This window comes from Paenibacillus lentus (assembly GCF_042714055.1).
Lineage (GTDB): Bacteria > Bacillota > Bacilli > Paenibacillales > Paenibacillaceae > Fontibacillus > Fontibacillus lentus_A.
The window spans coordinates 519,044-576,714 of sequence record NZ_JBHGVC010000005.1; the positions used below are offsets into that span (position 1 = coordinate 519,044).

At 49.3% G+C, this 57,671-nt stretch carries 41 protein-coding genes, 1 tRNA gene and 1 riboswitch (2 of these 43 running past the window's edge); of the genes, 27 read left to right on the forward strand and 15 right to left on the reverse strand.

Annotation, left to right across the window (positions count from 1 at the left end; all coding sequences use genetic code 11):
- The 6 genes from ACE3MQ_RS14915 to ACE3MQ_RS14940 form a co-directional block, all read left to right on the forward strand.
- On the forward strand, positions 1 to 376 hold the end of the coding sequence (locus ACE3MQ_RS14915) for a transcription initiation factor TFIID (protein ID WP_379393919.1). The gene continues 2,174 nt to the left of window position 1, outside the view; the window shows 376 of its 2,550 coding nt (coding positions 2,175-2,550); the start codon falls outside the window, past its left edge; it ends in the stop codon at positions 374 to 376.
- A 97-nt stretch (positions 377 to 473) separates the two neighbouring features.
- Positions 474 to 1,760: a vWA domain-containing protein gene (locus ACE3MQ_RS14920; protein WP_379393921.1), complete on the forward strand. Its 1,287-nt coding sequence runs from the start codon at positions 474 to 476 to the stop codon at positions 1,758 to 1,760.
- Between the two features lie 19 nt (positions 1,761 to 1,779).
- On the forward strand, positions 1,780 to 2,427 hold the full coding sequence (locus tag ACE3MQ_RS14925; RefSeq protein ID WP_379393923.1) for a beta-mannanase: 648 nt from the start codon (positions 1,780 to 1,782) through the stop codon (positions 2,425 to 2,427).
- Positions 2,428 to 2,455: 28 nt separating this feature from the next.
- Positions 2,456 to 3,718 carry a hypothetical protein gene (locus tag ACE3MQ_RS14930; protein WP_379393925.1) on the forward strand — a complete coding sequence of 421 codons (1,263 nt, stop codon included), beginning with the start codon at positions 2,456 to 2,458 and terminating at the stop codon, positions 3,716 to 3,718.
- A gap of 2 nt (positions 3,719 to 3,720) precedes the next feature.
- A complete protein-coding gene (locus tag ACE3MQ_RS14935; RefSeq protein ID WP_379394092.1) occupies positions 3,721 to 7,080 on the forward strand; it encodes a GAP1-N2 domain-containing protein in 3,360 nt (1,119 codons plus the stop codon).
- Between the two features lie 175 nt (positions 7,081 to 7,255).
- Positions 7,256 to 7,852, forward strand: a complete 597-nt coding sequence (locus ACE3MQ_RS14940; RefSeq protein ID WP_379393927.1) for a P-loop nucleotide/nucleoside kinase family protein — start codon at positions 7,256 to 7,258, stop codon at positions 7,850 to 7,852.
- 784 nt (positions 7,853 to 8,636) lie between these two features.
- On the opposite strand, the gene ACE3MQ_RS14945 is transcribed toward ACE3MQ_RS14940, so the two are convergent.
- Together ACE3MQ_RS14945 and ACE3MQ_RS14950 are read right to left on the reverse strand one after the other, a co-directional pair.
- Positions 8,637 to 10,001 (reverse strand): ammonium transporter, encoded by a 1,365-nt coding sequence (locus tag ACE3MQ_RS14945; RefSeq protein ID WP_379393929.1) that lies wholly within the window; start codon positions 9,999 to 10,001, stop codon positions 8,637 to 8,639.
- Positions 10,002 to 10,350: 349 nt separating this feature from the next.
- Complete coding sequence (locus tag ACE3MQ_RS14950) at positions 10,351 to 11,619, reverse strand: chitinase (protein WP_379393931.1); 1,269 nt, start codon at positions 11,617 to 11,619, stop codon at positions 10,351 to 10,353.
- Positions 11,620 to 12,627: 1,008 nt separating this feature from the next.
- Here ACE3MQ_RS14950 and ACE3MQ_RS14955 point away from each other — a divergent pair.
- From ACE3MQ_RS14955 to ACE3MQ_RS14990, 8 genes are all read left to right on the forward strand, one after another.
- Entirely contained in the window at positions 12,628 to 13,527 is a 900-nt protein-coding gene (locus ACE3MQ_RS14955; protein ID WP_379393933.1) for a copper amine oxidase N-terminal domain-containing protein, read from the forward strand.
- Positions 13,528 to 13,863: 336 nt separating this feature from the next.
- Positions 13,864 to 14,754 (forward strand): copper amine oxidase N-terminal domain-containing protein, encoded by an 891-nt coding sequence (locus ACE3MQ_RS14960; RefSeq protein WP_379393935.1) that lies wholly within the window; start codon positions 13,864 to 13,866, stop codon positions 14,752 to 14,754.
- An 11-nt stretch (positions 14,755 to 14,765) separates the two neighbouring features.
- Positions 14,766 to 17,534 (forward strand): hypothetical protein, encoded by a 2,769-nt coding sequence (locus tag ACE3MQ_RS14965; protein ID WP_379393937.1) that lies wholly within the window; start codon positions 14,766 to 14,768, stop codon positions 17,532 to 17,534.
- 476 nt (positions 17,535 to 18,010) lie between these two features.
- The gene (locus tag ACE3MQ_RS14970; protein WP_379393939.1) at positions 18,011 to 18,712 is read left to right on the forward strand and encodes an ABC transporter ATP-binding protein; all 702 of its coding nucleotides are present in this window, start codon (positions 18,011 to 18,013) and stop codon (positions 18,710 to 18,712) included.
- Positions 18,713 to 18,719: 7 nt separating this feature from the next.
- A complete protein-coding gene (locus ACE3MQ_RS14975) occupies positions 18,720 to 22,043 on the forward strand; it encodes an FtsX-like permease family protein (RefSeq protein ID WP_379393941.1) in 3,324 nt (1,107 codons plus the stop codon).
- Between the two features lie 543 nt (positions 22,044 to 22,586).
- The gene (locus tag ACE3MQ_RS14980; protein WP_379393943.1) at positions 22,587 to 24,680 is read left to right on the forward strand and encodes an ABC transporter ATP-binding protein; all 2,094 of its coding nucleotides are present in this window, start codon (positions 22,587 to 22,589) and stop codon (positions 24,678 to 24,680) included.
- On the forward strand, positions 24,661 to 26,496 hold the full coding sequence (locus ACE3MQ_RS14985) for an ABC transporter ATP-binding protein (RefSeq protein ID WP_379393945.1): 1,836 nt from the start codon (positions 24,661 to 24,663) through the stop codon (positions 26,494 to 26,496). Before ACE3MQ_RS14980 ends, ACE3MQ_RS14985 begins: the two co-directional genes overlap by 20 nt.
- Before the next feature lie 3 nt (positions 26,497 to 26,499).
- The gene (locus ACE3MQ_RS14990) at positions 26,500 to 27,255 is read left to right on the forward strand and encodes an AAA family ATPase (RefSeq protein ID WP_379393947.1); all 756 of its coding nucleotides are present in this window, start codon (positions 26,500 to 26,502) and stop codon (positions 27,253 to 27,255) included.
- An 83-nt stretch (positions 27,256 to 27,338) separates the two neighbouring features.
- Here the strand turns inward: ACE3MQ_RS14990 and ACE3MQ_RS14995 are convergent, their stop codons facing one another.
- Positions 27,339 to 27,842, reverse strand: coding sequence for a hypothetical protein (locus ACE3MQ_RS14995; RefSeq protein ID WP_379393949.1), 504 nt, complete (start codon positions 27,840 to 27,842; stop codon positions 27,339 to 27,341).
- 289 nt (positions 27,843 to 28,131) lie between these two features.
- On the opposite strand from ACE3MQ_RS14995, the gene ACE3MQ_RS15000 reads away from it, so the two are divergent.
- From ACE3MQ_RS15000 to ACE3MQ_RS15010, 3 genes are all read left to right on the forward strand, one after another.
- Positions 28,132 to 28,893, forward strand: a complete 762-nt coding sequence (locus ACE3MQ_RS15000) for a class I SAM-dependent methyltransferase (RefSeq protein ID WP_379393951.1) — start codon at positions 28,132 to 28,134, stop codon at positions 28,891 to 28,893.
- Between the two features lie 76 nt (positions 28,894 to 28,969).
- A complete protein-coding gene (locus ACE3MQ_RS15005) occupies positions 28,970 to 30,145 on the forward strand; it encodes a DUF4272 domain-containing protein (RefSeq protein WP_379393953.1) in 1,176 nt (391 codons plus the stop codon).
- 284 nt (positions 30,146 to 30,429) lie between these two features.
- A complete protein-coding gene (locus tag ACE3MQ_RS15010; RefSeq protein WP_379393955.1) occupies positions 30,430 to 30,816 on the forward strand; it encodes a YmaF family protein in 387 nt (128 codons plus the stop codon).
- Between the two features lie 231 nt (positions 30,817 to 31,047).
- Here ACE3MQ_RS15010 and ACE3MQ_RS15015 read toward each other — a convergent pair whose 3' ends face one another.
- The 4 genes from ACE3MQ_RS15015 to ACE3MQ_RS15030 form a co-directional block, all read right to left on the reverse strand.
- Entirely contained in the window at positions 31,048 to 32,079 is a 1,032-nt protein-coding gene (locus ACE3MQ_RS15015) for a ribonucleotide-diphosphate reductase subunit beta (RefSeq protein ID WP_379393957.1), read from the reverse strand.
- Between the two features lie 1,047 nt (positions 32,080 to 33,126).
- Positions 33,127 to 35,460, reverse strand: a complete 2,334-nt coding sequence (locus tag ACE3MQ_RS15020) for a ribonucleoside-diphosphate reductase subunit alpha (protein ID WP_379393959.1) — start codon at positions 35,458 to 35,460, stop codon at positions 33,127 to 33,129.
- 262 nt (positions 35,461 to 35,722) lie between these two features.
- A complete protein-coding gene (nrdG, locus tag ACE3MQ_RS15025; RefSeq protein WP_379393961.1) occupies positions 35,723 to 36,241 on the reverse strand; it encodes an anaerobic ribonucleoside-triphosphate reductase activating protein in 519 nt (172 codons plus the stop codon).
- On the reverse strand, positions 36,238 to 38,214 hold the full coding sequence (locus ACE3MQ_RS15030) for an anaerobic ribonucleoside triphosphate reductase (RefSeq protein WP_379393963.1): 1,977 nt from the start codon (positions 38,212 to 38,214) through the stop codon (positions 36,238 to 36,240). Before ACE3MQ_RS15030 ends, nrdG begins: the two co-directional genes overlap by 4 nt.
- A gap of 179 nt (positions 38,215 to 38,393) precedes the next feature.
- Positions 38,394 to 38,628, reverse strand: a riboswitch (cobalamin riboswitch).
- Positions 38,629 to 39,205: 577 nt separating this feature from the next.
- Here ACE3MQ_RS15030 and ACE3MQ_RS15035 point away from each other — a divergent pair.
- Both ACE3MQ_RS15035 and ACE3MQ_RS15040 read left to right on the forward strand, forming a co-directional pair.
- Entirely contained in the window at positions 39,206 to 39,505 is a 300-nt protein-coding gene (locus ACE3MQ_RS15035; RefSeq protein ID WP_379393965.1) for an MTH1187 family thiamine-binding protein, read from the forward strand.
- Between the two features lie 78 nt (positions 39,506 to 39,583).
- Positions 39,584 to 39,656 (forward strand) — tRNA-Thr (locus ACE3MQ_RS15040).
- Between the two features lie 121 nt (positions 39,657 to 39,777).
- Here the strand turns inward: ACE3MQ_RS15040 and ACE3MQ_RS15045 are convergent.
- The gene (locus tag ACE3MQ_RS15045; protein WP_379393967.1) at positions 39,778 to 40,335 is read right to left on the reverse strand and encodes a delta-aminolevulinic acid dehydratase; all 558 of its coding nucleotides are present in this window, start codon (positions 40,333 to 40,335) and stop codon (positions 39,778 to 39,780) included.
- Between the two features lie 150 nt (positions 40,336 to 40,485).
- Here ACE3MQ_RS15045 and ACE3MQ_RS15050 point away from each other — a divergent pair, with 150 nt between their 5' ends.
- Entirely contained in the window at positions 40,486 to 40,581 is a 96-nt protein-coding gene (locus tag ACE3MQ_RS15050; protein WP_379394094.1) for a putative holin-like toxin, read from the forward strand.
- A gap of 228 nt (positions 40,582 to 40,809) precedes the next feature.
- Here ACE3MQ_RS15050 and ACE3MQ_RS15055 read toward each other — a convergent pair whose 3' ends face one another.
- Positions 40,810 to 41,490, reverse strand: a complete 681-nt coding sequence (locus tag ACE3MQ_RS15055) for a hypothetical protein (protein ID WP_379393969.1) — start codon at positions 41,488 to 41,490, stop codon at positions 40,810 to 40,812.
- Positions 41,491 to 41,538: 48 nt separating this feature from the next.
- A complete protein-coding gene (locus ACE3MQ_RS15060) occupies positions 41,539 to 42,447 on the reverse strand; it encodes a LysR family transcriptional regulator (protein ID WP_379394096.1) in 909 nt (302 codons plus the stop codon).
- A 137-nt stretch (positions 42,448 to 42,584) separates the two neighbouring features.
- Here ACE3MQ_RS15060 and ACE3MQ_RS15065 point away from each other — a divergent pair, with 137 nt between their 5' ends.
- Entirely contained in the window at positions 42,585 to 43,604 is a 1,020-nt protein-coding gene (locus ACE3MQ_RS15065) for an alpha/beta fold hydrolase (RefSeq protein WP_379393971.1), read from the forward strand.
- Between the two features lie 113 nt (positions 43,605 to 43,717).
- On the opposite strand, the gene ACE3MQ_RS15070 is transcribed toward ACE3MQ_RS15065, so the two are convergent.
- From ACE3MQ_RS15070 to ACE3MQ_RS15085, 4 genes are all read right to left on the reverse strand, one after another.
- Positions 43,718 to 45,325: an extracellular solute-binding protein gene (locus ACE3MQ_RS15070; protein ID WP_379393973.1), complete on the reverse strand. Its 1,608-nt coding sequence runs from the start codon at positions 45,323 to 45,325 to the stop codon at positions 43,718 to 43,720.
- Between the two features lie 70 nt (positions 45,326 to 45,395).
- Positions 45,396 to 46,694, reverse strand: coding sequence for an alpha-glucosidase/alpha-galactosidase (gene melA / locus ACE3MQ_RS15075; protein WP_379393975.1), 1,299 nt, complete (start codon positions 46,692 to 46,694; stop codon positions 45,396 to 45,398).
- Positions 46,695 to 46,717: 23 nt separating this feature from the next.
- Positions 46,718 to 47,611, reverse strand: coding sequence for a carbohydrate ABC transporter permease (locus ACE3MQ_RS15080; protein ID WP_379393977.1), 894 nt, complete (start codon positions 47,609 to 47,611; stop codon positions 46,718 to 46,720).
- A gap of 16 nt (positions 47,612 to 47,627) precedes the next feature.
- Entirely contained in the window at positions 47,628 to 48,551 is a 924-nt protein-coding gene (locus ACE3MQ_RS15085) for an ABC transporter permease (protein WP_379394098.1), read from the reverse strand.
- A 245-nt stretch (positions 48,552 to 48,796) separates the two neighbouring features.
- Between ACE3MQ_RS15085 and ACE3MQ_RS15090 the strand changes: the two genes are divergently transcribed.
- From ACE3MQ_RS15090 to ACE3MQ_RS15105, 4 genes are all read left to right on the forward strand, one after another.
- Positions 48,797 to 50,380: a response regulator gene (locus ACE3MQ_RS15090; protein WP_379393979.1), complete on the forward strand. Its 1,584-nt coding sequence runs from the start codon at positions 48,797 to 48,799 to the stop codon at positions 50,378 to 50,380.
- A 3-nt stretch (positions 50,381 to 50,383) separates the two neighbouring features.
- The gene (locus ACE3MQ_RS15095; RefSeq protein WP_379393981.1) at positions 50,384 to 52,117 is read left to right on the forward strand and encodes a sensor histidine kinase; all 1,734 of its coding nucleotides are present in this window, start codon (positions 50,384 to 50,386) and stop codon (positions 52,115 to 52,117) included.
- Between the two features lie 72 nt (positions 52,118 to 52,189).
- A complete protein-coding gene (locus tag ACE3MQ_RS15100) occupies positions 52,190 to 52,945 on the forward strand; it encodes a metal-dependent hydrolase (protein WP_379393983.1) in 756 nt (251 codons plus the stop codon).
- A gap of 269 nt (positions 52,946 to 53,214) precedes the next feature.
- Complete coding sequence (locus tag ACE3MQ_RS15105) at positions 53,215 to 54,912, forward strand: cellulase family glycosylhydrolase (RefSeq protein ID WP_379393985.1); 1,698 nt, start codon at positions 53,215 to 53,217, stop codon at positions 54,910 to 54,912.
- Positions 54,913 to 55,060: 148 nt separating this feature from the next.
- Here ACE3MQ_RS15105 and ACE3MQ_RS15110 read toward each other — a convergent pair whose 3' ends face one another.
- Complete coding sequence (locus ACE3MQ_RS15110) at positions 55,061 to 55,564, reverse strand: hypothetical protein (RefSeq protein ID WP_379393987.1); 504 nt, start codon at positions 55,562 to 55,564, stop codon at positions 55,061 to 55,063.
- A 298-nt stretch (positions 55,565 to 55,862) separates the two neighbouring features.
- Here ACE3MQ_RS15110 and ACE3MQ_RS15115 point away from each other — a divergent pair, with 298 nt between their 5' ends.
- Together ACE3MQ_RS15115 and ACE3MQ_RS15120 are read left to right on the forward strand one after the other, a co-directional pair.
- Complete coding sequence (locus ACE3MQ_RS15115) at positions 55,863 to 56,405, forward strand: RNA polymerase sigma factor (RefSeq protein WP_379393989.1); 543 nt, start codon at positions 55,863 to 55,865, stop codon at positions 56,403 to 56,405.
- A protein-coding gene (locus ACE3MQ_RS15120) for a DUF4179 domain-containing protein (protein ID WP_379393991.1) crosses the window boundary here: on the forward strand, positions 56,378 to 57,671 show its 5' portion. The gene runs 359 nt beyond the window's last position; 1,294 of the gene's 1,653 nt are visible here — the first part of the coding sequence; its start codon is at positions 56,378 to 56,380; its stop codon lies off the right edge, out of view. The genes ACE3MQ_RS15115 and ACE3MQ_RS15120 overlap by 28 nt, the downstream gene beginning before the upstream one ends.

Consider the following 57,671-nt stretch of genomic DNA (forward strand, 5'->3'; position numbering starts at 1 on the left):
TGGCAATAAGACGGTTCTGACCAAGGGGGAGCTGTTTAAGAAGCTGTACCGCATTCTAGAGGACAACGCTGCGATCCAGGTACGCTTATACGATTACACCCAGGAGCACCGTTACGAGGAAAAATATGTATTCGGTGATTATACGAGCGAGCTCGTGCAGCATATTTTTCGGGCAGATGAGACGTCCCGGATTTACAAGTTGGGCTGTGTTCATGAGAAAAGAAGCAGCGGCCTGGAGAAGCTGAATTTGATGGGCGGCTTCCATCTGGAGGATTTGATGTATTACCTGAACGGAAAGGTCTACTATGAAACTTATTCGCAGAACGGTTATGAATTTCACGGAATAGATCGGGCTTTATTGCCTAAGCTGCGTTAATCGCCTGCGTAGACTTGCTATGCTCCCTTGTGGGTGGGGTCTGTTTTGCCGGAGGGTCTGGCATGCAAGATAAAAATTGTGGGAAGGAAGTACGTGTATGCAGCGTAAAATAAACTGGCTGTTGGTGCTGTTCAGCCTCATTGGCGGGGCTGTCGGGTTCGTAATCGGAGAGGTGCTGTTAGGCCGGCTGTCTGACCGGATGCCCGGGATATTGCTCATCGGGCTTTATTTCGGCATACTTGCCCTTTCAATCGGGTTGTTCTGCTTGATCGCAGAAATGATTTCTCCGCGTTTGAACGGAGCATCCTGGCGGCAGAGATACATGGGCACCTCCTGGAAGCTGCTCGTTCCAGCAACACTCGCGATGCTGCTTCTGGCGGGAGTCGCGTTCGAATTCATCTATGAGATGAATGTCGGCCGAGCCAAAACGGTGAAGGACATCGTGCTCATCATCGACAACTCCGGGAGCATGATGGAGACGGATCCGGACGATCTGCGCTATGAAGCCGCCAAAACGTTCGTGGATCAAATGGACAGCAGCAAGCAGGTGGCGGTCATTGTGTTCAATGATACGCCTGAGCTGATACAGCCATTTATTCGCGTTCGGGATCAAGGGGTGAAGGATGAAGTTCATGCCGTGATTGATGCGCTGGAGCCGACAAATTTCGGTACGGATATCGCGCTGGCGCTGGAATCCGGGATAGAGCAAATTAAAGGGCTGGCCAGCTCCAGAGGAGCTATGGCGATTCTGCTGTCCGACGGCTTCAGCGACGTCAACACGGCGGAAGCGCTGTCCGACTATCGGAGCCTGGGCGTAGTCGTGAATACGGTAGGTCTGGGACTTAGCCGATATGGCAATTCCGAAGGAGCTTCCCTGCTCAAGGATATCGCTAGTCAAACGGGCGGGCGGTATTACGACGAGGCGGATGCGGCTAATTTGTCCTTCGTCTTCCGGGAAATTTACGACAATTTGGATGACCGCACGCTCGTCACGGAACGTACTGGACTCATGGAGCACAGCGTTTATTACATGATCCTGAGAATCGTGCTTGTCCTGGGGCTCGGGGCGCTGTTGGGCTTGTCGCTGGGCCTCATGTTCGATAACCGCTATTTAGCCAAAAGCTTCACCATCGGGGGAGCCGTATCCGGCCTGCTTGCCGGTCTGCTGCTGGAGTTCGGCTTGGATGGCGCGCCGGTCGGCGACGCGATGATCCGGCTGCTCGCCTGTCTCGTTCTGGCCGCAGTGATGACGATGTTCACGGTCGTCGTGCCGATGCGCGAGAACGGAGTCCGAACCGGCATACGCCGCAGAGGAGCTGCGGTTCAGAATGCCGGAGCAGGGTATTCAGAGCCTCCTCGGGATCGGCGCAGCAGAGGATTCTAAAGCGTAAGGGGGCATAGCAATGCGTTTTGTCGAAGCGGAAGAAGGCTTGCCGCTCATCACACAGCTGAGCTACAAGCTCGATGAGGATCATTGCCTGCTCCGATGGCAGTGGCCTGAAGGCATGCAGGCGGTTTATATCGACGAAAGATCTGCGGATCGCGGATCGTATGGGAGGGAGGAATCTCCTTCCTCGATCGAGGGACTGAAGCTGTATACCCGCGAGGAATATAAGGCAGCAGGCGGATATCGCGACCGGATCGACAAGGTCGGTCTGGTGCTCTATACCGTATATGCCTGCGTCATGGACAATGGAGAGAAGCTGCTCATTCGTCAGCCGGGAGCGGAGAATACGGTGGAGATCAGCACCGGACGGGCTAAAATCCGTTATTCCATCCGGCAGAAGAGCAGTCTGCTGCGTAAATATAAGACGGTACAAATATCGGTGCTGGCCGAAGTAGAGGTTCCTAAGGAAGCATTATGTTATGTGAAAAAACAGGACAGCTATCCGGCAAGTATTGAAGACGGGACGGTGTATCCTTTTCTCCGCGATTTTCCGGCGGGCAGAAGCACGCTGCCAGTCATCGAGGTCGGCAAGAACGATTATGTGCGGCTGTTCTTTACGGATGGCCGCAAATACGGCCGATTTTATGAGCTGATCCCGGAATAGGTACACCGTAAGCGAGGAGGAATGAACGATGGGCTTGTTTGATTTGTTCAAAAGAAAGCCGCAGGCCGAGCCGCGGCCGTTATTTTATGATATTGTCTGCCCCTATTGCTTCAGTAAGTTTACGCCGGGGGAGGTCGTCTTTCGGGCGACCCATTATCGTGAGGACGATGAGGATTACGCACTGGGCGAGGATGAGGCGCTGAATAGATACCGGGAGCGGTTTGGGCTTGATACCGTCTATGATATGGAGGCGGTGCTGCGTCCTCATGATGTTCCGCCGGAGCATTTGATTTATTCCGATCATGTTTTGATCGGGCTGAATGACCGCTATGGCGAGGTGACCCGGCGCAGACTGTGCCCGCACTGCCATAATGAGCTGCCCGTGACGGCGGGTAAGGTGCCGAGCAACATCATTTCGATCGTCGGTGCCTCCCAAGTAGGGAAATCCGTGTATATGACCGCATTGATCCATACGCTGCAAAACACGACGGCGGATCATTTCGATGCGGCCTGCATGCCGCTGAATGCGGAGATCAGCCGCAAATTCCGCACGATGTACGAGGAGCCGCTGTTCGAGCGCGGCGATTTGCTAGCCTCTACGCAGAAGGAGAAAATGCAGGAGCCGTTTATTTTCCAATTTGTGTTCAAGGATGAGTCGAAGCCGCCGCTGACGCTGGTCTTTTTCGATGTCGCCGGGGAGGGCATGGTCGATCAGGACTATCTGGGCCTGCAGGGACAGCATATTAAAAATTCCTCAGGGCTGCTGTTCATGGTCGATCCGCTGCAAATCCGTTCGATTCGGGAGAAGATTCGAATCAATGTCGGCGACAAGCCGGGCGATTTGGTGTCGCAATATGATGAACCGCGGGATGTCGTGCTGACGATGTTCGGGGATTTTATCGCCTATGAGGATCAGGGCAAGACGGATATTCCGACGGCCGTCGTGCTGACGAAAAGCGATATGCTGCACGCCTTGAAGGATGAAGAGGGAGAGTATATCAAGTCGAACAGCAATATTTTTAACAATGCGATCCACCGCAAATATTTCAATTTGACCGAGTTCGAAAATATCGACGGGGAAATTCGCCGCTTCATCGAGAAGGTCGATCGGCCGTTCAAAGGCACCATGGACGTTTATTTCAAGGACACGGGCTATTTCGCGGTATCCGCACTGGGCAGCAATCCAGTGGAGCAGAAGCTGCAGGACGTGGTACAGCCGATTCGCGTGGACGAACCGTTCATTTGGCTGCTGTATAAGCTGAACTATATTGAGGGGAGAGAAACGTTTTGAGCATGAAGCGATCATCCCCTGACCTGATTCAGCAGCAGATTTATACCCGGGAGCGCAGCGGTATTTTTCGGGGGACGGAGGGCTTTGATACGGTGGCGGTATCGGATGGACTGGATGCGGTTTTTATCAAAAAGCAGCTTCATCCATTCTGTGGATATGATGCCCCTGCGGAGCTTGTTTCCCGGGGGGAGAAGGACGACGCCGGCTACCCCCCCGCAATTCATCTGTTCCATACGGAGGGCGGCGATACGGTGCTGGGGCGGAGCATCTATCAGTCGGCCGATTTTACCGGCCTGCGCAGCGCCTTCCTGACGCATAATTACGTCATTCCAGCCGCGCGGCGGGATGAGATCGTCACCCATTATCGCGACTATCTTGAAGCGGCTTTCGCGGAGAAATACGTCCCGGAAATCGGCCGGCAGCTGCCGGAGCTTGAGCACATTCCGCAGAACCCGCGTTACGCGCAGGAGGGTCTTCCGCGCCTGATGGCCGAGAAACTGCTGCATGAGCTGAAGCTTGACGAGAAGACCTTCAAGCGGCTGCTGTTCGCGGTTATGACCGCCGCTGGCGAAGGGCGGAAAAAAGTTTATGTTGCGCTGGATGTCCCGGCAGAGCAAATCTCGGCAGCGGCCTCCGCACTGCTTCAGGTGCTGTTTGCCTGCCTGCCGTTCGAACTGCGCCGCCGTCTTGGCTTCATCACGTATGCGAAGGAGCCGCAGAGCCGAAAGTTTATTCACCTGCAATTTGTGGAGCGCGGCAGTCTTCGTCCCAATGATCGGGAGATCGAGAAGGATTATGTGTTCGATCTCGCCAGCGGACGCGTCCCGCAGGATGAGCTGGATGAAGGAAGACAGCCGTACCTCGACATGGTCTGGAAGGCTATAGGCGAGCTGGAGCGGCTGGAGGAGTTCCACCGCTTCGCAGACGAGATGCTGGCGGATATGGAACCGCAGCGCCGAACACTGCTGTCCAGCTACCATGAGCTATCCGTGTTCTATCAGATCGAAGCTGGAAACTGGGACTTATACGAGGCTCATAAAATAACCGTTCTGCGCGGCTTGCTGGGCTATTTGGAGCCGGCGGGCGCTTTGGAATCGAGAATACGGTTAAATGATATATTTCTCGCTGCTTTTGACCGGGAATTCGATGCGGTGAAGCAGCGGAATGTGGCTGAGCTGGCCATCGTAGAATGCTTCAGGGATTATTATCGCCTGGAGAGCAGAAGCTACGGAACCAAGCTGATTAATTATTTGATTCATGCCATTAATAATGCCCTGACAGGGAATAAGCTTGAGCTGTCCCGTTCGTTATATAGCCTGGTGGAGAGCCAGCCTGAGCTGAGCAAGGTGTTTTTTGACCTCATCTTGAAGCACAGCGAGCTGGAAAGTGCGTTATTCGAGCCGTACATGCAGAGTAAATTTGAAGAAGCGCGCGAGGCAAGGGAAGTGCTGAACGTCGTGCATACCTGGGCCGTTGCCCATCCAGGCGTGCTGCGCAATGCAGCCTTCAAAGAATACGCGGTTAAGGCGCTGACGGACAGGCTGCGGAAGGAGCAGCAATTGCTGCCAGCGGCACATATGGTACTGGACACTATCCGCAAATGGGGTAGAACTCCGGTGACGGATCGCGGCATGACCCTGGCGGATTCCGAGCTGGCGGAGAAGCTTTCGCTCGCCGCTAAGCAGGTGCTTCTGGATGAGCTGGAGCTGGACAAGCTGACCCGTGAGCAGATTGTTGCAGCCGAATTTTTGGCGAGACCGGATGCCTTTGCTGGACTGCTGTTTGAGGGCAGGCAGCGTAACCATGTCGATATGCTGCAGGCGTTGTACGAATGGTTTGCCCAGCGCGAGGCGTCGGAGGATATTCTCAAAGGCTTGCCTTCGGCGGACGTAGAGCGGCTGCAGCAGCAGGGACGGAAGTGGCTGCAAACCACGGTAGAGCCGGCCCAGTTCGGCAAAATCGTGCTGGCTTTTTATGATTCCAAAAAAGGGCTCATCGACTATACGGCCTTGCTGGATTATTTGCAGCGGAATGCGAAGGATCCGGAGACGATCTACGAGTTTATGCTCTGGTCGCAGGGACAGCCCCTATTTGCCCATTCCCGTGGCATCGTTCCGGCTTACAGTGCAGCCTTGCTGAATTATTTTAAAAAGCATGATCCAAACGCATTTAAGAACCGGGATTACCGGACTCGTTATTTCGATAAGGCAGGAGCGCCGCTGGCTGCCGTATTCGCCAAAATACGCCTGGAGCTATCCTCACCGTTTAAGCGATTTCTGGCAAAGAACGGGAAGAAGGTCAGATTAACCGCACTCGTTCTAATGGGGAGTCTTGTGGTACTAGTAGGCATTTTACTCGTCATGCAGCAGCAAGGGTTGCTTGGCGGTGCCAAGCCGCCTACGGAGGCTGCCCCTCCTCCAGCTCCAGCCGTGGAGCCAGAGGTGCTCGTGTATGCCGACAATGTGATAGGTGCCGACGGTACGGAAACGACTTCACTGGTGTTTCTATTCGCCGGGGCAGAGAAGTGTAAAGCGTTCGACCCTGCGGCTCTGTCGATCGAATCGCCCGATCAGGCCATTCAGCAATTTGCGAATCTGAAATTCGACGCTTATTGTGCAGAGGGTGCGGGTGGTGCCGGGGATTCCGCTGGAAATGGCGCGAATAGTCCGAACAATTCGGACAATCCAAACAACCAGAGCAATCCAGGGAGCCCGGATAGCCTAGACAATGGGGCGAATTCTCCGGGCAGCGGCAAGGCTGATGGTGCAGTACCTGATGGTGATAATGCCGAAGGAACTGGAACAGACGGTGCTGGCGCAGGCGGCTCTGAAGGTGACTCTAAAGGGCAATCCGCCACGGGCGCAAATGGTTCTGGCTTAGCGACTAACGGAGGAATAAACGGCGGAGCTTTGGATGGAACAGGAAGCGGTGCCGGGACAGGCCATGCTCCAACTGGTGCTGATGATACAGCCGGCACAAAGAGTGGATCTGTGACGAATGCTGGAGAACAAGGAGCTGCCCATGGCAAGGGTGACCAAGCCGGTCAAGGGGACGGACAAAGTGGGACTACCGGAACCGGGACATCAGGAACTGATGCAGCGGGGGCTGGCCAGTCCGATACGTCGGGCGTAAATCAGCCTGGTGGAACCTCAAACAACGCTCCCGACGGCGAGGCGAAGGTCGTTTACTCTTCCCGCGTAACGGTTCCGTTAGGTCAGAAGGTAAACGTTCCTCTTGGCAGCGTGATCAAGGTAGGCGATCAGCAATATACGGTCATTACGCGCAAGGATGCTGAGGCCAAGGCGGGACAGAAGGGCCAGATGGAGCCAGAACAGCCGCAGTCTGATGCGGCTCAGCCTTAGAATAGGGCAAATCAGTCTTAAAGATGGAGCAAAGAGCCTGACGTGGAGGAATGGAAAATTCGAGGGCAGTGACTGAGAAGTGACGTGCAGAGGCTAATTCATGTGCCTCTAGGCCGTTGTCTCCACAACTGAGCAATGGTACACTGTTTTTATCTAAAAGTTAGGGGGATTTGGAGTGCAAAAGCTTGTTTTTTTTGTAGGGGTAGCTGGTACAGGGAAAACTACAGTTGCCCGCAAGATCGCTGATCGAATTCCAGCAGCTTTCTTGGACAGGGATACCGTAGGCGGAAGATTCGTTGAGAAAATACTGGAGATGAACGGTCTCGACGTAAACGACCGTGACTCCGATTTCTATAAGAAGCATCTCCGCGATCTGGAGTACGACACTACCATGGATATTTGCATCGAGAACCTGGCTGCGGGACAGAACGTGTTCATGATCTCTCCCTTTACGGCTGAATTAAAGAACAAGCAATGGATCGAAGACGTCATTTCCGCCGCAGGTCTTACGAAAAACGAAGTTGACGTGAAGGTTATCGTCGTCACGTTAAGCGATATGGAAACACAGAAGCAGCGCATCATCGACCGCCAGACCGAGCGCGATACCTGGAAGCTGGAGCACTGGGACGACTTCAAGCACCGTGTTCAGTTCGTACCGGAAATCAACTGGGACATCCCGAAATCCTCAGTCCTCGTGTTCGATAACAGTGGAGATTTGACCAAGGAAAAGGTTGATTCTGTGTATGAGTTTGTGAAGGCTTCTGGCCGTTAAGCAATAGGATAACGCTGCCCTTTGGGGTGGCGTTTTTTTGTCATAAGCATTCAACTTCAACTTGATCTGCAATAGTCTATTGAAGTAATGCTTTCACCTACTGCTTTAACTTTCAATTAGCTGCAAAAGATTCTGGAGAGAGAACTACTGTTATTCAAATGGAAGCTTACATATAAGCAGGCTAGTGATGTCTATATCTTGCATAAGACTAGCAGTTAATACCGCATTCTCTCTTTAATCATTTGGAGCACCCAAATAAAATAGACAAAAATAGTGACGCAGACAACGAGTTTACTCCAAAAAGGATAATAGGCGTTCAAAAAGATTAGGGCTATGTAGTATAGAGCCGTAAGGGCTATTAATGTCATTACGGCATTGAGTATAACGCCTTTGGTTAGAGAGACGAGCACCCGAAATTCAATGTGCCGGTTGCGATATTTTTCGGGGAAAACACTTATGAGAACGATAATAGTGTGACTTATAATATGCAGCATAAGTACCGCAAATGGAAAAAATATAAGATCTAGCCCAAGCGCAGCGGCATTATCGAACTCAATGCTTGACTCTAGCGCATTCCTTCATACATCAAATGTAGACAATCTCATATGAAAAGAAGCAAATACAGATAATAAAAGTGAAATTATAATTGAAAGTATCAACCAATTGCTTTTTTTAACAGAACACACCACCCTACTGGGGATTAAGTGGGATTTTAACCCACTATAGAACATTCTGCCCAAAAGTTCAAAAAGGAGGGCCTAAGCCCTCCCAAACACCCTATAACCTACTCCACCGCCGCAGATCGCGTTACCAGAAGATCGTGCCCCTCATGTCCATCATTCTCTTTCTCCTTCATGGACGAGCTGCTGGCCGTTTTCATTCTCCATTTCATATGCTCAGGATAACCATAGGTTCCATGCTCGCTCAGGTCGAGGCCCATCACCTCTTCTTCTTTGCTTACGCGCAGCCCCATCAGCTTTTTCATGCCCCAAAGGATGGAGAAGGAGAGCGTGAATACGAAGGCGAAGGTGCCGACGACTCCTAGGACTTGCACGCCCAATTGCCCCAGGCCACCGCCGTAGAACAGACCTGGTTGGCCTACCCCTGTGATTCCTACTAGCTTCGGAGTGGCGAACAACCCTGTAGAGATGGCTCCCCATACCCCGGCAATACCGTGTACTGAGGCCGCGGCGATCGGATCGTCAATGCCTGCCCGTTCAATCCATCTTCCTGCAAAAAAGGTAATGATCCCCGCTACCGCACCAATTAGGATCGAGGCCCAGGTATCGACGAATGCGCACGCCCCTGTAATGGCAACTAGCGCGCCTAATATGCCGTTTAACATGCTCGGAATATCTGACTTACCGCGAGCCATCCACGAAATGAGCAGGGCGGCGATACCGCCAGCCGCAGCAGCCAGGTTTGTCGTCAAAAGCACATACCCGAAAAAACCATCATTTAACGGGGTTAAAGCACTGCCCGGATTAAAGCCAAACCAGCCGATCCACAAAATGATGACCCCCAGTACGGTAATGACTTGGTTGTGTCCTGGAATACTGTTCGGCTTTCCGTCTTTATCGTATTTGCGCAGGCGAGGCTTGAGCAGGATCGTTGCGGCCAGAGCAGCGGTTGCCCCCGTCAAATGAACCACGGTAGATCCGGCATAGTCTTGCATCCCGAGGCTGCCTAGCCAGCCGCCGCCCCAAACCCAGTGGGTGACGATCGGATAAATAATCACCGTAAAGATCGCCCCGAACACGATATATACGCTGAGCTTCGCCCGTTCTGCCATCCCTCCACAGGCGATAGCCAACGAAACCGCCGCAAAAGCCATTTGGAACAAAAACATCAGATCGAGCGGGACACCGATATCCGCTAACACGCTAAACGAACGGATATCTCCTTCTCCGCCGAATAGAAACCCCGTCGTTCCCAAGAAGCTGTTCCCATCGCCAAAAGCGAAACCAAAGCCCAAAGCCCACCACGATAGGATAGCTACGCCCAGTGTAAGCATCGTCTTTCCGGCAACATGACCGGCGTTCTTCATTCTCACATTACCCGCTTCCAGCAAAGCAAACCCGGCTTGCATAAAAAAGACCAGCATCGCAGCCAGAAATACGAACAACGAGTTAAACCCAATTTCCATCATGTTTCCCACTCCTCTAATGTCATATTAGCTAACATGTTTCAAATGTTAATGAAATTATAAATGGAGGGAGTACTGGGTTTACATGCACTTTTTTGTATTGAATTTATAAGATTTGAACACGATATACTATTTTTCTATCATCCCACAGAGCGTTTACCATTTGTTTTGTAACAAACTTGTTTACTTATTCAGAAATATTATAGATTTAATAAAATATTTTTCTCAGTGTAGAAATTCAGAATCATTTCATGAGAAGGAAGGCATCTGGACAAGGTGAATCTAAAATAAGAGGACAAGGAGATTGTGTTGCCCATCTTCCTTGTCCCCTTATTCTTACAATATCTGAATCCTAAAAGGGCTTCATATTTAAAGTGTTAACCTTTTCGCCAGAGATATCGATGCCCATCCGTTGCGTAATTTCGCGGTAATGGCCTGCGCGGCGCAGCACCGGGCTGCCCTCGGTCTCACCTAGATTGGCTTCAAGACCGTTCAAAACCATGATCGTCACCCCGAATCCAGGCTTCCCAAGACCCTTTAACTTGTCCTCGGTATTCGGCTTCCATCTTCCGACCATAACGTCGTGAGCGGAAGGCTTTGGATTCTGCGGGGTCATCCAGAACAAGATTGCAGTCATATAGCCAAGCTTGCCGTCTTGCGCAACTTGTTCGGGGTTGTTAAGGAGGACGCTTTTGTCCCCGTAAATGATCGAACTGAACAGCCCATAGTTGAAATTCCAGCTAAGCATGATTGGTCCGCGCCCATAATAGCGTTTTCCGGGCGTCCCTGGGAACAAGGCGGCGCTGTCGGGGTCAACGAATGCATCCATGTTAGCGCCGGTTCGACCTGCAATGTTCTCATTCCAGAACAGTCCCCAGCGCAGTTCTCCTCCTGGCGCACCACTCCACCCGCCGCCGGTTTCATGAGACAGGTTGGCGAGGAAAGCGGCAAGCTCGCGCTTACGGTCTTTCTTGAACCCTTCCTTTAGAAAAGTTCCGAAATCAACGATTACGGTTTCGATCGGCTTGCTTCTGATCTCATCCGAATTAAAATCGGCGGATCGCAGAACGAGCGTTTCTACCTTGGCTTCTTTATCCAGCCTATGTATCTCTTGAGAAGTTGTACCGATCCGGGTGCCGATTTTTATTTTCAGATTCGAAACTTCAGTCACGGCATCAATCAGATTATCATAGGAAAAATAATCGCTCTGATCCGCTTTGTAATACTCCTTGCCTTGAGCGACCTTAAACCATTCCTCAGAGCCGAGACGATAAGGGAATAATTCCTCGAAATCCTTTTCCGGAAGAAGTGCCTTTACGGCTTCCATCGCTTTTTCAGGCAAATAATCCGGGTCGATATCATCCCATTCCCGAACGATGTCCTGGCGGTTCAAGAGGCGATGCTCGCCGACAGCAAGAGGGCTTCCTGTAAACTGGACAGGGGCAGCAACGTGGGACTGTGTGTGTGAACCAGTATTAGAGGTAAAACCAATACCGGTATTTTGTGTCGACGTTTCTGCAGCGAAAACAGAGAGGGGCGCGGCTAGGAGGGCGGCCCCTAATGTGAGGCAGAGGCTGCGGCGCAATAATTTGGAGGACAGAGGCAACTTAGCGATTGGCATAGACATTCTCCTTTTAGGAATTATTTAAGATGACGCTTACATGGTAGCGACTTGCTTTTTTTGTATATAGGCAGTGGTGCCCACACCTTGTTGAAAAGCAAAGCACGCATTGTTTCCCAAATCAGGGAAGAACGGGACTATTAGCGGGAAGGGTTTTGTTGAATGATAGAAGAGAAAGTCGAAGGTTGAAGTTTGTTCACTTTGATCTGTGCACCGAAGCTTAGGTGGTGGAAAAATAGAATGGGAATACGATATTTTGTCCCTACGAAATGATCCTGCAGCGTAATTAATGAATGGTCAGGTCATGCGCTTTGCATTAGGCTTTCATCGTTTGACTGCTGCCCCTGATAAGCAGTAATGTGCTCGTTCATAATGCTTTGCAAATTCGTACCCATTTTGAGTCATCCTTTCGTATGTGTGGTGGATTTGACTTGCTATGCACAGGTGAGATTGGTTTGACGCTTACGTGGAATATAAAACGGAGTTAAACTACTACCCGTTTTCTCAGTGTATGAATTTCAGAATCATTTTATGAGAAGGAGGAGATAGGTATGATATTTCCCCCTTTTTTTGAATTTTCAGAAATAGCAGAAGAAATTAAAGTTGGATATAAAAATGAAGCAAGTTTGTTGTCAAACGAAATAAATAGACACGGTTGCTAGCAAAGACAGACCATAGGTTTTGTTCCTTTGAGCTTTGTCGGGGCGGCGCTCGTGCTAGGTGATTTGGCATTCTGATCTATACAGTGTGTTGATTTGACACAGGACTTGCAGCAGTTTAAAAGGATAGGTCAGATAGATCCACACCCTCAAATGATTCTTGGGTAGAATGTAAAAGCTTCATTAAATATAGAGGAGTTTGATTAGTAGGTCTAGGTCATAAAACTATTGTCAATGTGACAATAGAACCATAGTTATTGTATGAAATGGTTCAATCTAGTAAAATTCCAGATAGAAGGAGATGGGAAATATAAACAACCTTCTACTAATACATAAAAAGGGAGATAAGATGATGAATTACAAGAGAACCAAGAAGCTCGGGGTAATGCTCCTGACCATGGTACTAGTTCTGACAATCGCACCTGCATGGTCTTCGGCAGCAAAGCTGTCGATCGTTGTAGAGGTCAATGGGAACTTGATATCCTTCCCAGATGCGAAGCCATTCATGGACAAGAGTAACCGGGTTCAGGTACCTGTCAGATTTGTAAGTGAAGCGCTTGGAGCCGAAGTTCGCTGGAACAGCCAAAGCAAGCAAGTCACTGTGAAGATGGGGGAAGACACGACTGTCCTTACTCTAGGAAAAAAGGCGTTTACTGTTAATGGTCAAACGAAACAAATGGACACAGTTGCCCAGGAAAAACAGAACAGAACTTTTGTCCCTTTGCGTTTTGTCAGCGAGGCGCTCGGTGCCAAGGTAATTTGGCATTCAGACCTATACAGTGTGGAGATTCTGACAGGGCTTGCAGCGGAGCAACCGGAAAGCTCAAAAGGAACGACAACCCCCAAAGATCCTTGGGAGGAATTTTTGGCCTCAAGAAGTATAGAAGGGGAGACTGAAATGAAGGTTACTGAGGGATTTAGTTACTATGAGACGTATAAATCTGGATTAGTTGTAACTAGCGAATATGACGAATATAAAAAGGAATATGGTAAGCAGGGGATAGTCATAAAACCTCGTATCGAATTTGGCAGAGACGGTGTGGACTACAACCAGCAGACCAAAGATTTGGAGGAAATATTGCTCCAAAAAATTGATACCAAAACAGTAGAAAAGATCATGAAATATGTGAAACAAAAGACTAAAAGGGAAGATGAATTAGAAGCAAAGGAATTTAGCGACGATACATATAGAATTAGAGTGACATCGAGATATTGGGATGATATATATGTATCGGTTTTGTATAAGTAGGTGAATCCTTATGAGAAAACGAATCGCTGTATTTTTACTGGTTGTATTTATCTGCGGCTTTGTACCGCAAGTCAATATATCCGCTGAGCCAGAGAAAGTAACCGAAACTAACATGACTCTTGCAGAGTATTAAAATACCCTTAGTCCTAGAAGCTTTTGACTTAATACATATAAAGCTGATTCTTTGAATAAATTCATCTAAGTCTATAAGACTATTGGCAATATGACATTGGACTCATAGTTATTGTATGAAATGGTTCAATCTAGTAAAATTCCAGATAGAAGGAGATGGGAAATATAAACAACCTTCTACTAATACATAAAAAGGGAGATAAGATGATGAATTACAAGAGAACCAAGAAGCTCGGGGTATTGCTCCTGACCATGGTACTAGTTCTGACAATCGCACCTGCATGGTCTTCGGCGGCGAAGCGGTCAATCGTTGTAGAGGTCAATGGGAACTTGATATCTTTCCCGGATGCGAAGCCGTTCATGGACAAAAGCAACCGGGTACAGGTACCTGTCAGATTTGTAAGTGAAGCGCTTGGAGCTGAAGTTCGCTGGAGCAGCCAGAGCAAGCAAGTCACTGTACAAATGGGGGAAGACACAATTGTCCTAACTCTAGGGAAAAAGGCGTTCACCGTTAATGGTCAAACCAAACAAATGGACACAGTTGCTCAGGAAAAACAGAACAGAGCTTTTGTTCCCTTGCGCTTTGTCAGCGAGGCACTTGGTGCCAAGGTAACGTGGCATCCAGACCTATATAGCGTTGAGATTCTGACAGGGCTTGCAGCGGAGCAACCTGAAACCTCAAAAGGCAAGACAACCCCCAAGGATCCTTGGGAAGAATGGAAAGCCTCGAGAAGTATAGAGGGGGAGACTGAAAAGAAGAATACTGAAGGGTTTAGTTACTATGGCTCCTACAAATCTGGATTAGCTGTAAATGGTCACTTTGAAAAAGGGGACGGGAAAGAAATTATCATTATAAAACCACAAGTCAAATTTAGCAGGGGAAATGAGGATTATAATCAACAGGTCAAAGATCTGGAGGAAATCTTACTCCAAAAGATTGACTCAAAAACAGTAGATAGTACCATAAAATATGTGAAACAAAAAACCAAAAGGGAAGATGAGCTAGAGTCAAAGGAATTCAGTGATGATACATATAGAATTGTAGTAGTGTCAAGCTACTGGGACGATATAATTGTATCAGTTCGGTATAAGTAGGTGAAAGTTGAATGAGGAAACTTATAGCTTCTTTATTTCTGGCTGTATTCATCTGCGGTCTTGTACCGCAAGTCAGTATATTCGCTGAACCAGAAGATGAAACCGAGACTAAGTTAACTTTAGAGGAGTATTTAAAGACACTTACTCCTGAAGAGGTATTGAAACGAGCTAATCAGGATATGGAAGAATTATATGGGGAGAAAAACTTCTATCCACAAAAATCAAAGGGGAGAACGTTTAATACAACATTAGTGCAGCAACAAATTGATGAGGCAATTAAAGATCCTAAAAAATTTAAAGGTTTCGATATTGTATATGGTACAAGTCATGGTACCACGATTACACACAAGGGAAAAACCATGCAAAGATACTCAGGTTATAATGTCTTTGGTGACCCAGTATCAACAGATGGCTTCCCATGGGACGCGGGCTGGAGCGGTACCAAGATTCAGAATTTTTCATTGATTCCGTACCCTTGGAGATCAAGGGATGTAAATGAAACATTCAACGATTTTCCCAATAACTTTGATGGTGACCTACCCGATAAACTACTAGAATACCTGCCCAACAAAACCTTCGAAGGCAAAATCATCGAAGCGCTGAATAAAGATTACGCTAATCAGCTTTACGGCGAGAACCTCATGTACAACAATCAGAATAAAAAGTACGAAGACAGCAAGGTTTACGACAGGGGCACCGCCCCCAAAGGAGGCTGGATTAAATACGTGCACGTGATCCAGCCGCCAACTTATCTCTCCCAGGGATCTGGGAGAGTGTACTTAACCAAGGGTACATATATGGACGTGCCGATCGCTGCATTTATAGAGACTGAGCCTAGTGATATCTCTGCAGAGTTTGTCGACCTGCCGTCCGAGGCTATGGCTGGAGATGAAGTCTATGTTTCTGTATGGCTAAGGTCTACGTTCCCTAAGCGGGAAACCGCCAAGTTTTCATGGAGTGTTACCCGTAAAAGCGATGGGCTCCCTCTGACGGCGGCGGAAAATCAATTGACATACGGAGGCGGGGTGGCGGCTGAATCAGGATCAATCGGTATTTCCAAAACCGAGAAAAGACGTCTGAACGTCTCTTTCACGATGCCCGAAAGCGATGTACGGATTCAGTTCAAGATTAATGAAGACGGTAAGCAGCCTGAAGAGGTGATACTGGATAACAACGTCCTTAACTCCGATATTAAATTGAACATCCCGCAGCAGCTGCCTTATGACATGCTGACGAAGAAGGTCGAGCTTGATCTGCCGAGCAATACCGCAACATTGGAGCTGCCTGATTTGCCCGATGCGAGGTGGGCAGGGAATGCGAAAGGCAGACTTGCCGTAATCAACCAGTCGCCGGAATTGCTTAGGGACTTCGAGGTTCATAATAACCCGGATGTGGACGTAAGCAGCTCGACTGTTTTCCGCACGCCGGTGGTCACCTACACGATCAAAAGAGAGGATTACGGGGATAATCCGTTAGGGGAGCGATGGCTCAATTTGGACAAACCCGGAGTCCCGCTTTCCAAGACGGGCAAGATTCATTATGAAGGCTCTATAAGCAGAAAGTACGAATATACGCACTCCTGGTCGGAATGCACCGGTGAAGGTGAAGATAGAACGTGTGAGACAAAATCGGAAACTCTGACTGGAACCGCAACGGCCAACTTTACATCGGATACCATTACTAAGGTCTATGATATGTATGTCTACAACGGAATGAAGGATGTTCCAAAGCGGGAGTATCGTAATGAAATCGAAGAAAATCATACTGATTCCCTAGCAAAGAAACTGTTTTGGGAGAATGAACCCTATCACTACGACGTCATCCGCCATATGCACCATCAGGATGAAAACGGGAAAAAGGTTGATTGGACACAAGTACCCGGTCAGTATAAACGGACGTTCATTCAACAAGCTAGCGGAAGCGTGCAATGGAATATTGAAAGCTCCATGAGCGATGAATACGCCCAAGCCAGAGATGCCGCTGCTAAGCGAAAAAACAACAAGAAGCTTTTCGACAAGGCGGTATTCGCCACCGATAAGGAGCTTCAGAAGTACGATTATCCGATCAAGTCGGGATACTACTTCAATCCTGCGGGCAGCTACACGTTTACTGTTAAAACGGAGGTATTCAAAGATAAGCAGCCGAATGACATGACGGACGATCATAAGGATCTAGTGAACGGACTCATCAATTCCTTCCGCTATGAAACCGACCTGATGTTCATTAACAATCAAAAGGCCGCTGTTAACATCAAAAACAAGGGGCTTAAGGAAAAAGGCGGGGGATTTGAGCGGGAACCTGGCTTTATATCCATCAAGGACAACAAGTCGGTGAACTCGATCCCGCTGATCAGTGTGCTGGATCGAAGCGATGATCCGTCTCGTTACACGAAAAAGGTAGAAGAAATCAAGCATACGGACAAACGCGGCGGCGACTCGCATCGGTTCTGGAAGATGGTGCTTGAAGGCTACAGCGAATCGTATACCGCAGGAAGCAACACGAACTACGCCTACCGTGAATATGTGAAAGCCGGACAGCATATGTACAAAATTACGGAAACATCCACGATCACCCTCGTTGTTAATCCGGGCAATGTACCGCTGTACACACATGCAAGCATGCCAAATGGAACCTACTACGTTAAGGCCTGGTTTGAAAAAGTCGATATGACGGAAGGGAATCATGCCTACAGGGATCTCAAGGTATTGCAAGGTGTTGAGGACATAGATTCCATTGAGGTAACCGTGGCCGGGTCGATGTTTGATGATTTGAATAATTGATACTGTGAATAGGAGCCCTTCACTGCAACTTTGCCTAAGCGTATAACGCATAGACAAGCAAGGCGCAGTGGAGAGCTCTTATTTTATTGATGGAGGAGTAGCTTCAGCTAGTTCTGCTCTCATCACCCCGTCTATCAGACTAAGGCCTGATTAAAGCCATCCTTGGATGGACTCGCTAAATTAGCAGTATCGTTCTTTGGCTGACGTAACGCATATCGGGACTTTCCCAGAGATTCAGCATTTTTCCAATTGATGGCATTTATCTCCAAAAAGATAATATATAGAACAAGAGATTCCTAACCTTCCTTAGATGTAGAATTACATTATACAGGAGCCTAATATATAGATCACATCAACTATTGAAGTTTTTGCTTGCTATTTTTGTTGTGATACACTAGGAACAAAGGTTAAGAATGTACGGCGGCATAGGAAAAACGCTCAATATTTGCATTAAGGACAAAAGGGTGGTATGAAGCATGGCATTTGTAACGATCAGGAATGAATATAAGCGCTATCAAATGGGAGAGACGACGATCATCGCCAATGATGGGATTGATTTCGAAATTGAGAAGGGCGAGTTCGCCATTATTGTGGGACCCAGTGGAGCAGGGAAGTCTACAGTGCTGAATATTCTTGGCGGGATGGATACGGCTGATGAGGGCGAGGTGCTTGTTGACGGGAACGACATTGCCAAATACGGCAGCAGGGAGCTTACCGGCTACCGCCGTCATGATGTCGGTTTCGTGTTCCAGTTCTATAATTTGGTTCCGAATTTGACGGCCAAGGAAAACGTGGAGCTGGCGTCGCAAATTTCCCCGCGCGCGCTCGATGCGGAGCAGGTGCTGCGCGATGTGGGGCTCGGCGAGCGCCTGAACAACTTCCCGGCTCAGCTCTCCGGCGGGGAGCAGCAGCGAGTGGCAATCGCCCGTGCGCTGGCCAAGCAGCCGAAGCTGCTGCTATGCGATGAGCCGACGGGAGCGCTGGACTATAACACCGGCCGCCAGGTGCTGAAACTGCTGCAGGATACTTGCCGAAACACGGGGACGACCGTGATCGTCATTACCCATAATTCGGCGATTGCGCCGATGGCTGATCGGGTAATTGAGATTAACAATGCCAAGGTTCGCCGCGTCACGTTGAATCCAGATCCTGTATCCGTGGATGATATTGAGTGGTAAGGGGTAAATGACATTGAGGAAAAAAGCGTTATGGCGCGATATTTTTCGCGAAATTTGGCAGACGAAGGCGAGATTTTTATCGATCTTTGCCATTATCATGTTAGGCGTTGGCTTTTTTGCCGGGATTAAGGCCACGGGGCCGGATATGCTGGATACGGCTAACCATTATTTTAAAAGATTGCAGCTCATGGATCTTAAAGTTCAATCTACTTACGGATTGACCGAGGAAGATCTCGAGGTTCTGCAGGAGCAGCCCGGAGTTCGCGTCGTTCAGCCGGGATATAGCGAGGATGTTTTTCTCGGGGAAAGCGGTCTTATTGCCAAAGTGTTCTCTTATTCCAAAGACCATGCGCTGAATGACTACAAAGTCGTAGAGGGCAAACTGCCCGAGGCCTCGGGCGAAATTGCGATTGATGATCACCAGGCCGTGACGAATGCCTTTGGGCTCGGAGATACGATTACGTTCACGAATCCGGATCCGGACGTCAAGCTGGAGGATTCTTTTCAGCGCGTCAGCTATACCGTTGTTGGCTTGGTAAAAAGTCCGCAGTATATCGAAAAAGGAGGCCGCGGCACCAGCCGGATCGGCAAAGGGACGGCGGATGCTTTTGTCGTGATTCCGCAGGAGGATTTTAGCCTGCCAGTATATACCGAAGCTTATATAGGCTTTGAGGATACTGCGGGCATAACGACTTATACGCCGGAATACGAAACCCGTGTAGAGCAGCATAAGTCCGCTGTTGAGCAGGCGCTAAGCTCGCGACCGGAGCAGCGGCTGGAAGAGGTGCGGGCCGAGGGTCAGGAGAAGCTGGATGACGCCGAGCGGCAAATCGAGGAAGGCAAAACGAAGCTGGCCGATGCCGAGACGAAGCTGGCGGATGCCAAGGAGAAGCTGGACGAGGGCCGAAAGAGCTACGAGGAGGGTGCGTCCAAGCTGGAGCGCGAGCTGGCTAAAGGGCAAGCCCAGCTCGACAAGGCTGCGAAGGAGCTGGCCGCAGGCAAAGCCGAGCTGGCGAAGAATCGCACCGCGCTTAGCGAGGGCGAGACGCAGTTCAAGGCCGGCCAAGCGAAGCTGGATGCGGAACGGGCCAGCGCGGCTCCTCGCCTTGAGCAGGGGCGGCAGCTGGTTCAGTCGCTGAACCAGACGGCGAGCGTTGCCCCGGACGCGCTGTCCGAGGCGCAGAAGCAGCAGGCCGTGGCGGCAGCGAAGGGCGCGGATGCCCAGTTCGGCGCAGCCGCCGAGGGCTACGTCGGCGGCAGCATCGATAGCGTGGCGTTCAAGCAGGCGATTGCCGGCTTCGAGCAAGGCCTGACGCAGGCCGCAGCTCAGCTTGAGCAAGCGCAGCAGGAGCTGGATCGCCGCGCACAGGAGCTGGCCGCAGGGAAGCAGCAGCTCGCCGCCGCGGAACGCAAGCTGACGCAAGGCGAGGGAGAGCTGGCCGCGGGCAAAACGAAGCTCGCCGAGAGCCGGGAGGAAGGTGAAGCCCAGCTCGCCGAAGCGAAGCGGGAACTAGAGGAAGGGCAGGCCGAGTATGATAAGGGGCTGGCCGAATACAAGGCGGAGAAAGCGAAGGCCGAGCGGGATATTGCCGATGCGGAGAAGAAGCTCACCGAGGGGCAGGAGCAGATCGATGAGCTGAAACTGCCGAAGTATTTCGTGCTGGATCGCAGCAGTAATCCGGGATATGCAGAATACAGCGATAATGCGGATCGGCTGAATGCGATTGCCACGGCTTTTCCGGTATTCTTTTTCCTGATAGCGGCTCTGGTTAGTCTCACGACGATGACTCGGATGGTTGAGGAGCAGCGTCTGCAGATCGGGACACTCAAGGCGCTCGGATACAAAAATGCGGATATTATGGCCAAATTCCTCGTGTACGGAACGCTGGCCAGCCTTGCAGCATCGGCCGCCGGGCTGGCGATTGGTTTTACGTTGTTACCGAAGATTATTTATAACGCGTATGGGACTTTATATAATTTACCGGATTTACGAATTAGCTTTTATCCAAGCTATAGCCTCATTTCTGCCATTGTGGCCTTGCTCTGTACGACGGTGACGGCAGTGATTGCCACGAGGGTAGAGCTGCGCAGCAGCGCATCCGTGCTCATGCGCCCGAAGGCGCCGAAGAGCGGTCAACGGATTTTGCTGGAGCGTATAACGTTTATATGGAAGCAGCTTGGTTTTATCGGCAAGGTGACGGCACGGAATTTGTTCCGTTACAAGCAGCGAATGTTCATGACCGTATTCGGTGTGGCCGGTTGTACGGCGCTGATCCTAACGGGCTTTGGCCTGAAGGATTCGATCGGGGATATCGCTGGACTACAGTACAAGGAAATTATGAAGTACAACGCGATCATTGCCTTTAATGAAGACAGCGACGCCGCCGAGCAGCAGCAGGAGGAATATGAGGCCCTTCTGGCATCGACTCCGGAAATTACAGGTGCGTTGAATGTGATCCAGGATACGATGACAGCTGCGGCAAAAGGGGTCAACAATCAGGATGTTACTGTATTTGCTCCTGAGACTATGGAGAAGCTTGACCGCTTCGTCGTGCTTAAGGATCGGAAAACGGGTGAACGGCGAGAGCTTACCAATCAAGGTGTAATTGTGACGGAGAAGCTGGCGAAGCTGTATAGTCTGAGTCCTGGCGATTCCCTAACACTGCAAAATAAAGATAACGAGCCTTTCGAGGTTCAGGTGGCAGGGGTCACGGAAAACTATGCAATGCACTACATTTATATGACGCCGGCGTATTATGAAGGAATTTTTGGCAAAGAGCCGGAATATAACACACAGCTGCTTTTATCAAGCGATACGAGCAAGGACTGGGAGGATCGCTTTGGCGAAAAGCTGACGCCCTTGGAGCGCGTAGCCCTCGTAAAATTCTCCAGCGGTGTAGGCGACGTGTTCACGGATACGCTCAAAAGTATGGATGTCGTCGTAGTCGTACTCATTATTTCGGCTGCCGCGCTGGCTTTTGTCGTGCTGTATAACCTGACGAACATTAACGTGTCCGAGCGGATACGTGAGCTGTCGACCATTAAGGTGCTGGGCTTCTACGATAAGGAAGTAACGATGTATATTTATCGCGAAAATCTGCTTCTCAGCTTCCTCGGCATCCTGGTCGGGAACTTCTTAGGCATCTGGCTCCATAGCTTTGTGCTTCAGACGGCGGAAATCGATATTATGATGTTCAGTCCAACGATTAAGTGGCTGAGCTATGGATATGCGTCGGTGCTTACGCTTCTGTTCTCAGGTATCGTCATGCTGTTCATGCATTACAAGCTGAAGCATATCGATATGATTGAGGCTTTGAAATCAGTCGAGTAGCATGGGAAGCCAAAAAGAGCCAAAATTAAGTGCTGTACGGCAGCTGGAGTACCATGATGATAAATTGATGTATATAAGTTGAACTAACCTTATTCTCATATCCGCCTTATGGCCATTGCCATCGTCCTCCCCAGATTCAACTGATGGTTATACGGAGGTAAAACAAGCGGAATCCGACCTTGTCGGCTGAACAATAATTTTGAACGAAAAATCGTGCAAAAGAGCTCCCAATGTGGTCGGTCGCGGAGTTTTGAACGAAAAATCGTATAAAAACGCTCCCGAAAGCGTTCGGAGCATGAGCTTTATGCGAAAAATCATACAAAGGTGTGCGATAGACGGTCTTGCACTATAGTTTGTACGAAGAATCGTACAATTACGAAAGAACATTCCACGTGGCCGCTTTCACTATAAAATTTTTAGTTCAACTTATGCAGATCACTACTTAGCTATAGCAACAGAAATAGAGAATGCAGCTGAAGCGAATGCAGCAAGAATAACTAGCTAGATCGCGAAGTCAGACGGAAATCGTCCGGAGGTAAGCAGATGGCTACAATCATATCCTTTATCAAAAAATACCGGATTGCCGCCATGTCGGCAATTTGCATGATGTTGATCGAGCTGTTCGTGGAGCTGATTCAGCCCCTGCTCATTTCCCGCATCATCGATGACGGGATCAATAAGCAGGATCTGTCCGTCGTCTGGCTGTGGGGAGGCGTGCTCGTCGTGAGCGCGCTCCTTGCTTTTGTGGCCGGTGTCGCCAGTTCCTTCTTTGCCTCCCATGCCAGTCAGGGCTTTGGGTATGATCTGCGCGATAAGCTGTACGACAAGGTTCAGTCCTTTTCTTATGCCGTATTCAGCAAGTTTCCAACTTCATCTCTCATTACGCGCCTGACTGGAGATATTACACAGCTCCAGGAAATGGTGTTCATGAGCCTGCGCTTTGCGACGCGCGTTCCGCTGGTCGTCACAGGGAGCGTGATCATGGCACTGATCGTGAATGTGAAGCTCGGCCTGCTGCTGACGGTGACGGCACCGGTGCTGGCGCTCTTTATTCTGTGGATGATGAAAAAAGCGTCCGCTTTATTCCGCACGGTGCAGCAGCGGATGGATACGGTGAACGGCGTCATTCAGGAGAATTTGACCGGCATGCGGCTCATCCGTGTGTTCGTCCGCGTCGGACATGAAATGAAGCGGTTCGAGAAGCGGAGTCAAGACCTGATGCAGGGCACCATTTCCGCGCTGCGTTTGACGGAGACGACGATGCCGCTCATGCTGCTGATGATGAACGGCGGGATTATCGCCATCCTGTGGTTCGGTCGCCTGGACATCGCGGTAGGCAATGCCACGATCGGCGAGGTGGTAGCGGTGCTGAACTATTCGCTGCGCACGATTGGCGCGTTGTCCGCGCTTTCCTGGATCATCAGCTCTTACTCAAGAGCGGCTGCTTCGGGCCAGCGGATCGTGGAAGTGCTCCGCACGGAGGAGGCAGAAGCGGGTGCTGAGGCCGCTGCAGCTGCCAAGGCCACGCCAGCGGCGGCTGCCGCAGAAGCAGCGGTAGATGCCGAAGCTATGATGTCAGCGAATGCTGCAGAAGCAGTAGGAGGTATCGAAGCCATATCAACGGCTGACGTCATTGAACCAGCAGCGGATGCCAGATCCGAATCGGCGGCGGATGGTAGAGAAGCAGCAGTAAACGCCCAAGCTATGTCGTCAGTAGATCGTGCTGTAGGAGGTACCGAAGCCATGTCGGCGAATGCGTCAGGAGAAGTCCGTCCCGTCCGCGAGGCGGAGCAGCGCCCTGGACAGGCTAGGGCTGAGGGAGTGAATGGTGGTTCTCGCTTAACGGGGACAAAGTGTGCCTCAGCATCTAAGGCTCACCCGCTTCAGGGAGAGGTGCGGTTTGAAGGGGTGAGCTTCAGCTACCCTTCCAGCGATATCCGGGTGCTGCAGGACATCACTTTTAAGGTGGAACCGCGGCAGCGGGTAGCGATCATGGGAGCTACCGGGTCAGGGAAATCCTCGCTCGTTCAGCTCATTCCCCGTTTGCATGAGGCGACGGGCGGAGTCATTCGCATCGACGGTCGCGATATCCGGAGGATGGAGCCGGAGCAGCTGCGGGGAGCGATCGGCTATGTCCCGCAGGAGGTCATGCTGTTCTCGGGCTCGGTGCGGGACAATATCGCCTGGGGGCGCGAGGATGCGAGCATGGAGCAAATCATGAACGCTGCCAAGCAGGCGCAAATTCATGAGACGATCAAGCGGCTCTCGCACGGATACGATACGATGCTTGGGCAGCGCGGCGTGAATTTATCCGGCGGCCAGAAGCAGCGGCTGTCGATCGCCCGGGCGCTCGTGCGCCAGCCGGCGATCCTTATTCTGGACGACAGCACGAGTGCGCTCGATGTCCGGACGGAGGCAGCTTTGCTGGAGGAGCTGACACAGTTATCCTGCACTACTTTTCTTATTACGCAAAAAATCAGCTCCACCACGTCGGCCGACCTCATTCTCCTGCTCGACGAAGGGCGTCTCATTGCCCAGGGCAGTCATGAGGAATTAATGGCAGAATCTTCGCTGTATCGGCGGATTTACGAGTCTCAGTATGGGGAGGAGGCGCAGTATGTTCAAAACCTTCGTTGAACCGTTTCGGCATCCTTATCCGAAGCTGGATTCCAAGAGCGGCTCCGCCTCGGGGCGCAAGCCGAAGGCCAAAGCTAAAAACTGGTCGGGGACGCTAGGGCGCATCTGGCAATATTTGGCCCGGCGCAAGGCGAAGCTGACGCTCGTCCTGCTGATGGTTGTGGTCAGCTCGGGGCTAGCGCTGCTTGGACCGTATTTGATTGGCGTATCCGTGGATAATTTCCTCGCTGATGGCGGGGGAGCGCCGTGGGTGTTATTTTTAACCGGATTAGGTGTAGTGTATATAGGCTTCTCGCTTAGCTCGTGGCTGCAAAATATATGGATGATTGAAATCGCCCAGGAGACGGTCTATCGGATGCGGATCGATTTGTTCCGCCAGCTTCATCGGCTGCCCATTCCGTTCTTTGGGACAAGGCAGCAGGGCGAGATTATGAGCCGGTTGACCAATGATATCGACAATGTCAGCTCGACGCTGAACAGCTCGGCGATTCAGATTTTTTCCAGTGTGCTGACGCTTGCGGGGACGCTTGCGGTTATGCTGTATCTCAGTCCGCTGCTGACGCTGCTGACATTCATGATCGTGCCGCTGATGATGCTTGGGATGCGCTGGATTACCCGGCGAACGGGGCCGCTCTACAAGGAGCGCCAGAAGAATTTGGGCGAGCTGAACGGCTATATCGAGGAGACGCTGTCCGGGCAGCGGATCATTAAGGCTTTCTCGCAAGAGGAGCGGGTGATGCGTGAATTTAGGGAGAGGAATGACGCGATCAGGCAGTCGGGATTTTGGGCGCAGACGATTTCGGGCTTCATTCCGAAGCTGATGAACGCGCTGAATAATCTGGGCTTTGCCCTGGTCGCTGGCGTCGGCGGAATTCTCGCGATTCGCGGGGCAATTACCGTCGGGGTGATAATCGTATTCGTGGAGTATTCCAGGCAGTTCACCCGGCCGCTCAATGATCTTGCGAACCAGTGGAACACGCTGCTGTCGGCGATTGCCGGGGCGGAGCGCGTGTTCGAAGTGATGGATGAAGAAGTCGAGGAAAGGGACGAGTCGGCGGCGGTCACGCTGCGGCAGGTCGAAGGAGCGGTGCGCTTCGTGGACGTTTCCTTCTCCTATGAGGAAGGCGGCGATACGCTGGAGGCTATCAGCTTCGAGGCGAAGCCCGGTGAAATGATTGCGCTGGTTGGTCCTACGGGGGCAGGCAAGACGACGCTGATTCAGCTGCTGTCCCGGTTCTACAATCCCTCTAGAGGGACGTTCACGGTTGATGGACGGGATATTACGACGATCCGGCGCGAAAGCCTGCGATCGCATATGGCGTTCGTGCTGCAGGATTCTTTTTTGTTCAAGGGCACGATTCGGGAAAATATCCGCTTCGGGCGGCTGGATGCGACCGATGAAGAGGTGGAGGAAGCATCGCGGCTGGCGAATGCACATTCCTTCATTATGCGTCTGCAGGACGGCTACGATAAAATGCTCGACGCGGACGGCAGCGGTATCAGCCAAGGCCAGCGGCAGCTGTTGGCCATCGCGCGGGCGATTCTCGCGAACCCGTCGATCCTTGTCCTGGACGAAGCAACCAGCAGCATCGATACGGTGACGGAGCTCAAGATCCAGGAGGGCTTGCAGCGGCTGATGAAGGGCAGAACGAGCTTTGTCATCGCGCATCGGCTCAATACGATCCGTCAGGCGGATAAAATTCTCGTGCTGAAGGACGGCCGACTAATTGAACAGGGTTCCCACGAGGAGCTGCTGCAGCAGGAGGGCTTCTATAGCGAGCTGTATCACGGGAATATGCAGGGAGAGGATGTGTAGCTCATGAGCGGCTTAACGAAAATGGATGCTTATTTGCGGAGCGTCACGCTGCGGCGGGAGGAAGTGCCGTCTTTTCGCGAGTACCCTTTTCATCTGCCGGCGGTAGCTGATCTGGAGCTGTTGGATTTTCACCCTAAGGTGACTTATATTGTAGGCGAGAACGGCATGGGCAAATCGACATTGCTGGAGGCGATCGCCGTCGCCCTCGGCTTCAACCCGGAAGGCGGGACGCTGAATTTCAATTTCTCGACCGCTGAGACTCATTCCGAGCTGCATGAATATATCCGACTGGTGAAGGGCGTGCGCAAGCCGAGGGACGGCTTCTTCTTCCGGGCGGAAAGCTATTATAATCTGGCCACGGAGATCGGGCGGCTGGATGAGGGGGAAGGCGGGCCGCCTGTTGTCGGTTCTTACGGCGGCAGGCCCCTGCACATGATGTCACACGGCGAATCGTTCTTTGCGGCGTTCATGAATCGTTTCAGGGGCCGGGGGCTGTATATTATGGACGAGCCGGAGGCCGCCTTGTCGCCGTATCGCCAGATGGCGATGCTGTCACGGATTCATGAGCTCGTGAACCAGTATTCGCAGCTCATCATCTCCACGCACTCGCCGATCATCATGGCCTACCCGGACAGCGTGATCTACCAGTTGACGCCGGAGGGGATTCGCCAGGCAGCGCTGGAGGAGACGGATCATTTCGTCATTATGAAGGAGTTCATGAATTACCCGGAGCGTATGCTGAGGGAGCTGCTGGAGTGAGAGATTACGGCGGCTCCTTCGTTATTTTTTTGGATTGCATGCTTGTTGCAGATTGATGATTTATAGTCAATTGGCGGTATGCTTTATCGTAAATGAATGACTTTATTTTTGATTGAGCTAAATGGCTTCGTTACGTCGCTTAATTTGATTTCCCCCGCAATATCTTTGGGTTCTCCGTTTACGGTGTAATGAATCTCGACCTGGAGAGAGTCTTGTTTCCGCACGCGGATATCTTCTATAAGGCTGCTAGTGTTGGAGTACTGTTTGCCGTTTGCGGCATCTGGCAAAGTAAATGGGTCGTCGGCTTGACTTCGTGATAGGATCATCGTGTCGTTGATAGAAAAAACGTAGCTTATACCATCGAATGATTTATTTTCACCCATGACCTCCAGAAAGTGTCCCGTAATAAACAATGAGTAGGGGAAAGCCGCAATTTGGATATCTCTGAAGTACAGATCTTCGGTTTCAATATCAAAGGTATATACTGTTTGGCCGTAACGGAGCTGATATTGGCTGTATATGAGGGAGATGCTCATGAATCCGAAAAGGATGGTCATCATGGTTAGGACTAGCACGCGTTTTTTCAATTTACGTAGCTCCTATCTTTTGCATTATTTGTTATTCTGAGTATAGCCATGGATACGAGTCGTGGCAGTTAACTATTTAATACATACAGGATTTATGGGGTGAATCATGCAATGATGATGTTCATGGTGGTAAAATACGGTACCTGCCCGGTGCAGCTGAGAACAAACGGATAACCGATTGTACCGGGCTGAAGAGGTGCCGTTATCCGGCAGCTGCGCCGCTCTCTTTATAAGATGGAAGAAGTATACACTTCAGCGTCTTAAAATGCTTAAGAGAGGGGTATATTACGTGAATCGAGAGACATGGAAAAGAGAATGGAAGAGGGAAGAAGCGAAGGGTTTTCAGGGGTGGGATTTCTCGCAAATTGCCGGACGAATCGCGGAGGAAGAACTGCCTTGGGATTATAGAGCCGCTGTGCTGGCCCAGATGAGCGAAGAACGCGTGATGCTCGATATGGGGACAGGGGGAGGGGAGTTTCTCCGTTCGCTTCGGCCTCCAAGAGGGAAGACGTATGCGACGGAAGCTTATCTGCCGAATTACGAGCTCTGCCGTGAGACCTTGCCGCCTTGCGGTATTGAGGTCAGGCAGGTATTGGATGATGATCATTTGCCGTTTGAAGATCAGTTCTTCGATTTGGTCATCAACCGTCATGAAGCATACTCTGTTCAGGAACTGGATAGAGTGCTGAAACCGGGCGGTTTGTTCATTACCCAGCAGGTAGGCGGCCAAAACAACAGGGAGCTGTCCCGGCGGCTGCTCGGTGACGAGGCGATGATAACCGATGACGGGTTCAGCCTGGAGCAGGCGGTTCGCGATTTGACGGTGACCGGGTTCACGGTTTTGGAGCAGCAAGAGTGTTTTCCGAGTCTCCGATTTTTGGATATCGGGGCTTTAGTGTATTTTGCGAAGGTGATCGAATGGGAATTTGCAGGCTTTTCTGTGGATCGCTGCTTCGAACAGCTCTGCGCATTGCAGGCAAAACTAGAGCAGGAAGGTTATGTGCAAAGCAAGGAGCATCGTTTTTTTATCACGGCCCGCAAATGTAATTAAATCCCTCTCATTGACCGATAAATTGGATTATACAACAGTGAGGTTCATTAGCTGCTATTATGGAGGAGGGCTTTCTTTGCCGTATTTCACGATATTTGCTTCCAGAAATGATACTGAGGATATTCCGGGCTTGATTGAGGAGGTTTTCGGGACTGGCTTTAAAATCGTCAACAGCGCGAATGAGTACGTCATTCAGCAGCGAAAATGGTTTAACAAGAACAACATTACCTTAAGGGTAGCGTCCGAGGATACCGATCCGGATTATTTTGCAAACAATATACCAGGCATGATGGGGTTCTATGATCGAATTCCGTTTGAGGATGAGCAGCTGCTGCGTCTTGTGCTTACGCAAATATCTGTAATTAATACAATGCTGGCTATTGAAACGGAGAAGGACTACGATGAGTCCTACATGACATTGTTCCAGGATTTGCTGCGCCGTGTGGATGGGATAGGCTTTTTTCCGAACGGGATGCTGATGGATAGCGACGGACAGGTCATTGTGTATCCTGACGGAAAGTCCGGCTCTGCCGACTTTAGACCCCGGGCATGTACGAGAAAAATTAGAGGCGAGGAGCAGACTTCAGCCGAAGGCGAGCAGCGGAAGCAAGCGACGATTTCATATCTCAAGGAGAAGAATATCCCTTTTAATGAAGGGCTGCCTCAGCTCCCTCCTTCAGGTGATTTACGCTTCAAGTCACGCGAGGAAATTGCCCGTAGGGCGATTGCTTTGCTAATCGTGATCCAATATGCCTGCGATGTTGCCCAAGCTGCGGATCTGGAAGAGTCTCAGCAGTTTGTGAAGGGGATGCTGGATAAGTATGGGGTGACGGATTTTATAACCGGGAATGAGGAGGAGCTGCTTCTTCAGGAGGAACCGTCTCACCAGGATGCGCTCAACATAACGTGGCAATACGAGGCCTATTGGGTGCTGATTTGGGCATTGGGATTGGTAGAGTCGCTCGATTTTCCGGTTGAGGTCTGCGATTGCGATTTTGCGATTCAGTCGGTGTCCAGCTGCGGCAGCTTTGAAGCATTCCTGGCTAAGACCAGTTTCCGCAGTGGAGAGGAAATATTGAACGAAGCCGATCGAATCTATCGCCTGCATTGGGCCTGTGTGAACAGCAGAGTCAAGAGGGAGAACCCTCCAGCTGATATGAATGAAAGCATAGTGATGGAACGGCGCAGAGCACTGTTTTGGCTAATCGGTTACGGAGACGAAGAGTGGGATCACATCCGCATGGATACTTAGGTTGAGGATTTGTTATCTAGTTGTATGCTGCTTGGCCCACTAACCATCTACGCTTTGGCATGCTTCCAGCTTATCATCACGGTTTCGGCGTATCGCTGGCTTGGCGTCGATGTTCGTTCTCGCTCTCGTTCTACTCTTTCAAAGGTGGAGTTGAGCGAGATTGAGGTAAAAGCTGCGAAAATGCAGGAATTATTGCGCCGGCCGACCATAAAAGCTGTAGACTATTGAACTCTCCATCTTTCCCCGGCATAGACTTTAGTATCACATTTAAAGGGGAGTTTTATTTGGAGATACCTGTAACTGGATTTGTTTATCATTCTGAGGAAGGGCCGGGATCGGAACACGCGCATAAGCTGTTTATTACTTCATGGAACGGCAGGCCTGTGCATGTTCATCCTTTCTCCGGGAATACCTCCTATAACATTGGGCACCAGCATTATTATGCAGGCAGAACTGAACCGGCCTTAAGCGGGGTTCAGCATGTTCATAATTATTATGCGGAGACCACCTTTAATGCAGGACATACCCATAAGATCAGAGGAACGACAGGTCCTGCGATTATGCTGCCTGGCGGCGGTCACTACCATTATTTTGAGGGCTATACGACGGTAGACGGGAGCACGCCGCATCGGCATCACTACAGCGGAAACACGGGTAACGAGGAAGCTTAATTGTACAAAGATTAGAATCAGATGGAATCCATAGTCTGGGCCCCAAATAGAGCCTAAGAACTGCAACCGTAAAAAAGCACCCCAACGAATCATGTTGGATTCCCTACACTCACGAGGGGGAGGCCAAGTTTGATTCTAAGGGGTGCTCATTTATTTTACGATACCATGATTGGTACAGACCCGACTGTTCCAGAAGATCTAATTACAAAGTATCTTTTGTGGAATTCACGATTACAAATCGTCAAATCCGTTGTCGTCGCCGACTTTCCCGTAGTTTCGGGATTTTGCCTCGAAGAAGTCTGTTTTCGTAGCGTTCAACGCTTCGTCCGAGAACGGCTTGATCCACGGCATGCAGTTCACGTCCACGCCCTCGTAGGCTTTATCCAGACCCATGAGGCCAAGACGCTTGTTGGCAATGTACTTAATGTAATCCCCAAGCTCGTTCAAATCGATGCCGCGGACTTCCTTAAGCGTATAGTGCGCCCAGTTCGTTTCCAGCTCTACCGCCCGATCGATCGTGCGGTACACGTAATCGATGTTCTCCTTCGTATTCAGCTCCGGATAGTCGAGCAGGAGCTGCTTGAACACCTCGGCAAAGAAGTAGCAATGCTGGTTCTCATCCCGCTGGATGTAGGAAATCATTTGACTTGTGCCCATCATCTTCTGGTCGCGTGCCAGATTGTAAAAGAAGGCGAACGTGCTGTAGAAGAAAATGCCTTCCAAAATAAGATCTGCTACAAGCGATTCAAAAAACGTCTGAGGCGTTTGCTCATTACGGAAGTTCTGATAAATTTCCGAGATGAACTTGTTCCGGTCGAGCAGCACAGGATCATGCTTCCAATATTCAAAAATCTCCTTCTGTTCCTGCTCCGATACGATCGAGGACAGCACGTAGGAATACGATTGGTTATGCACCACTTCCTGCTGAGCAATAATCGCGGAAATTGCTTCAAGCGAAGAATCCGTGAAATAACGCTTCACATCCCCAACGAACATCGTCTGCATCGAATCCAGAACCGCAAGCAGCGAAATATTGATCTTAAACGTGCGCTGCTCCTCGGGATCAAGCAATGGGAATTGCTGCGCATCTTTACTCATGGGAATTTCGTCCGCGATCCAGTGGTTCAGCAGCAGTACCTTGTACAGCTTGTACATATGCGGCATGCGGATGTCGTTCCAGTTCAGAATCCCGGAGCACTCTCCATTAATGATGCGAGTTGATTTATTCGGTGCCTCCGTATTAAAAATCGTTTGCAGTTGCAATGATCTCATCTCCTCAAAGATTTGATGTTATAGAAAAATTTCGCGACATTGTAACCTTAATAAAAGTAGCTTTTCCTCCAACCTGAGCGAAACCCGGTAGGGACAGCGCCACCAAGCAGGCAGCCTTACATTCAACTGCACGCAGTGGCATTCCGCTCAAGTTCTTCGTAGCAATCCTCACAGGTACTGCACCAGCACAAGCGAATCCCCGCAGGGGACAGCGCCAGCCAGCACGTAGCTTCACAACCACCATCCGCAGTGGCATTCCACTCAAGGTTCTTCGTAGCATTCCTCACAGGTTCTACACTAGCCTAAGCGAATCCCCGCAGGGGACAGCGCCAGCCAGCAGGCAGCCTTACATCCAACCGTCCGCAGTGGCATTCCGCTCAAGTTTCTTCGTAAGCAATCCTCACAGGTTCTACACTAGCCTAAGCGAATCCCCGCAGGGGACAGCGCCAGCCAGCACGCAGCCTCACAGCCAACCGCTCGCATTGGCATTCCGCTCAAGTTTTTCGTAAGCAATCCTCACAGGTTCTACACTAGCCTAAGCGAATCCCCGTAGGGGACAGCGCCAGCCAGCACGCAGCCTCACAGCCAACCGCTCGCATTGGCATTCCGCTCAAGTTCTTCGTAAGCAATCCTCACAGGTTCTACACTAGCCTAAGCGAATCCCCGTAGGGGACAGCGCCAGCCAGCATGCAGCCTTACATCCAACTGCACGTAGTGGCAGTCCGCTCTCATGCAGGGGCACCATCGTAGAGCGTGCCCGTCAGGGCGACAAGCGGCCCAGTTGCACGAACGACCTCGGGTGTGCCGACAGCAGTAGTCCTCCGCGTGTTTCCAGGTAACCCGGGTGCGCCTAAAGTAAGACGTACCCGAAGGGGGAAAAGCGTTCCAAGCACAACCCCACAGCGCATTCCCGAAGGGAACAGCCAGCAGGAGCGCCTCTACAACTCCAACGTTCCCTCAGTTTGCGGGAGTCCCGAGGGCAGCAGGCCCTGGGGGCCCTCCCTTACGACAAGGGAGGGTTTGGGTGGGTTGGGATCCCTAACTGGCACAGCTCTCGCACTCTTCGATTGTCAGCGCGCGGCTGCGAACATAGTACGTCGATTTCAAGCCGGCCTTCCAAGCATGCAAATGCAGATCCAGGAACTCCGTCGCTTTAATGTCCGGGCGCACGTACAGGTTAAAGCTTTGCGCCTGATCGACGTGGCGCTGACGGGCTCCGGCCATATCGATCGACCAGTGCTGGTCAATCAGGAAGGCCGTTTTGTAGTACCAGATCGTCTTTTCGGACAAGTCCGGGGCCGGGTTAGCGATTTTGTACGTCGTTTTCTCCTCATAGGAGAGCAGCTCGTACAATGGGTCGATACTCGCGGTAGAACCGGCGATGATCGAAGTGGAGCCGTTCGGAGCAATCGCGAACATCCAGGCATTGCGTACGCCGTTCTTGCTCACTTCCTCTGCAAGCTCGCGCCATTGCTCGGTCGTTACGAACTTGCCTTCACGGGAGCCGTCGGTGTAACCGCGGTAGGTGAAGTAGTTGCCGTTCTCCCAATCGGAGCCAGCAAATTTAGGATAACGGCCTTTCTCCTTAGCTAGCTCCATGCTGGACTTCACGAGCAGGTAGTTGATCTTTTCATATAGAGCGTCATTATATTGCACGGCTTCCTCGGATTCCCAGCGAATACCTTCTAGGGCCAGCAAATGGTGCAGCCCGAAGGTGCCGAGTCCGATCGCCCGGTATTGGCTGTTTGTATATTGGGCTTGCAGTACTTCAATATTGTTAATGTCGATGACGTTATCGAGCATCCGCGTCTGAATCGGTACGAGACGATCCAGCACTCCGGCCGGTACGGCGCGGGCAAGGTGGATCGAGTTCAGGTTGCAGACGACAAAATCTCCAGGGATTTTGGAAACGACGATGCGAGTTTGCCCGTCCTTCGTAACGAGTTCTTCTTGTTCTACAACGGTTGGCGATTGATTTTGCATAATTTCCGTACACAGGTTAGACGAATAGATCATTCCGTGTGCCCGGTTCGGGTTCGCCCGGTTTACGGTATCTCTGTAGAACATATACGGCGTGCCTGTCTCCAACTGGGATTTCATGATCCGTTTCATGATATCGATGGCCGGCATCGTAATTCTGGACAAGGTTGGATGGTTTACCGCTTCCTCGTATCTGCTGCGGAATTCGCCGTTGCCCACTTCATTATCGTAGAAATCCTCCAGTCCTTGCGGACGGCCGTTCTCGTCTTTCCAGCCCATCGTCTTCTTCACTTCATGCGGGCAGAACAGATTCCATTCGCTGCGAGCCTCGACAGCTTCCATGAACAGGTCAGGGAGGCAGACGCCGTGGAATACGTCATGCGCACGCATCCGCTCGTCACCGTTATTCAGCTTCAGGTCGAGGAAAGCGAGAATATCTTTATGGAACACGTCCAGATATACCGCAATGGCTCCTTTACGAGTACCAAGCTGATCGACGCTAACCGCGGTATTGTTCAACTGGCGAATCCACGGGATCACGCCGGAACTGGTATTCTTATGGCCGCGGATGTCCGAGCCGCGGGCGCGAACCTTGCCGAGATAGACGCCGATGCCGCCGCCCATTTTGCTGAGGCGAGCTACGTCCGTGTTGGAATCGAAAATACCTTCGAGCGAGTCGTCCACAGTATCGATGAAGCAGCTGGAGAGCTGTCCGGCGACTTTTTTACCAGCATTGGACATCGTCGGCGTCGCTGCGGTCATATAGATGTTGCTCATGGCCCAGTAGGCTTCTTTTACATATTCCAGACGCTTGTCAGCAGGTTCTTGATGCATCAGGTACATAGCGATGACCATATAGCGTTCTTGAGGGAGCTCCATCGTACGTCCGTCAAAATCGGTAGCCAGGTAGCGCTCGGCAAGGGTGAGCAGGCCGATATAATCGAACAGCAGGTCGCGGGTCGGGTCGATCAATTCCCCAAGCTCTTCGATTTGTTCCTTCGTATAGCATTCAAGCAGTTCTTCCCGGTATATGCCCGCTTTGCACAGCTCGGTAATGAGATGATAGAACGATCCGTAAGGCTCTTCCGGGTAGGATTTATAACGGCGGTTTACGGCGGCTTTTTTGTATAGAGAAGTCAGCAGAGAACGGGCTGCTGCGAATTTCCAATCCGGTTCGTCCTTCGTCACGAGCTCCAGGGAGGACATGGTGAAGGCATTGCTGATTTCCTCTCCGGTGACGACATCGTGTCTCAGCTTAGCGGTGACGCCGCGGAGCAAACGCTCCTTGTTGAGTGTATGTAATCCCTCCAGAATACGGTCGGCGTAAATGCCAAGACGGTCATTGTCGAACGCAAGCTGGCGGTTGTTTGGTTTCGTTACGAATGAAGGCATGTAAATATTCCTCGCTTTCTTGACATGGGATATTCAATCTTTTCAAGATTCCATCTTTGCAGAATTTTAAATCTACAAATCTTTAAATCTCAAATTGTAAGTATTACTTGAAAAAAGAGGCGCTTCATATGCGGGCTCAAAAGATCAACAACTCATAGACTCGTGATCGATAGAGAAAATTTGAACAACCACAATATGATTCGGCGCCGGTAACGTCAATTAGAATGAACACAAATCATAATTATACTAGAAAGGCAGTCAGCTAGAAAGAGAAAGTTGGACGCCATTCTACAATGCTGCGTTGTGACAGGCTTGCCGGTATGTCAATCAGCCTTTGATTCGAGCTGCCGCGATAGAGCAGGGAGGGATCTCGCAATTCGTCGACGTAGCGTCCGTCCACTAGCACCTGGCAGCGGCTTAGCAGTCCATATTCAGGTGATTCTACATCTTCAATTAATTCTTCGTACGTGTACCCGCTGTAAATCCAGACGGATATAGGGCCTGTAACTTTACGCAAGCGGTCAAGGAAAGAGCTGACCTCCACTGCTGAGAAAAAAGGGTCTCCGCCAAGGATCGACAGTCCGCTTAATAGCGGATTGCCAGCGATATCCTGGATGATTTCCTGTTCCCGCTCGGGGGTAAACGGCTCGCCGTAATTGAAATTCCAGGTGGCTGGACTGAAGCAGCCTTTGCAGTAATGGCGACAGCCGCTTACAAAGAGCGCTGCCCGCAGTCCTTCGCCCTCATTTATCGATTCCGGGTAATAGCCGCAAATATTCATGTCGAATGCTTGAGGCGGTCGCGCACCTCGGCTTGCTTAGCAGCATTGAAGCGAGTCTGGAAATCCCCGGTCAAATATCCGGTTACACGCCGCAGGCGGCGAATATGGACGTCCTGCTCGCTGGCGTTGCAGGATGGGCAGACAGCTCCGATAATTCCTTCAAATCCGCACCCCGAGCAGCGGTCGATCGGATGGTTGATGCTGAAATAGCTGACTTGCTGAGACAACGCGTACTGAATGATGCGCAGGAATGCAGCCGGATTGCTGCGAGCGTTGCCGTTAAGCTCGATGTAAGAAATCGCTCCCGCATTGCACAAGCCGTGGAAGGAAGCTTCCAGCTCTATTTTTTTAGCAGCGCTGATGTCATAGTAGACCGGAACGTGAAAAGAGTTGGTGTAATATTCGCGGTCAACGACGCCCGGCACTTCGCCATAATTAGCACGGTCTCTCTTGGTGAATTTGCCGGATAACCCTTCCGCTGGCGTGGCGAACAGGGTAATGTTCAGGTTATGCCGTTCGCTCTGGCGGTCGCAATAATCGCGCATAAAGGCGATCAAATCGTAGGCCTTCTTATATACATCGGCATCTTCGCCGTGATGTTTACCGTACATGGCTTTCATACATTCCGCGAGTCCGATGAAGCCGATTGACAGGCTGCCGTGCTTGAGCAGTTCTCCCACCGTATCCTCGGGGCTTAGGTGCTCGCCTCCTTCCCATACGCCTTCGCGCATCATGAAGTCGGAAGCCTTCGCCTTCTGGGACGACTGGATTCGGAAGCGGTGCAGCAGCCCGTCCAAAGCGATATCCAGGTAATGCTCGAGCTCTCGGTAGAAGCCTTGTTCATCCGCAGCCTGACGATGCCCTAAAGCAATGCCATGCTCCAGGCCGAGCTTGACCAGGTTCAAGGTGTTGAAGGACAAATTGCCTTTACCCGAAAGATGGTTGCGGCCGAAGCGGTCGCTCAGCACCCGTGTGCGGCAGCCCATCGTGGCAAATTCAGTATTCGGGTCAGCCGGATCGTAATACATCAGATTAAGCGGCGCGTCCAGGTTGGCGAAGTTTGGATAGAGACGCTTGGCGGAGCACTCCGCTGCCTTCAGGAAGAGCTCGTAATTGGGTTCGCCGGGCAGTTGGTTAACGCCTTGCTTGCATTTAAAAATTTGGATCGGGAAAATCGGTGTTTCGCCGCTGCCAAGCCCGCGCATCGTTGCCGTAAGCAGGGAGCTGATAACGAGCTGTCCTTCTATAGAAGTGCATGTGCCGTAATTGATGCTCGTAAACGGAATTTGTCCTCCGGCCCGGCTCGACATCGTGTTCAGGTTGTGAATCAGACTCTCGGCGGCCTGCAGCGTTTCGCTTTCGGTTTCTTTGACTGCATATTTGAAGGCTCTTGGATATTGCGTCTGGAGATCGCTGCGAGCCATCGCGATCGAATCGTAATCCGCGTTCGGGTCTCCTTCTTCGAAGTACTCTAAGCCCTTGCGGAAATATTTAACGAAGGATTTAGTTACATAAGGCGCAAGATCGTGATCCAGCTTGTTGGCGGACACGCCGCCGTATTGCGCATTTTGCTGGGATTGAAAAATGATCGCCACGAGCGCCATCGCCGTCATGATCGAATTCGGCGGCCTTACGCTGCCGTTGCCGGTATTGAAGCCTTCCCGCAGCAGCTTGTCGAACGGAATGAAGATGCAGTTCGTCGTTCCAATTGCATATTGGTCTAAGTCGTGGACATAGACGACATTGTCTTGAATTGCCTGAACGAGCTGTTTAGGCATGACGAAGTGGTTAGCATACCATTTCGCGTACTCGCTGCCGAACTTGCTCATTTTGCCGGAGAAGCTTTCGCCGTTTAAATTGGCATTTTCCCGCAGCACTTCAAGGTTGCGGCTTTCCACGATTTCTTCTCCTAATGTAATAACTTCCTCAAGCATGTCTTGGCGGCTTGTGTAAACCTGGTTCATAATCGCCATAACAAAGTTTCCCTCCCGAAAAACTACACTTTAAAAACATATAAAAAGCATTCCCCACCATGCAAGGTTGGAAATGCCCGGATGCGCGTTGGAAATCGTCTTGTTCATCCATCTCATGAAGGATAAGTGTTTATGTAAGCTGCAAGCGGACACCTACCTGTTCCTCGCAGGCTCATTTGGTGTCAATACAGAAGCGGGCAGGTCTCCTGGCTTCCGGACTTCTTCGCTGACGCCTTCCCGCAGATGGTAATATACTGCAGTGGCTATCTGCCAGTGAAGCGCTGCAAGGAGCCCTAGTAAGCTCTCGCAAGCACCCGGTCACAGTGGCGGGACCGCAGCGGATTTGCACCGCACTTCCCTTTTAAGCCCCAGCCTCATGTTGGTGGCTGGATCACCCGTTTCCACTATATTTGGTTGTCTGCAACTAACATTACCCCAATATGTAGTGTTTGTAAACAGTCAGATTCACTAGCTGCCGAATGAAAAAGTATGAAAAAACAGAAGAAAGCAATCCTGATGCGGCGAGTGGGGGACGACTGATAATTGTGAACATTTATCGCGGAAACTCATGGTCGTATCTTTTGTGGAGCTGGGGAGAGATTTAGAGAGTTCCACTTAATTATCGCCTCGGCCCTTCCAGCGAGGGGCGGATCAGGTTGAGTTCGCCATGCCTGCACGCGAAGGTGAGGTTTGCCAATGCCATCAAGTCTGCTGAAGAAGGAACTGGGCGTTTCCGGGGAGTGCGGTGAGGAATTGCGGAGCTCGGGGAGATGGCATAGTACGTATTCACTCCTATGACAAGGTGCAGGGCTTTTTCCCGTGTGCTGGGAGAGTCTCTGGCCTATTTTTTGCTTAACTCAGAAGGATAAAGGGGCTGGAGGTATAAGGGCGTGTGGCCAGTTTGAAAAGAAGGGGTGGAAATTGTTACAATAAGAAGCAGTGGAATGCGGATTAAGAAGCATGGACATTACTCTAAGAAGGAGGGAGAAGCATGGCGATTGCAGAGGTAACGGTGATTCCCATCGGGACAGGAACAACCAGCTTAAGCCCCTATGTAGCCGAGCTGCAGCGGGTATTGGAAAAGCAGGAAGGCATCCAATATACGCTGACCTCAATGAGCACGATTATCGAAGGGCCGTTGGATAGCGTATTTGCTGCGATTCGCGCGATTCATGAGGCGCCGTTCCAATCCGGTGCCCAGCGGGTGTCCACCTCAATCAAGATTGACGATCGGCGTGACAAAGAGAGTTCCTCGGAGCAGAAGCTGCGTTCGGTTCAGGAGAAGCTGTAAAAAATTCCTGATTTTGAGACTTGCAAAATTTTCAGATCGAGTTATAATATTTTTTGTTTCGTCTTATTTGGTGAATGTGCTGGTGTAGCTCAGTTGGTAGAGCAACGCATTCGTAATGCGTAGGTCGGGGGTTCGAGTCCCTTCACCAGCATCTTGCTAAAGTCAATCACAGCGCGGCTTCCGAGGTTTTCGGGGTCGCGCTGTTTTTGTTAAAAATCGTGTTGTTCTACCATTGTTCTACCCTTTAGTTGAGGAAAATAAAATTACGATCGTCATTTTGACATATACAATTTGTACATGGATGTTTCTTTATCAATTGATCTAGCCATTTCAAAAGCTTCCTCCTGGCTTTTATGATTATTTATAATTTCATACATAAACCTTATAACGAACATCAAATTAGCATTTCCATCTATGTAATCATCAGGAGCTATATAAGAATGACAGCCACATTCAAGAAAAGCGTTCGCTAACTGTTCTATGCCTAATGTACAACCAGAACCTATAACTTTTATGTCTTTTAAATTCGTATATTTTTTAACCTCCTGATCTCCAAAGAATTCTCCTCTTGGCTCATTACTATCATAAACATCCTCACCAAGTTCAGGCATACAAAATCTACCTTCATCTCCATGAAAATTTAAAATTAAGTAGTCCACTTTATTATCAAGTTCTTCACCAGATAGAACATCAATAAGATCATTGGGTCTACCTATCCAATGAATATTAACCCTTGCTCCAAAATACTCAAGTGCTGATCTTATAGCATACGATTCCATTTCACAATTTGGTCCCACAACTAAACTTATATACATTTCAGGTCTACTCACTTACATTTACTCCTTATTATTTTAATATCTATCAACTTATATTCTATCACATAAATTTACAATTAAAGGAGAGTCGTTAGAAAAATGAATTTAACGATGTAATGTTATCAAGTTAACTGAAGGGCTGACTGTTTGACTGAATACAAGCAGATGATCAGCTTTGGTGGGCTTATTATTGCTTTGCTGACGCTGGTAGTGACTATCGTTGCAGCGATTAATCAAACACAAAGAAATAGACCGCCCTAGGGATTAGGATTGCGGTCTATTTCGATTGCATTTAAATCCTACAGCCGACCGCTCTTTAAAGCGGTAAGTGTACGGGGAGTCGTGTTGCTGCACGGCTCCTTAACTATTTTTATCATAGCATATGCAAAATTATACCTCAACCTGGGGGTTCCAATTTATGAGGTACTCTTATTTTTATGAAATGTATAAGCGGAAACTAAATAATAACTATTGGGTTGAGCCTAAAATTCAATCTGTTATACTACCTAGCTTCTTTACCCATTCACTATCATTCCAAACATTAGGGTTATCAATCGTTTGATTTTCTCCGCGCACCATGAAATCATAACTATCTTTTGCACCAGTATACCAATCAACAATGACTAGCTTGCCGTTTAAATTACGTACAAGAAATTCAGTACCTTCACCATAACTACCTACAGTCTGATTAATTTGCACAGGTAATTTTAAATAGAGAAAACCTCCATCCAGATCCTCAATATGCTCCACTTCCCAAGCGCCAATATCAATATCCTGCACCAGATTATCAGTAAGATTATTCTTTATATACGCATCATATTGGGATTGAATTTTCTTTTGCGTATACTGTTTTAGGTGGTCGTTATCGATAAACGTATCCAAATCAATATCCGATCCGTTCCAGACCGCTTTATAATATTCAGTCAGCGCTCTCACACACATTTCATAAGCCGTTTCAAAATCCTGATCAGATAGTTCACTTTCGTTTTTAGCTGCATAAACGGGGGAATCTTGTGATACATCAGTGCTGGGCGTAATTTCTGTGTTTATAGCACGATCTACTCCCGAGACTACAGGCGTATTGTGTTCGTTATTGCCATTGGTTTGATCTTGACTACACCCAACTAACACAAGTCCAAGTGCGATAAAAAGCATAATAAGTCTTGTCATAATATAACTCCCTTTCTATGAAAATTAGGAGATTCTTCTATAAATAAGCTAAACGGTTTTATTCTCCTCCTCTAAAGAGAGAACCTCTCTTGCTGCTTCTATGAAGGATAATATGATGGGTGAAAGCCACTTATTTTTATGCCATGACATCTGTGTATACACGTGCAAGTCCGGTATTTGCCATGGAAGGGCAACAAGTTCCCCCCGTTCAATTTCGCCTTCCGCTACGATTTCAGGAAGAAAGGCAATACCAATTCCTGAAATGGCACATTGTTTAATGGCTTCAGCACTTTGAAACTCTAAATACGTAATACTATCGATACCTTCTTTCTCAAATGACCGGTCAAACATGGTACGGTAGGGACAGCCTTTTTCATTCGTCAGGAATACTTGTCTGTGAAAATCCTCCATCTGCAGCACAGTTCGTTTCGCGAGCGGGTGGTCTGGTGCGGCGAAGAGGCGGAAGGTTTCTTCCACCAACGGCTCCACGGCAAGTCCGCTTGAGCGAATAGTTTCGTCCAACATAAAGACGACGTCCGCGGTTCCCTCAAAGAGTGCTTGCTTGAGCTCTTGATTTGGAACAGAGCGGAAGATTAGACGAACTCCCGGATGCTGCGAACGAAATCGTTGAAAGACAGCTGGAAGCCGGTAGACGCAAATAACCTCATTGGCACTTATCGTTAGGGTGCCGTTTAAATTTTCATTGTCATGAACGACGCTGCGAGCTTCGTCCAATTTATTTAGAATGTCTTGGATATGAATTAAAAAGCGGTTACCCTCCATTGTGAGAACGAGCTGCTTGCCCAAACGGTCAAAGAGACGAACACCAAGCTCATCCTCCAATGCTTTAATTTGCATCGTGACGTTGGAGGGGACGTAGTTCAGCACTTCCGCAGCCCGAGTGAAGTTTAATGTTGATGCAACCGTGCGAAACGTAATCAGTTGGCGCAATTCCATCATACGATCCTCCTTACATCTTCAATAATATTGAATGCTATATTGAATTTCATTCACTTTTATTGAGAGTACCACGGAACTATACTAATAACAAGAATTAAACTTATGGTTTCATCTTTGAAGGGAGAGACAATACGATGGATTATGATATTTTTGAGTTGGGCGACGTAACCTTGCAATCAGGAGTGACGTTACCGAGTGCTTTTCTTGCCTATAAGACTTATGGAACATTAAATGATAAGAAAGATAATGTCATCGTCTATCCAACTGCTTTTGGCGACACGCATGTTCAGAATGAATGGCTGATTGGAAACGGGAAGGCACTGGATCCGGGCAAATATTTCATTATCGTTCCAAATCTGCTGGGCAACGGATTATCTTCGTCTCCTTCGAATACTCCGCCCCCATTCGACAAGGCTAATTTTCCGCAGGTAACCATCTATGACAACGTTCAATTCCAGCATCGGCTGGTGACCGAAAAATTCGGAATTCGCAAGATTGCTCTCGTCGTTGGATGGTCCATGGGAGGCATTCAATCCTTCCAATGGGGGGCAAGTTACCCCGACATGGTGGAACGGATTGCACCTTTCGCCGGAGTTGCCAAGACCTGGCCCCACACGTATGTGGTTCTGGATGGAATGAAGACTGCGCTCATGGCTGCAGTCCGCTTCGATTCAAGTCAACTAAACCAGTTGACTTCTGAAGACATGCACGCCGTTGGCCGTGTCTATGCGGGATGGGGCGTATCCCAGGCATTCTACCGGGAGGAGCTTTATCGTGAGCTGGGATGTGACTCGTTGGCAGATTTTATGGCTGGCGTCTGGGAAAAAAGCTTTATGCAGATGGATCCGCACAATGTACTGGCTATGCTATGGACTGGCCAAAATGCAGATATTAGTGCAAATCCCGCCTACAATGGAGATTTCGATAAGGCGCTCAGAAGTATTAAGGCGCTAGCCTGCATCATGCCAGGAAGCACGGATCTTTTCTGCACGGCGGACGATAACGAATACGAGGCTAAGCGTATGCCTAATGCTGTTTTTAATCCGATTGAATCGATCTGGGGCCATTTTGCGGGCCGTGGAATCAACAATATCGATAATCAATTTATTGATGACAACCTTAAACGCTTGCTCACGCTAAGTGCTAATGTATAGAACATTATTGGTGGGGTTGGGGAGGCAATCCCCTTCACCAGCATCTTGCTAAAGTCAAAAACAGCGCGGCTCCAGAGGTTATCGGGGGCCGCGCTGCTTTTATGCAAACTTGTTTATTTCCACAGTTCAAGACGCTCGTGATAATTTTGAGTATAGATTTGCTCGATTTTGTCAGCATGGTTGGCTTCTAAATCAGCCATCATTTTATTGTAAATCTGCTCTACCTCGGCTGCGGACTCCGCATAAATCATTGTAGTGAAGCCTTTATCGCAGATGTCCTTGATCTTCTGCTCATTGAGAGCGTCTGGCGTTCCACCCTTAGGCCCCAGGTTATCGTATACGGCTGTGTCCCAGCTGGTATTTGCCATGGATACTAGCGCATGCGTGTTTACAGCATCACGCTCATATTTCACAGCCAGATCGTATGGTGTGCCATCGCTGCCATTGCCGTTCTTGATGAACCAAGTCCATTTGCGTATGCCGGTTTTCGAAGCGAATTCATTCCAGTTTGTCCGAAAGCCCTGGAGTGTCTCGGGGCGAGGGACGTGCTTGCCGTCCACCATATCCCAGTGCTCGCCTTCCAGTCCCCATTGGAGCAAATATTGCCCTTCCTCGCTAGCGAGGAAATCCATAAATTTGATCGTTTCCTCAGGGTGCTTGTTGGCAACGGTGATGCCAATGGCATCCCATCCCAGTGAACTGCGGGGGCCATAGGTTGTCTGTGCAGGATCAACCCCTGGGGCTACAACATTAAAGGCGTAGAATTGCTTGTCTGTATCCGCGCCATTTTGCTCCTTCAGCATCCGGTTTGGCTCCGTTGGCATCCCGCCCCCTACGGAGAAGACGCGGCCGCTGGCGGCCTTTTGCTCGAAAATCTGCGTTTTGTTAACGGCCCATTCTTTATCCAGCAATCCTTGTCTATATAGCTCATTAATAAACTTCATCATGTCGAGATAATGGGGATCGCGGACATCCAGCATCAACTTGCCGTCGGCTTCATAATAGTTCTTCATCCCGTACATGCCCTTGAACACCCCGGTAATCGTCGGCATATGGTCTGCATTCAAAGTCAGCGGAATCGGTGCCTTGCCATCGATATTCGGATACTTGTCCTTGAATTGCTGAAGCAATTGGACGAATTCTTCTTGGGTGAATGGTTCGCCTTTTTCGGCTTTATCCCCATATCCCAACTCTTTTAGAATATCCATCCTCATATTGAAGCTCCAGCCCGGATCGGGGTCCATGCCGTACCAATTGTTCAGGTAATAGTTCTTACCGTCGGTATAACGGCTTTTATTGAGCACGTCTCCATACATTTCCTTAATATTCGGACCGTACTGGTCGATCAGGTCATCTAAAGGAACAAGCGCTCCCGCAGCGATATATTTGTTGACGATATCACTTCTACGATCCATGAGGACGATGTCGGGCAAATCATTGCTCGTCAGCATCAGATTAAGCTTCTCCTCCGGATTGCCGGTAGGCTGCTGGACTTCTATCGTAATTCCTGTCCGGCGGGTAATCTCCTCGGCGACGGGGTTAGTGAAGGCATCTCCGGTGTTTTTATCGAAAAAAGTTAATTTAATTGTTTTTTGACCGCTTTGCTCCGAATTATTCCCTTTGGAATCGGCCGTCGTTCCAGCATTGCCTCCGCATGCGGAAGTCAGCAGCACCAAAGCAAGTAGAGTGGTGATCCAGCCTGTTTTTATCCCTTTTTTCATCGTAGTTCCCCCTCTGGATAAGTACTATTGTATCCCTTTGAGCGTCTTTCGAGCAATTTGGCAGCTATAACTATAACTGGAACATAGGCAGGAAATCCCGATTAAACTCAAGCATCTCATCGCACATAGCTACAATGTCATCGATAGATAACTCGGAAGAGGTGTGCGGATCGAGCATTGCTGCATGATAGACATGCTCCTTCTTGCCAGTTAAAGCAGCTTCAATGGTGAGCAGCTGCATATTGATATTGGTACGGTTGAGCGCCGCGCATTGTGGTGGAAGCTCGCCGAAATAAGTAGGAATGACGCCGTTGGCATTGACAAGACAAGGCACCTCGACGCAGGCCTTCTCCGGCAGATTGCTAATCAAGCCTCCGGTATTCAGCACATTGCCAGCAATTTCAAATGGGCGGTTCGTTTCGATGGCATCCATGATGTAGGAGGCGTATTCATTAGATCTTTCATGAGACAGGTTCTTGTTCTCGATCATCTCATTAACCTCTTGCCAAAATGCAGCTTTGCCTTTTCCCCAATTTCTGTAGCCGGTCGTTGGCAGATTGTACTTTTCCTTCAGCTCGGGGTATAACCGCTTATGGTAGTAGGGCACGTACTCTGAGCCATGTGAGCTGGACTCGGTAACATAATATCCGAACATCTTCATGAATTCGTATCTCACCATATCATCATGGGACTCCGTGCGTGCTTCAGCCCGGCGTCTGATTTCTGGATACAGATCCTCGCCGTGCCGTTTCACCTCCAGAAGCCACGCTTGGTGGTTAATCCCGGCGATTTTCCAATGGACATCCGTGCTGTCCATGCCGAGTCCCTCAAGCAGATCCTTAGCGCAGACCTGAACGCTGTGGCACAGCCCAACCGTCTTCACGCCGGTAGCCTGCTGCATCGCTCCAGTGACGATGGCCATCGGATTAGTGTAGTTGAGGAGCAAGGCGTCAGGGCATAGTTCCTCCATATCCCGCGCCATGTCAAGCATGACAGGGATCGTTCGCAGCCCCCGGAACAAACCGCCCATGCCGAGTGTATCGGCGACGGTCTGATGCAGTCCATATTTCTCAGGAATCGTAAAGTCCGCTGTGATCGTAGGGATCAATTCACCTACAGCGATCGCGTTGATGACATAGTCGGCTCCACGCAGCGCTTCGCGCCGGTCGGTATAAGCTTGGACGGTGGCATGTCCCCCTAGGTTGCGGTTTAGGTTTTGCAGCATTTTCTCCGATTGGTTTAGCCGCTCCATATTAATATCGTACAATGCGAAGTGCGAATCCTTAAGCGATGGAGTACACATGCAGTCTCCAAGCAAGTTTTTGGCGAAGATGGAGCTTCCGGCTCCGATAAAGGTAATTTTAGGCATAATAATAGCTCCTTTTCTGTGAATTAACTTTTTACAGCTCCTAGCAGCATTCCTTTAAGAAAATACTTTTGTAAAAAGGGATACATTAAAATGATAGGCAGCGTGGCGACCATAGTTACCGCCATGCGGATGCTCTCGCTCGTGACGGGCACTTTTTTGGCTTCATTGGCTAGCTGCTGTGCCTGGGTAAGCATATCGCCGGTCTGATATTGATTTAGAATTTTAACCAACACCGCCTGCAATGTTTTTAATTCCGGCTTGTACGTATAAATGTAGGAATCATACCAGGCATTCCAATGATAGATGGCGGAGAACAGCCCTACGGTAGCCAATACGGGCGTACATACCGGCAGAATCACCCGGAAGAACACCTGGACGTCATTTGCACCATCGATTTCCGCCGACTCTTCGATCTCATGCGGCAGCCCCTCCATAAAGGTGCGGACGAGAATCATCCAGAAGATATTGATCAGACCTGGAAAGATGAACACTAGAAAGTTATCGATCAGGCCCAGAGATTTAACGATCATGTAAGTAGGAATCAGACCGCCGCTGAAATACATCGTGAAGATAAAGAACAGGGTAATGCCGCGCTTGCCCACGAGATCGCGTTTGCTGAGCGAATAGGCCAGCATGGCAATGCAAATGACCGATAGCGGAGCACCGATCAGGGTACGCAGTGCAGTGAGCTTCGCCGCGTTCAAAATTTCCGAGTTCGCAAACACTGCGGCGTAGCTTTCAAAACTGATTTGTCTTGGCCAGAGCAGGAAGCCTCCCCTTAAGGAGTCGGTTCCGTCGTTAATGGACAGGACGAGTATTTGCCAGAATGGTATGAAGGTAACGACAAATATTAAGATTAAAAAACCGTAAAGCAGAGCATAACCGACCCAACTCAACATTCTGTCCCTTGTGTTCAATCGGTTCACCACCTTTCTAGAACAAGGAATTGCTTTCTAATTTTCTGGCGATTCCATTAACAGCTAGTACCATCAGGAAGGCGACGACTGATTTGAACAGGCCTACGGCGGTAGCGTAAGACAGCATTCCGCTCTGAATCCCGTACCGGAAGGAATACGTATCGATGACATCTGAATACTCCCGATTCAGTGCATTGCCGAGTAAGTAGTACTGGTCAAACCCGGTATTAAGCAGATTGCCTACCTGCAGGATCAACAGGATGACGATCGTTGGCTTAAGCAGTGGCAGCGTAATATTCCAAATCTGTCTCAAACGTCCGGCACCGTCTACCTTGGCGGCTTCGAACAATTCGGGATTCAGAGAAGCGATGGCTGCCAAATACATGATCGAATTGTAGCCCATATCCTTCCAGGTGTTGGCGCCAGCCACAATTCCCCAGAACAGCTTGCCTTCCTGCATGAACAAAATACTTTCATCGATCCAGCCTAACGATTTCAGCAGCTCGTTCAGGAGACCGTCCGCCGACAGCAGAGTGACAAATATATTGGCGGCGATGACCCAGGATATGAAATAGGGCATGTATGAGACGGTTTGAACGATGCGTTTGAAAGCCATATTTTTCACTTCGTTCAGCGAGATCGCGATCAGGATCGGAACAAGGAATCCGATGGCGAGCGTTAATGTACTGGAGACCAGCGTATTTCTGAGCACGATCAGAAAATCCTGACCGGCAAAGAAATATTTAAACCATTGAAAACCGACAAATTCGCTGGAGAAGAAGCGGGACCAGAAATTTCCTAGTCCAGGCTGATAGTCGATAAATGCCATATATAACCCGGCCATGGGGCCGTAAGCGAAGCAAATTGCCCAGATCGCCCCTGGCAGGAGGAGTAGATACAAAAACCGCTGCCTGTACATTTTTTTCATCCAGTGAGGCATCTGCCTTTTAGGTTCAGATTCCTTCTGTACCGAACGGGGCATCGCAGCGTTATCATGCAAGTAAATCACCTCACCCTTGTTTTAATTCGGCCGTATATCTATTATCAATCCCGCAGGATCCGTTAATCTATAACGAGTTCCTATGATTCATACCGGAAACCAACGAATCTAAATTCTGGGCGATTGACACGTTCCGGGACGAGGGAGATACTTGAATTAATCCGTATTGATAAGGGGGATTGCGCATGTACACCTTGTTGCTGGTTGATGATGAAAGATATGTGCTTGATACTCTTGAACAATGCGTAGCTTGGGAAGAGATGGGCTTTGAGGTCGTGGGAACCGCCAAAAATGGCCGTGATGCGATGAACAAAACGAAGGAGCTGCGGCCCGATATTGTAATCACGGATGTAAAGATGCCGATTATGAATGGGATTGATTATGCCCGAGCCGCTCGCGCCATGTTCCCTCATTTGAAGATGATCTTCCTCAGCGGCTACGATGAATTTGATTATGTAAAATCGGCTTTGCAGCTGGAAGCAAGCGGATATTTGCTGAAGCCGTTGAATTTGGATGAATTGCGCTCGCTTATGGGAGTCGTTAAAGAGAAATGCAGCCAGGAAGAGCGGAATAGGCAATCTTCCGTAGCGCTGGCTGTTCAATATATGAAGGAATTGCTGTTCACAGACAATGACGTAGAGCGGGCTCGAAAGGCGGAGGAGATTCGCAAGCTAGGGGTAGCGTTCTTTGGTTATCCATTTCAGGCGAAGACATTTTTTGTTACGCTTCTTACGCTGGACGAGTATCGATTTCTCTCGGAGTTCGACCCGCAAGGTAAGGAACTTGCTGCGGATATGCGAAGTAGGATTAGGGAAGCGGCTGCAAAAATAAAAGCGCTTGTCACCGAGGTGGATGAGCGCCAATTTCTGATCGTCAGCCCGTCTCCACTGGCAGAGCCAATATTGGACTGGTATCGCAATCTGGGCGCTGCGTCCGCCTGGATGTCTGTATGCGCCGAAACACAGCCGATCGAACTTGAGGAGCTGCCGTTTATTAGGGAGCGCCTTCTTGATCAGAGAAATGAGCATGTATTTCTCTATGGCCCCGGGCATTATATCGCAGCGGATCATCAGGACAGCGCAGTGTTTAATACTTCCGACGAAATGAAAACGTTTCCTAGCATAGAGGAAGGAATGGGCTTCATATTGCAAGGTCTGCGAGAGGAGGCCGGCATGTGGGTCGGAGGGTATTTGCGGTCGCTGGATAATATTGATTTCGGGGCAGATCGGCTTCACGAAATCCGGAAAAGGGCGATCAGGCTGCTCGACCGGATTTATGAAACTTTGGTTATTCCGCATAAAGGGATTGGGGAGCTAATGGAGGACAAAACGATTGTTTATAACAAACTGGCGGTGATGGAGAGTTTACCCCTCCTGGAAAGGACGCTGCGTTCCTTGATCGGGACCTTGATAGACGCGATTCAGGAGATGCACACAGACAAGCATATGAATACCGTCAATCACGTGAAGGAACTGATTGCCCAGGAGTATAATCGTCCGCTCACCATTGAACATATAGCTGAACAGGTGTATATTTCGCCCAACTATTTACGGACGATTTTTAAGGAACGGACTGGCAGCACAGTGCTAGAATATATAACGCAAGTACGCATGGATCATGCTCTTGATTTGCTGCGCAGCAGCCCGCTGAAAATTCATGAAATATCCACCCGGATCGGTTATGAGAACACCTCGCATTTTTGTGCGATTTTTCATAAGTTTATTGGGATGACCCCAAATCAATACCGGCACCAGCTGCCGAGGCTGTAAACGATGATTCGCCGGCTTAAAGAATTTATGCTGAATTTGCCTATTCAGGGCAAGCTGCTGCTGTTTTTCGTCTTTGCGTCCCTGATTCCGCTGCTGTTTATCTCTGTGTATTCCTATAATGAGACCAAGCATCGGCTGTTAGAGCAGGCTTATGAAAATATGTACAACACGAACAGTCAAATCAACAATAACATCGAGAACCGGCTGGGTACGTTCCAGCAAGTATCCAGTTTGCTGTACATGGATTCTACCCTGCGGGAATACCTGACGAAGATATATATCCATGGCATCGATTTTGTTGAGGCCTACGAGTATATCAATAATCTGATGTACGGAGTCATGATGGCCAATAAAGATATTTATGGAGTTACACTATACACGGACAATTTGACGATCCCGTCAGACGGCATGTTTGTCAAGCATATCGACGAGGAAGTGAAGGGAGCAGAGTGGTATAAGGAAATAACGCAATCCTACGGGGATACGGTATATAGCGTCATGAAGGCAGATGGAAATCAGGGCTCCTTTTTTACATTGGCACGCCTGCTAAATAACTATTATTTGAATTATTCCTACGGGGTGCTGACGCTCGATGTTAAAGAAGAGATTCTGTATTCTCTCATGGAGAAAGAAACCCAGAGCAAGGATATCTACATTGTCAATAAAGATGGAATTATTCTATCCACGAAGGATAAAGCGTTGATCTCCAAGCGGCTGGCGGACAGGATTGGATCTGGCCCGTGGCTGAATGCCGGGAATGGCCATGCTTTTACGGAATTGGGGGGAGAACGTTCACTTGTTGTCTTCAACAGTATGGCGCTGGGCTGGAAGACCGTATCCGTTGTTCCGCTGAGCAAAGTTCTGGACAATACTAGAGCAGTCACAAACCGGATGATTCTAATCTCATCGGCTAGTGTTCTGTTTGCCATGATATTGATCGTGTGGACGACGCGTTATTTTTCCGGCCGGTTTCAAATGCTGTATCGCTTCATCCGCAAGGTGGAGAATCAGGATTTCAGCGAAGTGATTCAGAGTAAGAGCAAGGACGAGCTCGGTCAGCTGTCTGAGGCGTTTAATGCTATGTCCAGGCGGCTTAAGGAACTGATTAATGAAGTTTATAAAAAAGAAATCAACAAAAGAGAAGCTGAGTTGAATATGCTGCAAAGCCAAATCAACCCTCATTTTTTGTACAATACGTTATCCATTATCTCCTCGTCGGCACTGCGGAATCGGGATACGGAAGCAGCAAAAATCGTCGATCACCTGTCTTCCTTTTACAAGACGAGCTTGAATAAGGGAAAACGCAATATTACCATCGAAAAAGAGCTGGAGATTACCCGGCATTATGTTGCGATTCAGCAAATGAGGTTCGGCGAGCTGTTCCGGGTGCATTGGCAGATCGATGAATCACTGCTCCCTTATCAAACGCTCAAGCTGATGCTTCAGCCGTTCGTGGAAAATGCGATTCATCACGCCATTTGGGATGACGAGGCCCCGCTGAACATTATTATTCGTCTTTACAAAGAGACGGGGTGCATCTGCTTTGAGGTCATTGATGACGGAGCCGGTATCGGAGCTGAACAACTGCGCAAGATTAATTCGGTGGACACCGAATCGGGGTACGGTATTAGCAATGTGCGCCAGCGATTGCAATTGGCTTACGGGCCGGAGTATGGGGTTGCGATTTTCAGCAGATTGGGGATAGGTACTCAGGTGAAAATAACCATTCCGTTATAAGAAAGAATTTGTTATTATGTATCCCTATGCTGTGGAACCAGTCAGTCAGCCAGAGAAGGGATGTGATGACAATTGAATAAACAGGGACACTCTGCACTAGCCTTGCTGGCTGGATCGGTTACATCTGTAGCTGCACTAACGACTTCCCCAATGAGTACCTCCTTGGAGGTTATTGGTTTCGGAGGAGTGGTATGCGCAGCTTCGATCGTAGGTGGACTTGCCCCAGATTTGGATCATAAAACGAGTACGGCGAGCCAGAAGATCCAGCTGTCATCGAGGAAAAGAAAGCTCATGCGAGCATTGTCAGGGATATTCCTATTCATAGGATTCGTGTGGATTCTTCTAGGATATTCCATACAAGCCGGAGCGATTTGTATTGGTGCAGGTATTATGGCTGCCTGCTTGGCAAGGCTTAGAACGATCATACTTATCGCTAGCGGTGCTTTGATGCTGATAGGGTATGCCGCATATGATTGGCACTGGATGGCTCTATTTACGGGAATCGCTCTGCTCATCATGCCGTTCGTAAAACATCGTTGGATCATTCATTCTCCAGAATTTGCAATCGTCTTAAGTCAGGGACTTTTCATTTTTGGCAGTCAGTATTCAGGACTGGTTATGGCAAGTTGTCTAGGGTTTATGGTGGGCTGGTGGTCTCATTTATTTGGAGATATTTTTGGGAATGACGGGATACGTTCCTTGTTTGTTCCGAAGTTTAAAATAGCTCTTCGTTTATTCGATAACGGAGGGGCTGCCGAGCGGATGATTTCTAAACTGTGTCAGTTATTCAGCATTGTGGTCTGGGTATTTTATGGGTTTGTCCTCTGAATGCTAGTTTTCTATGTATAAAAGGCGAGAATGTAACGCTGTGGATGTAGTATATGATCCGGGCGTAACCTTTCTCGCCTTATTTTGTGTCCTCGATAGACATGCAGATCAGAATATAACGGAGAACGAGAGAGCATCGCTAATTTACACATGAATTATTCTCTAATTATTATGGTGCCTGTCATAAGGAAAATGTGATAAATTAGTTTTCGAAATCGCTTTCATGCCAAGATATGTAATTTAAATAAAGATGGTAAAGGAGAATTCAAATGAAGAAAGGTAGAAGCAGTAAGGTTTTTTTCTCAATTGCACTCGTTGTAGCGTTATTGGCAGCTGTCGTTCCTAATGCCGCTTTTGCTGCGGCTCCTCAGAGTTCAATGCAGTCTTATGTTGAAGCTATGCAGCCGGGATGGAACCTTGGAAATTCTCTGGATGCTGTCGGTGCAGATGAGACGGCATGGGGCAATCCGCGTATCACCAAGGAACTCATACAGAACATCGCGGCTCAAGGCTATAAGAGCATACGAATTCCGGTCACCTGGGATTCTCATATCGGCGCAGCGCCAAATTATCAAATTGAGGCTGCATACCTGAACCGGGTGCAGGAGGTTGTGGAGTGGGCTTTGGACGCTAACCTCTATGTCATGATTAATGTCCATCATGATTCTTGGTTATGGATCAGCAAAATGGAAACCCAGCATGATCAAGTACTGGCCCGTTATAATGCTATTTGGACGCAAATCGCCAATAAATTCAAGAACAGCCCTGACAAGCTGATGTTCGAGAGTGTCAACGAGCCTCGCTTTACGGATGGCGGAACGACCGATGAAGGAAAACAGCAAAAAATGCTGGATGAGCTCAACGTCTCCTTTTTCAACATTGTCAGAAATTCCGGCGGTCAAAACGCTACTCGTCCGCTTGTCCTATCGACGCTGGAAGCCTCTCCAACTCAGGAGAGAATGACGGCACTTTGCAATACGATCTCCAAGCTGAATGATAAGAATATCATTGCTACAGTTCATTTTTATGGATTCTGGCCATTTAGCGTAAATATCGCAGGGCATACCAAATTTGATGCGGAAACGCAAAATGATATTACAACGACCTTCGATAATGTATATAACACTTTTGTAGCAAAGGGAATTCCTGTGATTGTCGGCGAATATGGATTGCTTGGATTTGATAAACATACAGGTGTCATTGAACAGGGAGAAAAATTGAAGTTTTTTGAGTTCTTTGCCCACTATGTGAAGCAAAAAAGCATCTCCACTATGCTGTGGGATAACGGACAGCACTTTAACCGCACAAGCTTCAAGTGGTCTGATCCGGATTTGTTCAATATGATCAAGGCCAGTTGGACGGGGCGTTCATCCACGGCTGCCAGCGACCTGATCCATATAAAGCAAGGTACAACAATCAAAGATACTCCGGTTCAGCTCAATCTTAACGGAAATACGCTAACATCGCTTTCCGTGAACGGAACAACGCTGAATTCAGGCACGGACTATACGTTAAACGGAAGTACTTTGACTTTTAAAGCAAGTCAGCTAACCAAGCTGATCTCCTTGGGAAAACCGGGGGTTAACGGGACGATCGTGGCAAAATTCAATAAAGGCGCAGATTGGAAGTTTAATGTAGTGCTGTACAACACGCCCAAGCTGAGCAGTACGACGGGCACAACTTCCTCCTTTGTGATTCCGACCGCCTTCAATGGCGATCAGCTCGCCACGATGGAAGCGGTCTATGTGAACGGCGGCAATGCCGGCCCGCATAACTGGACCTCCTATAAAGAATTTGAGACAACCTTCAGCCCGGTGTATAGTGAGGGAAAAATCAAATTACAGCCGGCTTTCTTTAACGAAGTAAATGACGGCGCCGTAACGCTCAAATTCCACTTCTGGAGTGGGGAGACCGTCAATTATACGATTCAGAAAAACGGTTCAACCGTGACGGGTACGGCATCATAAGCGAGTTTGGCAAAAAGGATCGATATACTGTCTAATTTGATATCACCTTAATTGGAAGCAGTTACTTTCGAATAAATAGAAATGAAGCCCCAGCCAGTTGGCCGGGGCTTTGTTGCGTTTAAGGAAGTATATTCGAAGCGTCAGCATTTTATTTAGCTCGTCTCAGTTCGGCAATATCGGCTTCATGTGCAACGGAGCGGATGGATAATCTTTCGAGTATTTTCTCATGCTCCTGCTGGGTTTGGAGAACGATTTGCTGATTAGTTTTAAATACCGATACATCCTCACGGACTTGGTTCATGTGATCCGTTAGCTCTTCTACCTTTGTATTTGTGGCAGCAACAATATGAATTAACTGCTGGATGTGCTCGCCATGGCTGTTTAATTGAACATTGTGGCTTCTTAACTGCTCACTCTGCTCCTTAAGTTGTTCTTTGATTTCTTTGAACTGCTGATCGTGGCTTGTCAATTGCTCCCGAATCTCTTTGAACTGCTGGCTGTGGCTCTTTAACTGCTCACCCTGGCTCTTTAGCTGCTCGCCTTGGATCTTTAGTTGTTCGTCATGACTCTTCAACAAGTCGCCATGGCTGGCTTGGACTGCTTTGATTTCCTTAAGTTCAACTAAGATGAGATCTAGCTTCTGGTCAATCATGAGCTTGCACCTCACTAATTATTTATCCCCATCGGTTGAGGAGGCCTTGCTCTAATATTGGCATAGTTCAGCCTTAATGATGCCTTCTCATTAAAATAAGTCGACAGAAAAATAGGAACGTTTGTTTCTAAATCTATTATACTATATTTTGGGGAGATAGGATATTACATAATATTTGAAAAAAATTAAAGTGACGTTAGCTTTGTCTTTTGATGAGATGTATTTTTTATAAAATGAACGATTTCGGCCTCATAACGGTCATAGTTATCGAAACCTAAGCAAGGAGGTGCGTACGAAGGTGAACGACCGCGAGCTGTTTGAGGCTTATAAGGAGCAAGTGTATCGTCTCTGCTATTACATGCTGCAAAATCGCGGTGATGCTGAGGATGTATGCCAAGAAGTTTTCGTTAAAGCGATTCTCGCCGACAAATCGCAAATTCGCGAGCTCAGACCCTGGCTTCTGAGAATCGCGTCAAATGAGTGCAACAGCCTGCTGAAAAGACGTAAAAACGGGTGGGCAAAAGAAACACTCGCTTACCTGCTCTCCCGTCCACGGATCTCGAATAGCGTCGAAGAAAACTATGATCAACGGGAGTCACGGACAGCTTTTTACGAGCTGCTCAGCCGCCTGCCGGATAAGATCCGAATCGTCGTTATTTTACGTTATGTAAACGAGCTAACGGTTCCGGAAATTTCCAAGGTGATCCACATCCCGGAAGGAACGGTCAAATCCAGGCTGAACCGGGGGCTGGGTCTGCTGCGAAAAATGGCGGATTCTACAGGAAAACAAAAGGAAAAAGGAGAGAGTTTGGGATGGAGCAGTTCCGTGAAAATGAAATAAAGCAGCATCTACGGGGAGAACCTGAGCCGAATTATGACATGATGTGGACGGTCATTGAACACGAAGCTTCTAAACGGAGAATGGAGCCATCGCCTAATTCCCCAAAGAGATTTAATAAACGATGGGTTCCTGCGGCTATCATGGCCTTCTGCTTCCTATTCATCGGTGTTCCCGTGTTTGCAGGGGTCGCGCTGAATTGGAACCATCTGAGCGGCGGAAAAAGCATGACGGCTGCTCTGGATCAGGGTTATGGCCAGCGCTATGACAAGCAGGCGGTAAGCGAAGGCGTTACGATGAGCCTTCATGGCGTCGTGGCGGACGATGAGAAAATGAAGCTCCTTGTCTCGCTGGACACAGAGTTGGCCAGCATCGCATACGATGCCATAGAATTTGAACAAGTCCGGCTTACGGATTCTTCAGGCCAGAGCGTGCCACTACAGGGCCAGTTACAATTCGATGCGCAAAGCGGCAAGCTGCTGGGCATTTATGAGGCATCGGCTCAGCTGCAAAAGAAGAAGAAAAGGTATACTTTAACGGCTGAATCCCTCAATTGCTATCAATATAAGGAAGAGCCTCTAAGATTAGAGCCTCATTCTGGACAAATGATAACTACGGAGGTAAATCGTTTTCCAAGCCTACAATTCGAATCTGTGAAGGAAACGGACGGACAGATGATTGTCCGCTACAACATTATGACTTCTGGAGTAAAAGAGGAGCGTTGGGATCCGCATCTTATCCTGAAGACGAGCAAAGGAGGAACCGATCAAGGCGTCCGGACGATTCTTCCTCATAAGGGAGCTGGATTGCTTATTCAACAGGAGTTTGATCTTTCCGAGCAGGAATGGGCAGGGGCTGAGTTTTTCCTCAGTTACTTGGATAAGGCGGATCGAGTGGATGGCAGCTGGAAATTCGATTTTGATGTGGACGGCAAGAAGGCTGCGGAAGCTCTTGTATCCAGCAACCTCCAAGCGGATTCCGAGCTTGAGCGTATTGCGGGTAAATCATTGCAGCAGCTGCTCATTACGCCGCTGGAGATTCAAGTCGGTTACACGGAGGATCAATCCATGGAACGCATGAAGGAAGGATCCGTTTGGTATAATACGGTGCGGCTCGCCGTGGACGGTAAAGAGATCGATGGGGGCTTTAACCTTTTAGGAGACGATTCGAGCAGCTATCGGCATGTCTATCAATTTGAATCCCCGGAGTGGTATAAGGACTGGCATCAGGCATCCCTGCAGTTAGTATTGAAGGATGCGGTGGTCACGA

Excerpts from the sequence above, each read along its gene's own strand:
- ACE3MQ_RS15050 (WP_379394094.1), top strand. The coding sequence starts at position 40,486 with ATGATCAGCTTTGGTGGGCTTATTATTGCTTTGCTGACGCTGGTAGTG.
- ACE3MQ_RS15090 (WP_379393979.1), top strand. The coding sequence starts at position 48,797 with ATGTACACCTTGTTGCTGGTTGATGATGAAAGATATGTGCTTGATACT.
- melA (WP_379393975.1), bottom strand. The coding sequence starts at position 46,694 with ATGCCTAAAATTACCTTTATCGGAGCCGGAAGCTCCATCTTCGCCAAA.
- ACE3MQ_RS15085 (WP_379394098.1), bottom strand. The coding sequence starts at position 48,551 with ATGCCTCACTGGATGAAAAAAATGTACAGGCAGCGGTTTTTGTATCTA.
- ACE3MQ_RS15065 (WP_379393971.1), top strand. The coding sequence starts at position 42,585 with ATGGATTATGATATTTTTGAGTTGGGCGACGTAACCTTGCAATCAGGA.
- ACE3MQ_RS14990 (WP_379393947.1), top strand. The coding sequence starts at position 26,500 with ATGAGCGGCTTAACGAAAATGGATGCTTATTTGCGGAGCGTCACGCTG.
- ACE3MQ_RS14960 (WP_379393935.1), top strand. The coding sequence starts at position 13,864 with ATGATGAATTACAAGAGAACCAAGAAGCTCGGGGTATTGCTCCTGACC.
- ACE3MQ_RS15020 (WP_379393959.1), bottom strand. The coding sequence starts at position 35,460 with ATGCCTTCATTCGTAACGAAACCAAACAACCGCCAGCTTGCGTTCGAC.
- ACE3MQ_RS15060 (WP_379394096.1), bottom strand. The coding sequence starts at position 42,447 with ATGGAATTGCGCCAACTGATTACGTTTCGCACGGTTGCATCAACATTA.
- ACE3MQ_RS15030 (WP_379393963.1), bottom strand. The coding sequence starts at position 38,214 with ATGGCGATTATGAACCAGGTTTACACAAGCCGCCAAGACATGCTTGAG.
- ACE3MQ_RS14935 (WP_379394092.1), top strand. The coding sequence starts at position 3,721 with ATGAAGCGATCATCCCCTGACCTGATTCAGCAGCAGATTTATACCCGG.
- ACE3MQ_RS14930 (WP_379393925.1), top strand. The coding sequence starts at position 2,456 with ATGGGCTTGTTTGATTTGTTCAAAAGAAAGCCGCAGGCCGAGCCGCGG.
- ACE3MQ_RS14980 (WP_379393943.1), top strand. The coding sequence starts at position 22,587 with ATGGCTACAATCATATCCTTTATCAAAAAATACCGGATTGCCGCCATG.
- ACE3MQ_RS15055 (WP_379393969.1), bottom strand. The coding sequence starts at position 41,490 with ATGACAAGACTTATTATGCTTTTTATCGCACTTGGACTTGTGTTAGTT.
- nrdG (WP_379393961.1), bottom strand. The coding sequence starts at position 36,241 with ATGAATATTTGCGGCTATTACCCGGAATCGATAAATGAGGGCGAAGGA.
- ACE3MQ_RS14950 (WP_379393931.1), bottom strand. The coding sequence starts at position 11,619 with ATGCCAATCGCTAAGTTGCCTCTGTCCTCCAAATTATTGCGCCGCAGC.
- ACE3MQ_RS15105 (WP_379393985.1), top strand. The coding sequence starts at position 53,215 with ATGAAGAAAGGTAGAAGCAGTAAGGTTTTTTTCTCAATTGCACTCGTT.
- ACE3MQ_RS15110 (WP_379393987.1), bottom strand. The coding sequence starts at position 55,564 with ATGATTGACCAGAAGCTAGATCTCATCTTAGTTGAACTTAAGGAAATC.
- ACE3MQ_RS14920 (WP_379393921.1), top strand. The coding sequence starts at position 474 with ATGCAGCGTAAAATAAACTGGCTGTTGGTGCTGTTCAGCCTCATTGGC.
- ACE3MQ_RS15070 (WP_379393973.1), bottom strand. The coding sequence starts at position 45,325 with ATGAAAAAAGGGATAAAAACAGGCTGGATCACCACTCTACTTGCTTTG.
- ACE3MQ_RS14945 (WP_379393929.1), bottom strand. The coding sequence starts at position 10,001 with ATGATGGAAATTGGGTTTAACTCGTTGTTCGTATTTCTGGCTGCGATG.
- ACE3MQ_RS14965 (WP_379393937.1), top strand. The coding sequence starts at position 14,766 with ATGAGGAAACTTATAGCTTCTTTATTTCTGGCTGTATTCATCTGCGGT.
- ACE3MQ_RS14955 (WP_379393933.1), top strand. The coding sequence starts at position 12,628 with ATGATGAATTACAAGAGAACCAAGAAGCTCGGGGTAATGCTCCTGACC.
- ACE3MQ_RS15035 (WP_379393965.1), top strand. The coding sequence starts at position 39,206 with ATGGCGATTGCAGAGGTAACGGTGATTCCCATCGGGACAGGAACAACC.
- ACE3MQ_RS15095 (WP_379393981.1), top strand. The coding sequence starts at position 50,384 with ATGATTCGCCGGCTTAAAGAATTTATGCTGAATTTGCCTATTCAGGGC.
- ACE3MQ_RS14975 (WP_379393941.1), top strand. The coding sequence starts at position 18,720 with ATGACATTGAGGAAAAAAGCGTTATGGCGCGATATTTTTCGCGAAATT.
- ACE3MQ_RS14985 (WP_379393945.1), top strand. The coding sequence starts at position 24,661 with ATGTTCAAAACCTTCGTTGAACCGTTTCGGCATCCTTATCCGAAGCTG.
- ACE3MQ_RS14925 (WP_379393923.1), top strand. The coding sequence starts at position 1,780 with ATGCGTTTTGTCGAAGCGGAAGAAGGCTTGCCGCTCATCACACAGCTG.
- ACE3MQ_RS14970 (WP_379393939.1), top strand. The coding sequence starts at position 18,011 with ATGGCATTTGTAACGATCAGGAATGAATATAAGCGCTATCAAATGGGA.